The sequence below is a fragment of the Microvirga sp. HBU67558 genome (assembly GCF_018069605.1).
GTDB classification, from domain to species: domain Bacteria; phylum Pseudomonadota; class Alphaproteobacteria; order Rhizobiales; family Beijerinckiaceae; genus Microvirga; species Microvirga terrae.
Window position 1 is genome coordinate 1 of record NZ_JAGPUP010000533.1, and the last position, 54,663, is coordinate 54,663.

Sequence of the window (54,663 nt, forward strand, 5' to 3'; positions counted from 1 at the left end):
CCGCCGTCATGGCCGGGCTTGTCCCGGGCATCCCGATCGGAAGAGCGCCGCGCCTCACCGGATCGTCATCACCGGCACAAGGCCGGTGATGACGAGGAGGGTGTCGGGTCGGGCGGAGGGCGTCAGGACGGGTGGAAGGTCGCCCGCAGCGCGATTCCGGCTCCAAAGGCCCCCGTGGACAGGCGCGCGAGCGCCACAGGAAACGGGTGTCACCCCCCTGCCCGGCCCGCTAGGATGAGTGCCAATCAGGATGACAGCCATGCTCGACACCTTGCGCGACATCACCATCGAACCCGGCGCGATCACCGTGCCGGACGAGCCCCATTCCGACTACGAGCGGGTGCGCCGGATCATCGCGTTCATCTCGCAGCGCTGGCGCGACCAGCCCTCTCTTGAGGCGATCGCCGACCATGTGGGGCTCTCGACCACCCATGTGCACCATCTCTTCCGGCGCTGGGCGGGCCTGAGCCCCAAGGCCTTCCTGCAGGCCCTGACCCTCGACAACGCCAAGGCGCTGCTGGCCGATTCCGCGAGCGTGCTCGACGCCACCTACGAGGTCGGCCTGTCGGGACCGGCCCGGCTGCACGACCTCTTCGTGACCCACGAGGCCATGACGCCGGGGGACTACAAGGCGGGCGGACAGGGCCTGACCATGCGCTACGGCTTCCACCCCTCGCCGTTCGGCGAGGCGGTGCTGATCGCCACCGACCGGGGGCTGGCGGGCCTCGGCTTCGTCGACGACGGCGACCGGCAGGCGGCGCTCTCGGACCTGACCCGCCGCTGGCCCAGGGCCACCTACCTGGAGGACGAGGCCGCCACCGCGCCGCTGGCGCGACGCATCTTCAGCCCGTCGCATTGGCAGGCGGAGCAGCCCCTGCGGGTGGTGCTGATCGGGACGGATTTCGAGGTCCGAGTCTGGCAGACGCTCCTGCGCATTCCCCGCGACCGGGCCACCACCTATTCCGACATCGCCCGCCATATCGGCCGGCCCTCGGCCTGTCGGGCGGTCGGCGCGGCGGTGGGCAAGAACCCGGTCTCCTTCGTGGTCCCCTGCCACCGGGTGCTCGGCCGCTCCGGAGCCCTCACCGGCTATCATTGGGGCCTGACCCGCAAGCAGGCGATCTTGGGCTGGGAGGCGGGACAGGCTCTCGGCGGGAAAACGGCTTAGGTTTGGATGTCATGGCCTGTCCCGGCCATCTCGTTTCTGAAGAGCGCAGTGCGTCACTGATCGGGATCACCGGCACGAGGCCGATGATGACGTGCAGATAAATGTCATTCCGGGGAAAGCCGAGGGTCGGGCGGGGTTCTCAGGAGAGCCGCGGTGCTCGGCGGCAGCACCGCGCATTGCGTGACGTGGAACACGCTGTTGTCGACCTTCTGGTAGGCACGCCCGCACCAGTGCCCCCCGCCGGTCTGGCCGGTGTCGCCGAGCAGGGCCCGGTACTGGATCGTGTAGCCCGGCACCTCGACCCACTCTCCGTCGACCAGCATCTGGACGCCCGCCGGGGTCACCCGATAGGGCGCCGGCCGGCAATCCTGGTCGTTGCAGCAGCTGTTGCCCCAGGAATCCAGCAAATGCGAGTAGATGTCGTGGGAACCGGCCGGAAGGGTCCCGGCCACCAGGAAAAGAAACGCGGAAAGGGAAAGCCTGGTCGACATGGGCCGCTTCCATGAAGGCAGGTGGACGGCGCTCGTTCGAGCGCAACGGAAACCTCATCCTACCCCAGGAACGGGATCGAGGCACCAGAGATCCCAGGAATGAGAACCCTCTCATGTCATCACCGGCCTTGTGCCGGTGATCCCGATGGGTTGAAGCGCTGAGTCCCACCGTATCGGGATGGCCGGGACAAGCCCGGCCATGACGCCGAGGGTTCCGGGCGGCGGGACATCAAGCCGGCCTCCGTTCGGTTTGGTCCGTGGGTCCGTGCAATCCTCACTGGGAGGAGGCCGGCGATGTCATTCGGGCTCCCCTGGAAATTGCCGGCTGCCCTCGGGGATGACCACGCCCCTGAGCCTGCGCGAGGTCCAGATGTGGACGGCGCCGGTCAGATCGACCGGGTCGTCGAGGGAGCCGCCCTTGATGCTGATCTCGTCCTCCCGCTCCCGGTCCCCATGCCAGACCCGCGACCCGCAATCCGGGCAGAAGAAGCAGGTCAGGGTCCCGCCGCTGTCGGTCGCCCGGGTCCAGTGGCCGAGCCGGCCCGACAGGAGCCTGACATCGGCGCTGCGGGCCGTGACCGAGATCCCGAAGGCCGAGGCCGACTGCTTCTGGCACTCCCGGCAATGGCAGACATAGATCTGGTGCGGCTCCCCGGTCAGTTCGTACCGCACCTGGCCGCACTGGCAGCCGCCCTTCAGGGAATAGGCGTCCATGATCGCTCCTCTCCTCGTCGTCAGGCAGAGATAGGGCAGACGACCCCGCCGTCGCCGTTCCTGCCGTAACGACATAACCAGAGCCGCCTCGTGATTCACCCGGCGCCGGGCCGGGAAGCTCCGCCATTGCAGCCATGCAACAGGGGCGGGCTCCGACGAAATGAGGCAATCTGGCCGCGAGGATTGTCTTGCAGCGTCGAAAACCCCTTCTTATATCAGCGCCAGCATGGGGAACGGCTCGGGTTGAGCCGCCCCCGGCAAGTCAGTCATCAACATGTAAGCCATGGGCCGAGCTGCTTTCAGGGCTCGGCGGTCTGCTTGAAAGTGAGGGATCCCGCCATGGGTAAGGTCATCGGTATCGACCTCGGCACTACCAATTCCTGCGTCGCTGTCATGGAAGGCACGACGCCCAAAGTCATCGAAAACGCGGAAGGCGCCCGGACGACCCCGTCCATCGTGGCCTTCACGGACGAAGGCGAGCGCCTCGTCGGCCAGCCGGCCAAGCGCCAGGCGGTCACGAACCCGTCGCGCACCTTCTTCGCCATCAAGCGCCTGATCGGGCGCACCTTCGACGATCCCATGACCAAGAAGGACATGGGCCTCGTTCCGTATCACATCATCAAGGGTCCGAACGGTGACGCCTGGGTCGAGGCCGACGGCAAGCAGTATTCGCCCTCCCAGATTTCCGCCTTCACTCTGCAGAAGATGAAGGAGACGGCCGAGTCCTATCTCGGACAGCCGGTGACCCAGGCGGTCATCACGGTTCCCGCCTACTTCAACGACGCCCAGCGTCAGGCCACGAAGGACGCCGGCAGGATCGCCGGCCTCGAGGTCCTGCGCATCATCAACGAGCCGACCGCGGCCGCCCTGGCCTACGGCCTGGACAAGAAGCAGACCGGCATGATCGCGGTCTACGACCTCGGCGGCGGCACCTTCGACGTGTCGGTCCTCGAGATCGGCGACGGCGTGTTCGAGGTGAAGTCCACGAACGGCGACACCTTCCTGGGCGGCGAAGACTTCGACATGCGCCTCGTCGAGTACCTGGCGGCCGAGTTCAAGAAGGAGCAGGGCATCGACCTGACGAAGGACAAGCTCGCCCTGCAGCGCCTCAAGGAAGCGGCCGAGAAGGCCAAGATCGAGCTTTCCTCCGCGTCGCAGACCGAGATCAACCTGCCCTACATCACGGCGGACGCCTCCGGTCCGAAGCACCTGGCCCTCAAGCTCTCGCGCGCCAAGTTCGAGCAGCTCGTGGATGATCTCGTGCAGAAGACCATCGAGCCCTGCCGCAAGGCCCTCAAGGATGCCGGCATCTCGGCGGGCGACATCGACGAGGTGGTTCTCGTCGGCGGCATGACCCGCATGCCGAAGATCCAGGAGGTCGTGAAGACCTTCTTCGGCAAGGAGCCCCACAAGGGCGTGAACCCGGACGAGGTCGTGGCCATCGGCGCGGCGATCCAGGCTGGCGTGCTCCAGGGCGACGTGAAGGACGTGCTGCTCCTCGACGTGACCCCGCTGTCGCTCGGCATCGAGACGCTCGGCGGCGTGTTCACCCGCCTGATCGACCGCAATACGACGATCCCGACCAAGAAGAGCCAGGTGTTCTCGACCGCGGAAGACAACCAGAACGCGGTGACCATCCGGGTCTTCCAGGGCGAGCGCGAGATGGCCGCGGACAACAAGCTGCTCGGCCAGTTCGACCTCGTGGGCATTCCGCCGGCACCGCGCGGCGTGCCGCAGATCGAGGTGACCTTCGACATTGACGCGAACGGCATCGTGAACGTCACGGCGAAGGACAAGGCGACCGGCAAGGAGCACCAGATCCGCATCCAGGCCTCCGGCGGCCTGTCCGACACCGACATCGAGAAGATGGTGAAGGACGCCGAGGCCCATGCCGAGGAAGACAAGAAGCGCCGCGAGGTCGTCGAGGCCAAGAACCAGGGCGAGAGCCTGATCCATGCCACCGAGAAGTCCATGACGGAATACGGTGACAAGGTCGGCGAGTCCGACCGGCAGGGCATCACGACCGCCATCGACGCGCTGCGCCAGGCTCTGGCCGGCGACGACGCCGAGGTGATCAAGGCCCGCACCACGGACCTGATGCAGGCCTCCATGAAGCTCGGCGAGGCCATGTACGCTGCCCAGGCCAATGCCGGCGAGGGCGGCGAGCAGCCCGAAGGCGAGGCCGCCCAGAAGGACGACGTCATCGACGCCGACTTCCAGGAGGTCGACGAGGGCGACAAGAAGAAGCGCGCCTAAGACGATGGCCGCTCTCTGACGAATTCGGCACCCGGTTTCATGACCGGGTGCCGTTTTCATGAAACGAGCTTTAAAACATCCATGACCGATCGAACGACCACTCCTCCGCACGATGCGCTGGCAAAGGCTTCCGGAGCCTTTTCCTGTGCAGCGCAGGCGAAACGGTCCGGCAGAATGACCGAGCGGACCACCGCTCCTAGGGGCGCCTGACATGTCCAAGCGCGATTACTACGAGGTTCTCGGCGTCGCGAAGACCGCCACGGAAGCGGAGATGAAATCCGCCTTCCGCAAGCTCGCGATGCAATACCACCCGGACCGCAATCCGGGCGACCACGAGGCCGAGGTCAAGTTCAAGGAGCTGAACGAGGCCTATCAGACCCTCTCCGACGGCCAGAAGCGCGCGGCCTACGACCGCTACGGCCACGCGGCCTTCGCCAATGGCGGCGGGCCGGGCGGCGGGCCGGGCTTCGGCGGCGACTTCTCCGACTTCATGTCGGACATCTTCGAGAATTTCTTCGGCGAGGCCGGACGCGGCGGGCGCGGGCGCAGCACCGGCGGACGCGAGCGCGGCGCCGACATGCGCTACAACCTCGAGATCTCCCTCGACGAGGCCTTCAACGGCAAGACCGCCGAACTGAAGATCCCGACCTCGATCACCTGCGAGGCCTGTTCGGGCTCGGGCGCGAAGCCGGGCTCCAAGCCCAAGGCCTGCCCGACCTGCGGGGGCGCCGGCCGGGTGCGGGCGACGCAAGGGTTCTTCTCCATCGAGCGCACCTGCCCCAACTGCCACGGGCGCGGCGAGGTCATCGACGATCCCTGCGCCCAGTGCGGCGGCGCGGGCCGCGTGACCCGGGAGCGCACGCTCTCGGTCAACATCCCGGCGGGCGTCGAGGACGGCACGCGCATCCGGCTCGCGGGCGAAGGCGAGGCCGGCCTGCGCGGCGGGCCGGCGGGCGACCTCTACATCTTCCTGTCCCTGAAGCCCCATCCGTTCTACCAGCGCGACGGGGCGGACCTGTTCTGCCGGGTGCCGATCTCCATGGTGACGGCGGCCCTGGGCGGCGAGTTCAGCGTGCCGACGCTGAGCGGCGCCGACGCGCTCGTGAAGGTGCCCGAGGGCACCCAGACCGGCAAGCAGTTCCGCCTGAAGGGCAAGGGCATGCCGGTGCTGCGCTCGCGGGACGTGGGCGACCTCTACATCCAGGTTGTTGTGGAAACCCCGCAGAAACTCACCAAGCGCCAGCGCGAGCTCCTGATGGAGTTCGATCAGGAATGCTCCAAGGAAAATCATCCTGAGAGTTCGGGATTTTTCTCGCGCTTCCGGGAGTTTATCGACGGCTTGGGCGGATCAACTTAACTGGACGGTCGTTTTCCTCAACGCATCGTGCGGAAGAGGGCGATCCGGTTTTTCCGCTCTAGACGATGCGCACGTTAAATGAGAAGCATCGGACGAACCCCAAAAAGTGGCCTCCACTTCCGGGTCCGAGGCTTCGGGGTTCTCAACAGCCAGCGTGATGCGCCGCGCAAGGGGTCTTCTCAGTGCACCAGTCGTTCCAACGGCCCACCGCCCGGAAAATTCCCCTCAAGAAGGATCGCTTCGCCGACGAAGCCCGCTTCCTGAGGTCCTGGCTCGAGAGGCCGCTCGTCGTGGGAGCGGTCACGCCCTCCGGCAAGATCCTGGCGCGGACCATGGCGTCCTTCGTCGATCCGCGCATCCCCGGCCCCGTCGTCGAGCTCGGCCCCGGCACGGGTCCCGTGACCGACGCCCTGATCCGGCGCGGGGTGGCCCAGGAGCGGCTCGTCCTCATCGAGTACAATCCCGAGTTCTGCCAGCTCCTGAAGCGCCGCTTCCCGAAGGCGACGATCATCCAGGGCGATGCCTACGATCTCAAGGAAACCCTGGGCGACATCCTGAAGGAGCCGGCGGCCGCCACGGTGTCGAGCCTGCCGCTCTTCACCAAGCCCATGGACCAGCGCCTCGAGCTTCTGGAAACCGCCCAGGGGCTGATGCATCCCAACGCGCCCTTCATCCAGTTCACCTACGCGGTGGTGCCGCCGATCCCGGCGCGCTCCCAGCATTACAGGTCCAGGGCCTCCAACCGGATCTGGCGCAACCTGCCCCCGGCCCGGGTCTGGGTCTACAACAAGGTCAACCATCCATGAGCGCCGCGATGTCTCTTCCGACGAATCCCGGTCCCGCAGGAGACATTCGCGACAAGCTCATCATCGGCCTCGACCTCCCGTCCGTGGAGGAGGCCCGGGCCGTCGTCGACCGCATCGGCGAGGCCGGCACCTTCTACAAGATCGGCTACCAGCTCGCCTATGCGGGCGGCTTCGCGTTCGCCCAGGAGCTGATCGGCCAGGGCAAGAAGGTCTTCCTCGATCTCAAGCTCCACGACATCGGCAACACCGTGGAGGAAGGTGTCCGTTCCGTGGCGCGCCTCGGCGCCACGTTCCTGACCGTCCACGCCTATCCGCAGACCATGCGGGCCGCGGTCGCCGGAAAGGCCGGGTCGTCCCTGAAGATCCTCGCCGTGACCGTGCTCACGTCCTACGACGACAACGACCTCGTCGAGGCGGGCTATGCCCCCGTGCCGGCCGCCGACCTCGTTGCACGCCGGGCCGGACAGGCGCGCGATCTCGGCATCAACGGCATCGTCTGCGCGGCGACGGAAGCCGAGCGCGTGCGCGCCGTCGTCGGGTCCGACCGGCTCATCGTCACGCCGGGCATCCGGCCTTCTGGCGCGGACGCGGGCGATCAGAAGCGGGTCGTGACGCCCGCCGAGGGAATCCGGCTCGGTGCCGACCACCTGGTGGTGGCCCGCCCGATCGTGAAGGCCGCCGACCCGCGCGCTGCCGTGGAGGCGATTGTCCGGGAAATCGCCGGCGTAGAGGCTTGACGGTAGGACGCCTCTGGCGTTCGCTGCGCGTCCCGACCATCTAGAGGAGCGCCCATGCCCAAAGGCTATGTCATTGCCCGCGTGACCGTCACGAATCCTGAAGCCTATGCGGAATACGCCAAGGGCGCCACCGAGGCGATTCGCCAGTATGGCGGTCGGCCGCTGGTGCGCGGCGGCGCCTACGAGGCGCTCGAGGGCGAGGCGCGCGCCCGCAATGTGGTGATCGAGTTCGAGTCGGTGGAGCAGGCCCGGACCTATTACCACTCTCCGGAGTACCAGGCGGCCAAGGCCAAGCGCGAGGGCGCCTGCGTGGCGGAATTCGTTCTCGTGGAAGGAGCCTGAAGCGATGAAGGGCTATTGGATCGGCCGCGTCGACGTCTCGAACCCCGACGCCTACCAGAACTACGTCAAGGCCAATGCGGTCCCGTTCGCCAAGTACGGCGCCCGCTTCCTGGTGCGCGGCGGCGCCTATCGGGTCGCCGAGGGTGAGGCCCGCGCGCGCAACGTGGTGATCGAGTTCCCGACCTACGAGGCGGCCCTGGAATGCTGGGACTCGCCCGAGTACCAGGCGGCGAAGGCCGAGCGCGACGGTCACGCGGTAGCCGACATCATCATCATCGAGGCCTATGAGGGTCCGCAGCCGGGTTGAATTTTCTCCAATGTCATGGCCGGGCTTGTCCCAGCCATCCTGATCGTTCAAGGCGCGGTGCTTTTCGGATCGGGATCACCGGCACGAGGCCGGTGATGACGTGAGAGGGCATCATTCTTGGACTTGCCGGCGACCGCACTGGAGAGGCGCGGCTTCCGCGCTTCTCAGCCTCACTCGAAGCGGCTATACCCGGAGCCCGTAACAGCAGGAGAGCGGCATGAACGAGATGCGACTCGTCGTGGTGGGCGCGGCCGGACGCATGGGGCGCATGCTCATCAAGACCGTGGCCGAGACCGAGGGCTGCACCCTCGTGGGCGCCATCGAGCGGGAGGGCTCCCCGGCCCTCGGGCACGACGCCGGTCTGCTCGCCGGCATCGGGCTGCTCGACGTGGACGTGACCGACGATCCGCTCGCCGTCTTCGCCCAGGCCGACGGCGTCCTCGATTTCACGGCGCCCGTCGCCACCACGGCCTTTGCCGCGCTCGCCGCCCAGGCCCGCATCGTCCACGTGATCGGAACCACCGGCCTGCAGGAGGCCGACTTCGCCAAGCTGGAGGCGGCCGCGCGCCACGCGCGCATCATCCAGTCCGGCAACATGTCGCTCGGCGTGAACCTGCTTGCGGGCCTCGTGCGCAAGGTCGCGGCGACGCTCGGCGAGGATTTCGACGTCGAGATTCTGGAAATGCACCACCGCATGAAGGTGGATGCGCCGTCCGGCACCGCGCTGCTCCTGGGCGAGGCGGCCGCCGAGGGGCGACAGATTTCCCTGAAGGAGCGCTCCGTGCGCAGCCGCGACGGTCATACCGGCGCGCGCAATCCCGGCGATATCGGCTTTGCGACCCTTCGCGGCGGCTCGGTGGTCGGCGAGCATTCGGTGATCTTCGCCGGCCAGGGCGAGCGCCTGGAGCTGGCGCACCGGGCCGAAGACCGCAGCATCTTCGCCCGCGGGGCCGTGAGGGCCGCCCTCTGGGGCTTCGACAAGAAGCCCGGCTACTACACCATGGCCAATGTTCTCGGCCTCGATCGGCTCTAGATCACGCCTCTCTTCCCTCTTCATCGGAGACGCCACCCCATGAACCGCCTTCTCGTCCTTGCACGCCACGGCCAGAGCGAATGGAACCTCAAGAACCTGTTCACCGGCTGGAAGGATCCCGGGCTCACCGCCCTGGGCATCGAGGAGGCGCGCAATGCCGGCCGCCGGCTCAAGGAGATGGGCGTCCAGTTCGACGTCGCCTTCACGTCCGATCTCTCCCGCGCTCAGGCCACCTGCAAGCTGATCCTCGAGGAAATCGGCCAGCCTGATCTGAAAACCATCGCGAACCAGGCCCTGAACGAGCGCGATTACGGCGACCTCTCGGGCCTCAACAAGGACGATGCCCGCGCCCGCTGGGGTGAGGAGCAGGTCCATGTCTGGCGCCGCTCCTACGACGTGCCGCCTCCCGGCGGCGAGAGCCTGAAGGACACGGTCGCCCGCGTACTGCCCTACTACATCCGCGAGATCCTGCCCCGGGTCATGCGCGGGGAGCGCGTCCTGGTCGCCGCCCACGGCAATTCGCTGCGCGCCCTCGTGATGGTGCTCGACGGTCTGACCTCGGAAACGATCCCGAGCCTCGAGCTCGCGACGGGCATCCCGCTGGTCTACGGCCTCAACGAGGACACCACCGTCGCCAGCAAGCAGGTGCTGGAGGGGTAACCTCCCTCGGCCCGATCACGCTCTTCCACGTCATGGCCGGGCCTGTCCCGGCCATTCCGATCCTGCAGTGCGCCGCGCTTTTCGAATCGAGATTACCGGCACACGGCCGGTGATGACGACAGATGGCATGTGTCAGGAGAACAGATGCCCTCCCTCCCCCTCGCGCCTGGCCTGACCTATTACCCCGACTATCTCGACCGTCCGGCGCAAGAGCGGCTGCTGGCGGCCCTGCGCGAGATCACCCGCCAGGCGCCGCTCTTCACACCGTGCATGCCGCGGACGGGACAACCCTTCTCCGTGCGCATGACCAATGGCGGCCGGCTCGGATGGGTCTCGGACGTGAACGGCTACCGCTACCAGCCGACCCATCCCGAGACCGGCCGCCCCTGGCCGGCCATGCCCGAGCAGGTGCTGCGCGCCTGGGAGGCCTTGAGCGATTATCCGCACCCGCCCGACGCCTGCCTGATCAATTTCTACGAGCCGGCCGCCCGCATGGGCATGCACCAGGACCGGGACGAGGAGGAGTTCGACGCTCCCGTCGTGTCCCTGTCCCTCGGGGACACGGCCGTGTTCCGCTACGGCGGCCTGGAGCGCAGGGACCCGACGCGGTCGGTCAGGCTCCGCTCCGGTGACGCGATCGTGTTCGGCGGTCCCGCGCGGCTGATCTATCATGGCATCGACCGGCTGGTGCCGGGAAGCTCGGACCTGCTGCCGCAGGGCGGCCGTCTCAATCTCACCTTGCGCAAGGTCGGGAAGCCGCTCTAGCCTTCTGTATACGAACTCTGCACTTTTCCTGGAGGGGCATCCATGAAAGCCTTCGCAGCCGCCGCTCTCGGCATCCTCCTGTCGATTCAGGCCGCCTTCGCGGCCGAACCGGTGTTTCCGCCAGCGTCCCGCATCGGCATCGTCCCGCCGGAGGACATGATCGTCTCGAAGCGATTCAGCGGGTTCGAGAGCGAGGAGAAGGCCGCGGCCATCACCTTCGTGGAAATGCCCGCCGGGGCCTACACGCAGCTGGTCGGCGGCCTCACCAAGGACTCCCTGAAGCGCCAGGGCATGAGCGAGACGTCGCGCGAGACCCTGAAGCTCGGGTCCAGGACGGGCGTGCTGGTCGGCGGCACCATGGGCGGGGCCGTCCAGGGCCGCAAATGGGTGATGGCGGTCAAGGACGAGGACCTCACCGCCCTCGTGATCGCGCAGGTGCGCGGCGGCCAGGATGGCTACAGCGACGTGCAGATGCAGAACGCCCTGAAGAGCATCGCCCTGCGCGGGCCCGTGTCCATCGAGGAGCAGGTCTCCGCTCTGCCGTTCCGGCTCGGCGACAAAGCCGGCTTCCGTCCGGTGCGGGTGATGTCGGGCAATTCGGTCCTGTTGACCGACGGGCCTCAGGACGCGATCAAGGCGGTGGAGCAGCCGATGGTCATCCTGGCCGCCACCCTCAACGTTCCCGTTCCGCCCGCCGAGCGGCGCAGCCAGTTCGCCCATGCGGCCCTGAACTCGAACCAGATCCTGAAGGACGTCAAGGTCGAACGCTCCGAGTCCTTCCGCTTCAGGGGACAGGACTGGCACGAGATCGTCGCCAAGGCCGTGGAGGTGGAATCGGGCCAGCCGGTCATCGTGATGCAGACCATCCGCTTCGACCCCGACCGCTATGTGCGCATGGTCGGCCTCACGCGGGTCGAGCAGCGCGACCAGAACCTGCCCCGCTTCCGCACGATGGTCGACGGAATCGACATGAATCCCTAATCGCGCCGCGGGAAGGCTGGCAGGGACCAGCCCCGCAGCAGGGCGAGGGCCCGCAGGGTGAAGGCCGCGGCAAAGCCCGCGGCGCCGCTCAGGAACGGCTCGACGCCCGCCGCCTGCAGGGCGACCATGACGGAAGCGCCGAGCGCCGCCGCCGTGACGTAAATCTCCTGGCGCAGCACCAGGGGGGTGGTTCCGGCGAAGATGTCGCGGATGATGCCCCCGAAGGTAGCCGTGGTGGTGCCGAGCGCCACGGCCGAGAGGGCGGGCACGCCCGCGGCGAGCGCCTTGCCGGTGCCCGTGACGGCGAAAAGGGCCAAGCCTAGGGCGTCCGCCCAGAGAAGGAGCCGGCCCCGCCGGCCGCCCTCCATCATGGCCACCCGCCGGGGGCCGAGGACGAAGACGAGCTCCGCCACGATCAGGCACGCGAGCACGTCGGTCGGATCGCCGACCCAGAACACGGGTCTGATCCCGATGAGCAGGTCACGAAGGGTCCCGCCCCCGACCCCCGTGAGCGTGGCGAGCAGGGCGAAGCCGAACGGGTCCATGCCCTTGCGGGCCGCCATCAGGGCGCCCGAGAGCGCGAAGACGGCGACGCCGATGGTTTCGAAGGGAATGCTTTGGAGGACCTGCACCGGGAACACCTGCCGTCACACCAGCCTCGCTCCTAAGAGGCCGGCTTGAGATTCATCTCGGTCGTCATCACCGGCCCTGTGCCGGCGATCCCGATCATGACAGGCGCTGAGCCTCACCGCATCGGAATGGCCGGGACGGGCCCGGCCATGACGCCGAAAGTTCGTTCAAAACGGAGTCCGAGCTCTCAATTCCTGTCCCGGCGAGACGCTCGGGCTGAGGGCTCACAGGGTGTTCGCCTCCGTCATGTCCGGGCAAGGCGATTCGCGGGAAAGCGCGTTCCGCCGGGGCCTTTTTCAGGAAGCGGTCGAGGAGTTGTCGGCGGCCTCCGAGCCGTTGCCGTTGGCGGCCGCCTTCGGGCCGCCCTTGGAGACGCCCACCAGGGCCGGGCGCAGGACGCGCTCGCCGATGACGTAGCCGGACTGGACCACCTGCAGGACGGTGCCGTTCGGCACGTCCGCGTTGGGGATCTCGAACATGGCCTGATGCACGTTCGGGTCGAATTTCTGCCCCTGCGGGTCGAGCCTCTTCACCCCGTGGCGCTCGAGGGTCTTGAGCAGATCGCGCTCGGTGAGGTCGATGCCCTCGATCAGGCCCTTGAAGGCGCCCTCGGCGGTGCTGCGGGCCTCGTCCGGCACGCTCTCGATGGCGCGGCGCACGTTGTCGGCGACGTTCAGCATGTCGCGGGCGAAGTTCGCCACCGCATAGGTGCGGGCATCCGCGATCTCGCGCTCGGTGCGGCGGCGCAGGTTCTCCATGTCGGCCATCAGGCGCAGGAGCTTGTCCTTCAGGTCCGCCTTCTCAGCCTCGAGAACGGCAATCGGATCGGCCGCGGAGGCAGCCTCGGGGGCCACGTCGTTGGCGGGTTCGGCCTGCGGGGCCGCGTTCTGGTTTTCCGTGTCGTTCGGATTCATGGTCGATCAACTAAAGGTGGGAAACGAAAGGTTCGGGGCACATATCAGGTCCCTCGCTTCACAAATCAAGCGCTTCGCCGCTGGAGCGGCTCGGTTTCCTCGGCTTTGAACACCTCCAGCAGGGTGCGGGTGATGGTGGCCTGGCGGCCCGCATGGGTAATCTTCGTGCCCGTCAGGTCGGTCACGTAGAACACGTCCACGGCCTTTTCGCCGAAGGTCACGATATGGGCCGAGGCGATGTTGAGGTTGAGCTTCCCCAGGGCCGTGGTGAGGTCGTAGAGCAGGCCGGGCCGGTCGAGGCCCGAGATCTCGATCACGGTCTGGCGGTTCGACAGGGAATTGTCGATGTTCACCTCCGGGGGCACGTGGAAGGCCTTGGAGCGCTCCTTGGCCGGGCGCTTGCCGTCCACGAGATCGGCGATCCTCACCTCACCTTTCAAGGCCCGCTCGATGGCCCTGGCGACCCGTTCGGCCCGGCGCAACTCGTCCTCGTCCCGGTCAAAGGCGCGGGAGAGCACGATGGTGTCCAGCGCCATGCCGTCCGTCGTGGTGAAGATCTGCGCGTCGACGATGTTGCCGCCCGCGGCCGCGCAGGCGCCGGTCACGATGGCGAGAAGCCGCGGATGGTCGGGCGACAGGATGGTGAGCTCGGTCACGCCGCGGAACTGGTCCGTCTCGTAGGTGGTGGTGACCGTGCGCCCGCCCTTCTCGGCCTCCCGCAGGAGCCCGGCCTGCTTGGCCCGCCGGGTCTCGTCGGTCTTCAGCCAGTAGCCCGGCGTATGGCGCGACGCGAAGGCCTCGAACTCCGCATCGGACCAGTCGTGCAGCTCCAGGCGCAGCCGTTCCTGGGCCAGACGCACCCGCTCGGAGCGGGCGAGATCCACCGCGCCGCCGCCGAGGATCACCTCCGTCTCCTGGTAAAGGTTGCGCAGGAGCTGGCCCTTCCAGCCGGTCCATGTGCCGGGCCCGACCGCCTTGATGTCCGCGATGGTGAGCACGAGCAGGAGCTTCAGGCGCTCCATGGTCTGCACCACCTCGGCGAAGCTCTTGATGGTGGCCGGATCGGACAGATCGCGGCTCTGGGCCGTGTTCGACATGAGGAGGTGATGCTCGACGAGCCACGCCACCGTCTCGGTCTCCGCGTCGGTCAGGCCGAAGCGCGGCCCAAGCTTGCGGGCGATGGCCGCGCCGGCCTCCGAATGGTCCTCGGGCCGTCCCTTGGCGATGTCGTGCAGGAACACCGCCACGTAGAGCGCCCGGCGGTTGCGGATGGTGGGGAAGATCTGGTTGGCCAGCGGATGCTCGCTGCCAAGCTGCCCGGCCTCGATCTCGGTCAGCACGCCCACCGCGCGGATCAGATGCTCGTCCACCGTGTAGTGGTGGTACATGTTGAACTGCATCATCGCGACGATGCGCCCGAAATCCGGCACGAGGCGGCCGAGCACCCCGGTCTCGTTCATGCGCCGCAGCACCACCTCCGGGGCGTTTTTGGACGTGATGATCTCCAGGAACAGCTTGTTCGCCTCCGGATCGTTGCGCAGGGTATGGCCGATCAGCCGGAGCGAACGCGTCGCCAGGCGCGTCGCATCGGGATGGATGGCGAGGTTGCGGCGGTCGGCGAGCCAGAACAGGCGGATCAGGTTGACCGGATCGCGCACGAAGGTCTCCTCGTTCTCCACGTTGAGCCGGTTGTTGTCGATGATGAAGCCCTCGCTCACCTGCGCGCCGCCGCTGCGGCGGCGGAAGCGGCCGAACATCCGGTCGAGCATGGGGCGCCGCTTGGTCTGCCGGGCCTCGAGCTCGGCGCACACGATCGCCGTGAGGTCGCCGACATCCTTGGCGATGAGGAAATAGGCCTTCATGAAGCGTTCGACCGCCGACAGGCCGCCGCGCGGCGCGAAGCCGATGCGCTCGGCGATGGTGCGCTGCAGGTCGAAGGTCAGGCGCTCCTCGGCGCGGCCGGTGGCGAAGTGCATGTGGCAGCGCACGCGCCACAGGAACTCCTCGCAGCGCGAGAACAGATTGAACTCTCCTTGCGTGAAGAGCCCGGCCTTCACCAGTTCCTTGGGCTCCTTGACCCGATAGACGTATTTGGCGATCCAGAACAGCGTGTTGAGATCGCGCAGGCCGCCCTTGCCGTCCTTGACGTTCGGCTCGACGAGATAGCGCGACGCGCCCGCCTTGGCGACGCGGGCGTCGCGCTCCTTCAGCTTGGCGTCCACGAAGGCGGCCGCCGTGGTGGCGACGATCTCCTGGTCGAAGCGCTTCTCCAGATTGTCGAAGAGCTCCCGGTCGCCGAAGAGGAAACGGGCCTCGAGCAACGACGTGCGGATCGTCATGTCCGCATGGGCCTCGCGCAGGCAATCCTCCACCGAGCGGGTCGCGTGCCCGACCTTGAGCTTGAGGTCCCACAGCACGTAGAGCATCGCCTCGACGACACTCTCGCTCCAGGCGGTCTGCTTGTAGGGCAGCAGGAACAGGAGATCGACGTCGGAGCCCGGCGCCAGGGTCCCGCGCCCGTAGCCGCCGGTCGCCGCCACCGCGAGCCGCTCGCCAGCCGAGGGATTGGCCGCCGGATAGAGGTGCTGGACCACGGCGTCGTGGACGATGCGCACCAAGTCGTCCATGCGGTCGCAGAGATAGCGGGCGCAGGCCAGCCCGTTCTGGTGCTCCATAAGCCTGCCCTGAGCCTCCTGGTGGCCCGCGTCGAGCAGCGTCTTCAGTTCCGGGACAAGTCTCGCGCGCAGTTCCGCCGCATCGCTGATCGGCTGGTTGCCGAGGCTCTTGAGGACGTTCTTGGGACTAGGAAGGGTCATGGAACAACCGCGCACGAGGAACCGTTTGACTTACCACCGGATGGGGGCTCCGCCCAAGGGCGGAGTGACGGGCACCGTCTGAACGGTCAGCCTGTTCTTTATAAGAGATAGTGTTTGACATAAAAAACACCGAGTTCTATAAACCGGACACGCGCCGATTTGAGCATGCAGATTGCGGGCGCGAAACAAGTGCAGCTAAAGCGCCGGGTGCGTGATGACCCTGAAGGGTCGGCGTCCCATGCGCGGAACATGGGATCGAACACGATGAGCCTGACCCGCCGCCTCCTGATCGCCGCCTCCCTGGCCACGGGCCTCGCCTCCCTGGCGACCGCCGCCGCCGCGCAGGTGAAGGAGATCCGCATCGACTATGCCACCTACAACCCGGTCAGCCTCGTCCTCAAGGACAAGGGCTTCCTCGAGAAGGAGCTGGAGAAGGACGGCATCAGCGTGCGCTGGGTGCAGTCGCTGGGCTCCAACAAGGCGCTCGAATTTCTCAATGCCGGCTCGATCGACTTCGGCTCCACGGCCGGCGCAGCCGCCCTGATCGGCAAGATCAACGGCAACCCGATCAAGTCGATCTACGTCTATTCCCGCCCCGAATGGACCGCGCTGGTCACCCGCAAGGACACGAGCATCACGAAGGTCGAGGACCTGAAGGGCAAGCGGGTCGCCGTGACCCGCGGCACCGATCCGCACATTTTCCTGGTGCGTGCCCTGCAGGAAGCCAAGCTCACCGAGAAGGACGTGAAGCTCGTTCTCCTCCAGCACCCGGACGGCCGCACCGCGCTCGAGCGCGGCGACGTGGATGCCTGGGCCGGCCTCGACCCGCTGATGGCGGCCGCCGAGGTGGAAAGCGGCGCCCAGCTCTTCTACCGCAATGCGGGAACCAACACCTGGGGCGTCCTCAACGTCTCGGAATCCTTCGCCAAGGACAATCCCGCCCTCGTGCAGCGCGTGCTCAAGGCCTATGAGGAAGCCCGCAAGTATGCGCTGGCCAACAAGGACGAGCTGAAGAAGACCCTGGTTGCCTATACCAAGTTGTCCGACACCGTGATCGAGCGCCAGCTCGAGCGTACGGAGCTGACCCATTCCAATATCGGCCAGCCCCAGGTCGACACGATCCTCGCGGCGGGGCTCGCCCTGCAGCAGGCGGGCGTCATCGCCCCTGACGCCAATGTGCGCACCGCCGTCGATTCCCTCATCGACCGCCGGTTCGCGACCGCATCGCGCTGATGACTTCATCACGGGAGAGCGCCGTGACAGGCCAAGCTACAAGCAACGCCTGGTCCTCCCATGAGGGTGCCGCCGCTCTCGCGGCCCCCGCCTCGACCGAGAAGCGACGCGCCTTCGACTGGCGCCTCCTTCTCGGCTTTTTATTGCCCGTTGCGGTTGCGCTTCTCTGGGAAGCCGCCGTTCGTCTCGGCCTCGCGCAGGGCCGCCTCGTTCCGCCGCCGAGCCGCATCATCGCGACGCTCTGGGGACTGGCGCAGACCGGCGAGCTGTGGACCCATACCTGGATGACGCTCTGGCGCGTCCTCGTCGGCTTCGTGATCGGGGCCGTTGCCGGGATCGTGCTGGGCGCGCTGTCCGGCTCCAGCAAGACCATCCGGCAACTCCTCGACCCGACCCTCCAGGCCCTGCGGGCGATTCCCTCGATCGCCTGGGTGCCGCTGTTCATCCTGTGGCTCGGCATCTTCGAGGCCTCGAAGGTGGCGCTGATCGCCGTCGGCGTGTTCTTCCCGGTCTATCTTGGGATCGCCGGCGCGATCCTGTCGGTCGACCGCAAGCTCGTGGAAGTGGGCCACGTGTTCCGCCTCTCGCGCGTTCAGCTCGCGCGCCGCATCCTGCTGCCGGCGGTTCTGCCCGAGGCCGTGATCGCCTTGCGCTCGGGCCTCGGCCTCGGCTTCATGTTCGTCGTGGCGGCCGAGTTCATGGGCGCCTCGGAGGGCCTCGGCTATCTGCTCGTGGACGGGCAGCAGATGGGCAAGCCCGATCAGATCCTCGCGGCGATCATCGCTTTCGCGCTGCTGGGCAAGCTCGCCGACAGCCTCCTCGTCGCGGGCACCAAGCCGCTCGTGCGCTGGCAGGACACCGTGCGGGAGCGCTTGTGATGCTGAACCTCGAGCACCTCTCGAAAACCTATGCCGACGGCACACGCGCGCTTTCCGACGTCAATCTAACCGTGCAGGAAGGCGAGATCGTCTCGCTGATCGGCGGCTCGGGCTGCGGCAAGACCACCTTGCTGCGCCTCATCGCCGGCCTCGACCGGGCGAGCGCGGGCCGGATCCGCCTCGACGACGAGGTGCTCTCGGGCCCTCACCCGTCCGTCGGCATCGTGTTCCAGGAGCCGCGCCTGCTGCCCTGGCTGTCGGTGTCCGACAACATCGCCTTCGGCCTCGACGGCATCGGGGCCGCCGAGAAGAAGGCGCGCGTCGCCCATGCGCTCGACAAGATCGGCCTGTCGGAGCACGCGAACCGCTGGCCCCGCGACCTGTCGGGCGGCCAGCAGCAGCGCGTCTCCATCGCGCGCGCCTTCGTGACCAACCCGAAGGTGCTGCTTCTCGACGAGCCGTTCTCGGCCCTCGACGCCTTCACGCGCGCGAGCCTGCACGAGCATCTGCTCGGCCTGTGGGAGGAGACGCGCCCCACCGTCGTGCTCGTCACCCACGACGTGCAGGAGGCGGTGACGCTGGCCGACCGGGCCGTCGTCATGCAGCCGAAGCCGGGCCGCATCTTCGACGAGCTGCCGCTGACGCTGTCGCGCCCGCGCGACAGGACGGGCCTCCCCTTCGAGACCTCCGTGCGCCGCGTCTTGACGGCCCTGGACCATTCCCTCAAAGCTCCCCAGCAGCAGCCTCAACGCGAGCGCGACCGCCAGGCCGCCGCGTTGTGGTGGTAACAATCTCAAGGACATCATCATGGATGCGACTGCGCTTCGCGCCCTCCAGGCGCCGCTGAAGGATCAATACCGCGGCGACCCGAACTCCGCCGTGATCACCCTGAAGGCCCAGGGCACGCTCGACGACCAGCACATCGCCTGCAAGGTCGAGACCGGCCGCGCGCTCGCCGTCGCGGGCCTCCATCCGGCCACCGGCGGCTCCGGCGCGGAGCTGTGCTCGGGCGACATGCTGCTCGAGGCGCTCGTCGCCTGCGCGGGCGTGACGCTCAAGGCTGTCGCGACCGCCCTCGAGATCGACCTGCGCCACGGCGCCGTAAAGGCCGAGGGCGACCTCGATTTCCGCGGCACCCTCGGGGTCGACAAGACCGCCCCCGTCGGCTTCCGGAACATCCGCCTGTCCTTTGAGGTCGACACGGATGCCCCGCAGGAGAAGATCGACCAGTTGCTCAAGCTCACCGAGCGCTACTGCGTGGTCTTCCAGACCCTCAACAACAAGCCGGAGCTGAGCGCCACGCTGACCCGCAAGTAGGATCGTCGGCTCATTCGCTCGATGGATGCGACATGGCCGGGCTTGCCCCGGTCATGTCGTTGGAAGAGCGCCGCGCTTCTCCCATCGCGGGCACCGGCACGAAGCCGGTGATGACCTACGGGATGTCCAGAGCGAGGATAGGAAGGCTGAGATGTTGTTAGTTCCCAGCCACCAGCGTTCTTGGCGCGCCGCTGATCGCCACGGCGGTGCCGCCGCGGATCTCCTGCACGGTCAGGCCGCGCTCGTTGGTGCCGTCGGGATTGAAGCGGAATACGCCGTCGGCCCCGGCGAAGCCTGCGGGGTTCGTGAGCATCCGGTCGGTGAAGGCCTGCGCGCCCTGCATCCGGGCGAGCGCCGCCGCCAGGGTCACGGCATCGTAGGACAGGGTCGCCAGCCGGATCGGATCGACGTTGAAGCGCGCGCGGTAGCGCTCGGCGAAGGCCGTGAAGCCGCGCTTGTCGGGGGCCGCGAACCAGCCGCCCTGCAGAACGGGCAGAGCCGTCACGCGCGGCTCGTCCCACAGGCCCGTCCCGAGCGGCTTCACGCGCAGCGGGTCGAAGCCTGCCATCTGCAGCGCCTGGGCGATTGCGGGCAGCCCGTCGCCGTTGTCCGGAATGAACAGGGCATCGGCCTGCGGAGCGGGGCCGCCAATCACGCCGGCCAGGCGCCGCACGGCTTCTTGAGGCTGGCCAGACGGGTAGAATTCGAGCGCCGCGATGCGGATCGCCTGCCGGGCCGCCGCCTGCTGCAGCCGCGCTCCGGCCACCCGGCCGTATTGGTTCTCGGGGACCAGGGCCGCGATGGAGCGACGCCCCTGGCTGACCGCGAAGGACACGATACGGTCCACCTCCTCCTGCACGAGGAAGCTCAGGAGATAGACGCCCTGAGTGGCGACGCTCGCATCCGTCGAGAAGCCGATGACCGGCTTGCCGCGGGGGCGCGCCATCTGCCCGACGGCCTGGACGGAGCCGGCGAAGAGCGGCCCGACGATGAGCTCGGCGCCCTCGGCCAAAGCCTGCTGGGCGGCCGCCTGCGCACCCTCGGGCGTGCCGCCGTCGTCCTTCACCAAGAGGGTGAGGTCCGCGTCCTGGAATTCGCTCAGGGCCAGTTCGGCTGCGTTGCGCAGGCTCTGCGCCGCCACGGCGCCCTGCCCGGCCCCGGACATGGGCAGGATCAACGCGACCTTGACGGGGCCGCTGCCGATGGTGGTGCCCGGGATCGCCCGGACGGGCGGAGCACCCGGCATATGCCCATCGGGCGACGGGGTATCGGCCGCATAGAGCGGCTCGGACGGCGCGGTCGCGGCGGGCCGGCTCGGCTTTCGGGCCGGAGCGCGGCTGCCCGAGCTGACGCATCCGGACAGGACGAGCGCCGCGGATACAATGGCAATCCAGACCGCGCGGCCGGAACCACCGTCTGGTCGAACGATGAAGCGCGCCATCTCCACCCCCTTTGGAAACAGCCCTAGCGATGGAAAGAAGCGTGACAGCAAAAGGTAAACATTGTTTCCAATGCAGGACCGGGGTCTCTCCGACCCAGCTTCCGCACCGACGCCCCTCATGCGACAGTGACCGACGATGAGCCAGAGAATCGACAATCGAACCAAGCGGCGCGAGCCGAGCGACCGGATCGCCACCTTCACGGCCTTCGGGCTCGCCGCCGAGGCAAAGCCCCTCACCCCGGGCCTCTACGTGGTCGCGACCCCCATCGGCAACCTGCAGGACGTGTCCTTCCGGGCGCTGAACGTGCTCGCCGCCGCGGACGCGGTCCTGGCCGAGGATACGCGGGTGACGAAGACCCTCCTCGCCCATTACGGCATCACCACCCCGCTCGTGTCCTATCACGAGCATTCCAACGATGCCGTGCGCGAGCGCATGGTCCACCGGATCCGCGAAGGCCAGGCGCTGGCCCTCGTGTCGGACGCCGGCACGCCGCTGGTGTCGGATCCGGGCTACAAGCTCGTGCAGGCCGCCATCGAGGAAGGACTGCCGGTCACGCCGATTCCCGGCCCCTCCGCGGTGCTGACCGCGCTCGTCGCCTCGGGCCTGCCGACGGACCGCTTCTTCTTCGAAGGTTTCCTGCCCTCGAAGAGCGGGGCGCGCCGCACGAGACTTTCCGAGATCGGCGCGATCCCCGGGACGCTCATGCTCTTCGAGGGCCCGCACCGGCTGCCGGAAATGCTCGCCGATGCCGCGGAGGTTCTGGGCGAGCGCCAAGCCGTCGTGGCGCGCGAACTCACCAAGATGTTCGAGACGATCCGGCGCGGCACGCTGCCCGAACTCGCCGAGCAATTCGCTCAGGAAGGTCCGCCCAAGGGCGAGATCGTGGTGCTGATCGGCGAGGCGACGAAAGAGATGCACGCAGCCGAGGCCGATGCGGCGCTCGACGGCCGGCTCGAAGCGGCATTGAAGAATCATTCGATCAAGGATGCCGCGGCGCTCGTCGCGGCGGACCTCGAGCTGCCCAAGCGCGAGGTCTATGCCCGCGCGCTGGCGCTTGCGAAGAAGGACGCATGAAGAGCGCCCTGGAGCATCGACAGGCGACTTTTCTGCGCGGCCACCGCGCCGAATGGATCGCCCTGCTGGTCCTGGTGGCAAAGGGCTATCGCCCGCTTGCCCGCCGCTACGCGGCCGCGGGCGGCGAGATCGACCTGATCGTAATGCGCGGCGACACCATCGCGTTCGTCGAGGTGAAGGCGCGCGGTCTGATGGACGATGCGCTCTCGGCCATCACGGCCAGGAAGCGCCAGCGCTTCTCGCGGGCGGTGCGCGCGTGGCTCTCCCGCAATGCGTGGGCCGCCGGCAAGACCTGGCGCGCCGATGCGGTGTTCCTTGCGCCCAGGAGATGGCCGCGGCACATCGTGTCGGCGTTCGACCTGGAGATGCGCTAGCGCATCGTGTTGACGAGTGGATCCGGTTTTCGCTGACGCGGCCCTTCGGGTCCACGATGAACGATGCGCCGGCCAAGCGAGGGAGCATCGGATCCGACCCCAAAAGTGGACCCACTTTTGGGTCCGATGCTCTAGGCGGCCATCCGGTGCCGGTCCTCGACGGCCTCGCGGATATGCCGCGCCAGTTCCTGCACCACATGGTTGCCGCCGTCGCGCGGCAGGTAGAGATTGACCATGAAGGGCGGCAGGGCCGGCAGGCCCGAATCCGCTCCCAGCACGTCGAAGCCGCTCGGCACGGTCGAGGCCATCCAGGCCATCACGGCGATGTCCGCCGCCACCGTCGCCACCTGGGCCGAGGTGTTCGTCACCTCGGAGACCGAGCGCCATTCGATGCCAGCCTTCTGCAGCGCCTCGCGGATCGGGGCACGGAACGCGCAGTCGGAACAGCCGATGGAGACGGGCAGCGGACGCTGGCGCGCCGCATCGCCGCCCCGGGCTCCGACCCATACGAGCCGGTCCATGACGAGATTCTCGCCGTCGGGATCGCAGGCCATCTCGGTGGCCAGCACCACGTCGACCTTGCCGTCGTAGAGCTTCGCACGGAGCGACGCGCTGGAGCCGCTGTTGAGCGAGATCTGCACGCGCGGGTAGCGGCGCGCGAAATCCTTCAGGAAGGTCGGCAGGTAGGTGGTGATGATGTCGCTCGGGATGCCGAGCCTCACCTCGCCTTCGAATTCCGGCGTCGTCATCTCGGTCCAGATCTCATCGTTCAAGGCGAGCATCCGCTTCGCCCGCCCGAACAGCCGTTCGCCGGCCGTGGTCAGGGTGATGCCGCGCCGGTCGCGGACGATGAGGTCCTCGCCCAGCGTCTCTTCCAGCCGCTTGATCTGCTGGCTCACAGCAGCCTGGGTGAGGTTGAGAACCCCTGTGGCGGCCGTCATGCCGCCGGCATCCACCACGGCCACGAAGGCCCTCAAAAGGCTGACATCGAGATTGCGCGCCATGCTCGGCCTCAATAACGGATCGTTATCGTCAACATAATGAACATTCGTTTCCATTATGCAAGGGCTAGGCGCATTCTGGTCTCATCGAATTTGAGGAGACAGCCATGACAGCCCACCCGGTCACCTTCCTTCGGACCTCCCACCCGTCGTCCGCCAAGCCGTCGCGCATCCGCAGCCTCTTCGCTTCCCTGATGCACGAAATCGAAATCCGCCGCGCCCTGCGCGAGGTCAGCGCCCTCGACGACGCCGCGATGCACGATATCGGCCTCACCCCCGGCAACATCGAGGATGTCGTCCGGTGCGGCCGGCATTAATCTCCGGATTTCGGAGCGAACAGGGTCACGGCCGCGGGCCGGATCGAAAAATGGGCGGGCGTCCGGGTCACGATCTCGCCATCCGCATTGATCGGCCTCGGCTTGCGCGTGCGGATGTCGAACTCCTGAGCCCGGACCGCCCGAACCTCGTTCCAGGCGCCGTGCTGCCCGTAGCGGAATGACCGCGCCATGAGGGCGAGCTTCCAGGCGCGCTCCAGTTCGAGACTGTAGAGGTCGAGATGCTGGTCGTCGATGGCGGCATCCTTTTCCACCGCGTTCCCGCCCCCGTAGAAGCGCCCGTTGCCGACCGCGATCTGCAGCGTTCGCACGCGAACGGATTCGTTCTCGCTGGTGATGGTGGCCCGGAAGGGCTTCGCCTGGGCCAGAACCTTCAGGGCTACCAGCGCATAGCCGAGGCGACCCCAGCGGCGCTTGATGTCCCGCGTCAGCTTCTGCGCCAGTTCCGCCGACAAACCGAGACTCGCCACGTTGAAGAAGGGCTCGCCGTTGACGATGCCGAGATCGATCTTGCGCGTCAGGCCGTCCGCAATGACCTGGGCGGCCCCGTCGAGATCGAAGGGAATGCCCAATGTGCGGGCGAGATCGTTGGCGGTGCCCAGGGGAAGAATTCCCAGCGGCAACCGTGCCTCGATCACACCGAAGGCGGCTGCGTTCAAGGTGCCGTCCCCGCCGCCGACGACGGCGCAGTCCACCTCCTTCGCATATTTGACGATGAGCGGCGACAGGTCCTCCCGGCGGCTGCATTCCAGGTGGACGGGCTCGATGCCATGATCCTTCAGGCGCTCGATGGCGACCTCGCACTGGGCGGCGCCGCTGCGGCTCTTGGCATTGACGATCAGAAGGGCGCGGCGTGGCATGCTCGACTACATGGAAAAGCTTGAGGGGATCCGCAAGGGGCGCCTTCGAAGCGGGGCCGTTGAATAACCCGCCTCCGGGCTTTTCGTTCACGCCGCCGGCGATGAAGAGTTGCCATCCTGAACTTTAGGGCCAATAACCCTGCTTCCCAAGGAGACCTGACGCATGACCCTCACCGTTGCGTTCCAGATGGATCACATCCGCAGCATCAAAATCGCGGGCGATACGGGCTTCGCGCTGCTGCTCGAAGCCCAGCGGCGCGGACATCGGGTCCTGCACTACACTCCCGACCGCTTGTCCCTTCGCGACGGCAAGGTCATCGCCATGGCGGAGAGCATCGAGGCGCGCGACGTCGAAGGCGACCATTTCAGCCTCGGGACGCCCGAGCGGATCGATCTGTCGGGTGTCGACGCGGTACTCATGCGCCAGGATCCGCCCTTCGACCTGGCCTATATCACGGCTACGCATTTTCTCGAGCGCATCCATCCCAAGACCCTGGTGGTCAACGATCCGACCCATGTGCGCAACGCGCCGGAAAAGATCTTCGTCACGCATTTCCCCCACCTGATGCCCCCGACCCTGATCTCCCGCGACAGGCAGGAGATCGACGAGTTCCGGCGCGAGCACGGCGACGTGGTGATGAAGCCGCTCTACGGCCACGGCGGCGCGAGCGTGTTCAAGGTCGGCCGCGAGGACCCGAATTTCGGCTCGCTCTACGACCTGTTCGCCAACCTGTTCCGCGAGCCCTGGGTGATCCAGCGCTTCCTGCCGAAGATCACCGAGGGCGACAAGCGCATCATCCTTATCGACGGCGAGGCGGCGGGCGCGATCAACCGGGTGCCGGCCGCCAACGACATCCGCTCGAACATGGTGCGCGGCGGCGCGGCGAAGCCCACGGACCTGACGCCGCGCGAGCGCGAGATCTGCGAGACCATCGGGCCCGATCTCAAGCGAATGGGCCTGATCCTTGTGGGCATCGACGTGATCGACGGCAACCTCACCGAGATCAACGTGACGGCCCCCACGGGCATCCGGGCCATCAAGCGCCTCGGCGGGCCGGATCTCGCGGTCAAGGTGTGGGACGTGATCGAGAGCAAGCTGGGGCGCTAGGCTCCACGCTCACCCGCCTTGGCTGAGGCCGGCCCGGTGAAGCGCCGCGAGCAAACAATCGGGGTCACCGGCACAAAGCCCGTGTCGACATCGGGGATTGCCTTACGCGGCCAGTTCCGCGATCACCGCATTGAGCACCGGGAAGCCCTTCGGGGTCACGGCGAGGCGCGAGCCGTCATGGCGGACAAGCCCCTCCTCTTCGAGGATCCGCAGACGCCTCTGGTTGATCGTCCTGCCCGTGAAGGCCTCGAAGCGGCGCGGATCCACGCCCTCCTTCAGGCGCAACCCCATGAGCAGGAACTCGTCGCCTTCGGCCTCGGAGGTTAGCACCTCCTCGTCGACGACGCCGTGGCCCTCGCGCTCCACCAGTTCCAGCCAGGTCTCGGGATGCTTCTCGGTCGCGGTGGCGAGCCGCGCGTTCCCCGTCACGAGACGCCCATGGGCGCCCGGGCCGATGCCCGCATATTCGCCGTAGCGCCAGTAGAGCAGGTTGTGCCGTGATTCCGCCCCGGGCCTGGCATGGTTCGAGATCTCGTAAGCCGGCAGGCCATGCTTCGCACAGGTTTCCTGCGTGATGTCGTAGAGGGCGCGGCCCGTCTCCTCGTCCGGCACCGTGATCTTGCCCGCATCGTAGAGGCGCTGGAACCAGGTACCGGGCTCGATGGTGAGCTGATAGAGCGACAGGTGCTCGACCGCATGCGAGATCGCCTGCTCCAGTTCCTCACCCCATTCGTGAGGCGTCTGGCCCGGACGGGCGTAGATCAGGTCGAAGGAATAGCGCTCGAAGATGGAAGCCGCGATCTTGACCGCGCCGAGGGCCTCCTCGACCGAATGCATGCGCCCGAGGCGCTTCAGGTCGGGGTCGTTGAGGGCCTGGACGCCGAGCGAGACCCGGTTGATGCCAGCTGTCCGGTAGCCGCGGAACCGCTCCGCCTCGACGCTGGTGGGATTGGCCTCGAGCGTCACCTCGGCCTTCGGGTCGATCCCCCAGGCGCCGCCGATGGCGTCGAGGATCGCCCCCACGGTCTGAGGACGCATGAGCGAGGGCGTGCCGCCGCCGAAGAAGATGCTCGTGACCGTACGCCCTGGGATCCGCGCGGCCATATGGGCGATCTCGCGCCGGAAGGCGGCCAGAAACCGCTCCTGGTCCACCGGCTGGTGGCGGACGTGGCTGTTGAAGTCGCAATAGGGGCACTTGGAGGCGCAGAAGGGCCAATGGACATAGACGCCAAAGCCCACATCGCGCGTCGGATGATCGATCATGGGCCGTATATGGCAGGTCTCCCGCCCGACGTCACGGGTGGCGTTGTCGCGATTCGGACGTCGTCATCCCGGGCGGGCAACCGGGATCCGGGATCGGCCCTGCCGCACCGAAAGCCCGTTCCCTCAAACTCTTCTGAACCCGACCACTCACAAGGTTGTTCACTCCCAGATCGTCTTCCGTTCTGGCCTCCGCTGGCGCGGAGCCCTAAGATCGGACGGCAGAGAGTTAGGAACCCAGCATGCGGCATTGGCGCGGCCCGTTCGACCGACAGGGCTACCATCACGGCAACCTGAAGGAGGCGCTGATCGAGGCAGCGCAGCGCTTCATTGCCGAGCGGGGCATCGGAGGCTTCACCCTGGCGGACGCGGCCAAGCTGGTCGGGGTCACGCCGGCGGCGCTCTACCGTCATTTCCGCGGCCGGGACGCACTCGTGGCCGAGGTCGCCTTCCGCGGCTACGACGAGCTGGCGAAGCGCCTCGGGCGGGCCTTGCAGAGCGAGGGCACGGCCCTGGAGCGCTTCACCCGCATGGGCGAGGCCTATCTGGCCTTCGCCGAGCAGGAGCCGGGCTTCTACACCGCCATGTTCTCCGCCAAGCCGGCCGAGGGCGAGGCGTCCTGCGGGCCGTTCTGGGCCAAAAGCATCCAGAGCGGCGGCAAGCCGGTCGGCAACGCCTTCGATTTCCTGGTCCAGGCCCTGTCCCAGACCTTCCCGGAGGGCTTCCAGAGCGTCGATGTCCGGTTCATCGCCATCGAGGTCTGGGCTCTGTCCCACGGCATCGCGACCCTCGACGCCGCAGGCCAGCTGCCGAAGGGCCCCGGCCTGCCCGACAAATACGAGCTGCTGCGGGCCGGCGTGCTCGCGCTCGTTCATGGCGCCCTAAAGGGCCGGTCGGACGCGTCTGCGAAATAATCGGAACACCCTCCCTTGAAAGCGCCAAGATCGATCCGCATGTTAATGTTGTTAGCATTAACATAGGGACCTCCAATGTCTGACTCTGCCTCCGCCGCCTGGAACGCGGGCCCGCATGCGGGCCCCTGGAACAACGGCGCTCACCGCCGCTGCGGGCGCAAGCCCGGACGCGGTCTGGAGATCGTCGGCATCATTCTGGGCTTCATCTTCGTCTGGCCGCTCGCGCTGGCCTATCTGGTGTGGAAAATGTGTGGATATCCGAAATACGACGAGGCGCGAGCCTTCTTCCGCGACTCCTTCGGCCGAGCCAAGGATGACTTCTTCGCCTCACGCGGTCCTGCCGGCTTCGGCGGCTTCGCCAGCACGGGCAATGCGGCCTTCGACGATTATCGCCGCAGCGAGCTCGAGCGCCTCGAGCAGGAGCGCCGCAAGCTCGACGAGGAGGCCCGCGAGTTCAGGAACTTCGTCGAGGAGCTGAAGCGGGCCAAGGACCGCGAGGAGTTCGATGCCTACATGGCCAAGCGCCGGGGCAACGGCACCACGAACGTCTAACCCGACGATCCAAGTCTGCGGAGCGCCCTTCGGGGCGCTCCTTCTTTTCGAACACCGTTTACGTCATGGCCGGGCTTGTCCCGGCCATCCCGATTGGAAGAAGGCTGCGCTTCAAAGGATCGGGATCACCGGCACAAGCTCGGTGATGACATCGAGAGCGTCACACCCGGTGCAGGCAACCGGCCGCGAGCTTCACGAAGGCGCGGGCGCGGTGGGACAGGCCCTCCGGCTCCGGCTTCGACCAATCGATGCCGTGCTTCTCCTCCGAGGAGATCTCCCCGAATGTCTCAGTGAACCCGTCCGGCTGGAACATGGGATCGTAGCCGAAACCCTTGTCGCCGCGCGGCGGCCAGACCACCTGGCCGAAGACCCGCCCCTCGAACAGCTCCTCGTGCCCGTCCGGCCAGGCGATGACGAGGGCAGAGACGAAATGGGCCTTCCGGTCCGTCGCCTCGCGCTTCAGCAGCTCGCGCTCCACCCGCTCCATGGCGGCATCGAAGTCCTTCTTCGGCCCGGCCCAGTCGGCCGTGAACAGGCCAGGCGCGCCGTCGAGCGCATGAACGCACAGGCCCGAATCGTCGGAGAGCGCCGGCAGGCCCGTGGCGATCGCCGCCGCATGGGCCTTGATGGCGGCGTTCTCGGCGAACATGTGGCCGGTTTCATCCGGGACCGGCAGTCCGAGTTCGCCGGCCGACACGGCCTCGACGCCGAAGGGAGCGAGCAGCTCCCGCATCTCCCTGAGCTTGCCCGCATTATGGGTGGCGATAACGACCTTGCCGGTCAGGGAACGATGGATGCTCATGCCACGGTCTTCTTCTGCAGATCGACCAGCTGCGCCACGCCGGCCTTGGCAAGCCGCAGGAGGCTCAGGAACTCCTCCTCCGAGAAGGGCTTGCCCTCGGCGGTGCCCTGAACCTCGACGATGCCGCCCGAACCCGTGATCACGAAATTCGCGTCGGTCTCGGCGGCCGAGTCCTCCGCGTAGTCGAGGTCGAGCACGGGCTGGCCCTGATAGATCCCGCAGGAGATCGCCGCGACGGGCTCGCGCAGGGGGTTGATCGAGATGATCGAGCGGTTCTGCATCCAGGTGAAGCATTCGTGCAGCGCCACCCAGGCGCCGGTGATGGACGCGGTGCGGGTGCCGCCGTCGGCCTGGATCACGTCGCAATCGACCACGATCTGCTTCTCGCCGATGGCCGGCAGGTTGACCACGGCGCGCAGGCTACGGCCGATCAGGCGCTGGATCTCCTGGGTGCGCCCGGAAGGCTTGCCGGAATTGACCTCCCGGCGGGTGCGCTCGTGGGTGGCGCGGGGCAGCATGGAATATTCCGCCGTCACCCAGCCCCGGCCGGTGCCGCGCAGCCACGGCGGCCCCTTCTCCTCGAGAGAGGCCGTGCAGATCACCCTGGTGTTGCCGAAGGAGACCAGGCAGGAGCCTTCCGCATAGCGCGCCACGCCCCGCTCCAGGGTGACGGGACGCAGTTCGTCGGGGGCGCGTTTGGAAGGACGCATGGCGGGTTTCTCCTGAAAGCTCTTGCGATTCCCCGCCTGTTTGGAGCCGCAGGACGGTTTAGGCAAGCGCAAGGGTTGCTTAAAGGACGTCCGATCCGCACATAATACTGACTTGCTGGGTGGAATTGTGAGAGCGTAGAACCCTTCGGATGCATCCTACCGGTCCATTTTCCCATCTGTCGGAAACCCGCGCCATCGCGGAGCTGAACGACCGTTCCCGCGAAATCTTCCGCCAGATCGTCGAGAGCTACCTCGTGACCGGCGAGCCCGTGGGCTCGCGCCATCTCTCCCGCATTCTGCCGATGACGCTGTCGCCCGCGTCGATCCGCAACGTGATGGCGGATCTGGAGTCGGCGGGCCTGATCTTCGCACCGCACACCAGCGCCGGACGGCTGCCGACCGAGACGGGGCTGCGCTTCTTCGTCGACGCCATGATGGAAATCGGCGACGTCACCTCCGAGGAGCGCTCGCGGATCGAGGCCCAGATGCGGGCGGCCGCCTCGGGCCATACCCTGGAAACGGCCCTGGCCGAGGCTTCCGCGCTCCTGTCCGGCGTCTCGCGTGGCGCCGGGGTCGTGGTGACGTCCAAGTCCAACGCACGCCTCAAGCACATCGAATTCGTACGGCTCGACCCGACCCGCGCCCTGGTGGTGCTCGTCTCCGAGGACGGCTCGGTGGAAAACCGCCTCCTCGACCTGCCGGCCGGGCTGCCCGCAGGCGCCCTGGTCGAGGCCGGAAACTTTCTCAATGCCCGCATCCAGGGCAAGACGCTCGGCGACGTGAAGCGCGAGATCCAGACCCGCCGCGAGGAGATGGAGCGCGAGCTCGACGCTCTGACCGCAAGGCTCGTGGAGGCGGGGCTTGCCACCACGGCGGGGCCGGCGGATTCCCGCCAGCTGATCGTGCGCGGCCAAGCCAACCTCCTCGACGACCTGAAGGCCGCCGAGGATCTGGAGCGCATCCGCCTGCTCTTCTCCGACCTCGAAACCCAGACCGACGTGATCGACCTCCTGAGCCGGGCCGAAGGCGGCGAGGGTGTGCGCATCTTCATCGGCTCGGAGAACAAGCTCTTCTCGCTCTCCGGCTCGTCGATGATCGCCGCCCCCTTCCGGGACGGCGGCCAGAAGATCGTCGGGGTTCTGGGCGTCATCGGCCCCACCCGTCTCAACTACGCCCGCATCGTCCCGATGGTCGATTACACCGCCAAGGTGATATCCCGCATCCTGGAACAGGGCCGATAAGCGCGAGTGCCGCTCCGCCCCTGCCCCCGCAAGGGAACCATCCCCGTCTGACGCGTTAACCCTCCTGTCCGCACATGCGGCCAATGTTCCTACCCATGGAGGAGGTTTCCTTGAAGACAGCAGCGATCATCGCCAGCGCCGGCCTCATGGCCCTCGGCACCCTCGGCCTCGCCCAGGCCCAGACCAGCGGCACCCCCGGCTCGCCCTTCCCGAACGCCGCTCCGCACGAAGTCCAGATGATCAACGGCGTACCCTGCCGGACCATTCTCGACCGCGAGAGCAACACGCGCGTCCCGGTCCAGTGCGCCAGCCAGGCCGGCATGATCGGAATGGATCCGACGACCACGGGCAGCGTTCTCGTCGCCCCGCGGGCCGCCGGGGCCCCGGTCTCCGGCACGCCGGCCTCTGCCTTCCCGACGGCCGCCCCCCACGAGATCCGGGTTATCAACGGCGTGCCGTGCCGGACCGTCCTGGTCCAGGGCACCGACCAGCGCGTTCCCGTCGAGTGCGCCCGGTAACCGTCCCACCCGTCGACAGGCGCGGACGCCTTGTTCCGCGCCTCCCCCTTCCATGCTGAAAGCGAAGCGCGATCCGGACAGGGCACAACGGCTCCATTGCGCTCCGCCGCTCGCCCGATCCATCCGAAAAGACCCGACCTGAGTCTCCTGCCGAGCCCGTAGAGCCCCTTCCGGTCGCCCCGATGCCTCGGCCTTCGGTTCGAGGCGCGCGACACCGGTCTCCCTTGGCTTTGGGGGGCCACCCTGCTATTGCGGCCTGAACATTCTTATATCAGCAGAATTATGACCGCTCGCACCTTCGACAACATCCGCAACTTCTCCATCGTGGCCCATATCGACCACGGCAAGTCGACGCTCGCCGACCGCCTGATCCAGACCACGGGGGCGCTCTCCGCCCGTGAGATGACGGAGCAGGTGCTCGACAACATGGATATCGAGCGTGAGCGTGGCATCACGATCAAGGCGCAGACCGTGCGCCTCGACTACAAGGCGCAGGACGGCAGGACCTACATCCTGAACCTCATGGACACGCCCGGGCACGTGGACTTCGCCTACGAGGTCTCGCGGTCGCTGGCAGCCTGCGAGGGATCTCTGCTGGTGGTCGATGCCTCCCAGGGCGTGGAGGCCCAGACCCTCGCCAACGTCTATCAGGCCATCGATGCCAACCATGAGATCGTGCCGGTCCTCAACAAGATCGACCTGCCCGCCGCCGATCCTGACCGGATCAAGGAGCAGATCGAGGAGGTAATCGGCATCGACGCGTCCGACGCGGTGCCGATCTCGGCCAAGACCGGCCTCAACATCGAGGGCGTGCTGGAGGCCATCGTCCAGAAGCTGCCGCCGCCGAAGGGCGACCCTGATGCCCCGCTCAAGGCGCTTCTGGTCGATTCCTGGTACGACGCCTATCTCGGCGTGGTCGTGCTCGTGCGCATCGTCGACGGCACGATGAAGAAGGGCCAGACCATCAAGATGATGGGCACCGGCGCCTCCTACGCGCTCGACCGCGTCGGCGTGTTCTCGCCGAAGATGACCGAACTGGCCCAGCTCGGCCCCGGCGAGGTTGGATTCTTCACGGCCTCGATCAAGGAGGTGGCCGACACCCGTGTCGGCGACACCATCACCGACGATCGCAAGCCCACCGCCGAGGCGCTGCCCGGCTTCAAGCCCGTGCAGCCGGTGGTGTTCTGCGGCCTCTTCCCGGTCGATGCCGCCGAGTTCGAGAACCTGCGCTCCGCCATGGGCAAGCTGCGCCTCAACGACGCCAGCTTTTCCTACGAGATGGAAACCTCCGCGGCCCTCGGTTTCGGCTTCCGCTGCGGCTTCCTCGGCCTGCTGCATCTCGAGATCATCCAGGAGCGCCTGGAGCGCGAGTTCAACCTCGATCTCATCTCCACGGCTCCGTCCGTGGTCTATCATCTGAAGCTGCGCGACGGTTCGACCATCGAGCTGCACAACCCGGCCGACATGCCGGACGTGATGAAGATCGAAAGCATCGAGGAGCCGTGGATCCGCGCCACCATCCTCACGCCCGACGATTATCTCGGGTCGGTCCTCAAGCTCTGCCAGGAGCGGCGCGGCGTCCAGATCGACCTCAACTATGTCGGCAAGCGCGCCATGGTGGTCTACGACCTGCCGCTCAACGAGGTGGTGTTCGATTTCTACGACCGCCTGAAGTCGATCTCGAAGGGCTACGCCTCCTTCGACTACCACATCTCCGACTACCGCGAAGGCGACCTGGTGAAGATGTCGGTGCTCGTCAACGGCGAGCCTGTCGATGCGCTCTCCATGCTGGTCCATCGCGACCGGGCCGAGGGTCGCGGCCGCGCCATGTGCGAGAAGCTCAAGGAGCTCATCCCGCCGCACATGTTCCAGATTCCCGTGCAGGCCGCCATCGGCGGCAAGATCATCGCCCGCGAGACCATCCGGGCCCTGCGCAAGGACGTGACGGCCAAGTGCTACGGCGGCGACGCCTCCCGCAAGCGCAAGCTGCTCGACAAGCAGAAGGAAGGCAAGAAGCGGATGCGTCAGTTCGGCAAGGTCGACATCCCACAGGAGGCCTTCATCGCCGCGCTGAAGATGGACACCTGATCGAGAAACCTCGAAGCGTCTTCCGCTCACATCAAGGCCCGGCTTTTACCCAGGCCGGGCCTTTCATTTTGTTGCTGCACTGCAGCAGCAAAGGCTGGAACCTGCCCCCCGCCTCAGAGTTCAACTCAGCGCGGGGCTTTGGTCTCTCCAATATGATCGCTGGCTGAAGAACGGGGTCTTCCGACGCCGGGCTTCGGCACGTCCATAGGGGCACAGGGCCGAATCGTTCCGCATGCCGCACATCCGAGCCACAGGATCTCGTTCAAAGGAGAACCCATGTCTTCGTCCCTGCGGGCCACGCTGCCGACGCTTTTCGCCCTTCTTCTCGGCTACGCTCTCATGCAGGTCGGCAATACCCTCCAGGGCACGCTGCTCAGCGTGCGTGGGAGTATCGAGCAGTTCACGCCGACGGAGATCGGCGCCGTGGGCGCCGCCTTCTGGGGCGGGATCGTGATAGGCTCGCTTTACGCCGGGCGCGTGATCCAGCAGGTGGGCCATACCCGCACCTTCGCGGCGCTGGCGGCGGTTGCCGCGTCGACCGCGCTGTTCCACCTCCTGGTGATCAGCCCGGCCGTCTGGATCGCCGCGCGGGCTCTGACCGGCTTCTGCTTCGCCGGCCTCTTCATCGTGGTCGAAAGCTGGCTCAACGCTTCCGTGACCGCCCAAACCCGTGGACAGGTTCTCAGCGTCTACGGCATGACCGGACTGATCGCTGGCATTGGTGGGCAGATGCTTCTGCCGGCGGGCGATCCATACGGCTACCGCCTGTTCTGCTTCGTCGCCATTCTCATCTGCCTCGCTCTGGTCCCGACCGCCCTGTCGCGCGCCACCGCGCCCGCTCATGCGGTCAGCGACACGAAGATCAACCTGATGCAGCTCTACCGCCAATCACCCTTCGGCGTGGTGGCGGCCGTTCTCTGCGGCGTCACCACGAGCTCGTTCTTCGCGCTCGGACCCATCTGGGCGCAGGAGCGCGGACTGGACACCACAGAAATCGCGATCTTCATGGCCTGCGGCACGCTCGGCGGGTTCGCCACCACCTATCCGCTGGGCTGGCTTTCGGACCGCATGGACCGGCGCCACGTGATCATCGGGGCCTCGGCGATGGCGGCCGCGATCCTGCTCGCGCTCATTCATTTCGTGCCGCTCACGGTGCCGGTGTGGCTGATCTTCCTCTATGTGGCCGTCTTCGGCGGCAGCGTGATCCCGACCTACAGCATCGTCACCGCCCACGTGAACGATATGGTGAAGCCCGGCGAGTTCGTCGCGGCGGCGGGCGGGCTTCTGATCCTGCAGGGCGTGGGTGCCACGGTCGGCCCGATCATCGCCGGCATGGCGATGACGGAGTTCGGACGGTTGGGCCTTCTCTACGTCGTGATCATCGCCCAGGCGCTCATGGCGATCTGGGGCGCCTATCGCAGCCTGCAGCGCGCCGCGCCTCCATCGGAGAAAAAGGAGACCTTCGTTCCCGAACCCTCCATCCCGGTCGGCACGCAGCTGGAAGCCTCCTGAACGCCTCCAGCCGGTCGGGCGCTATACCAGCAGCGATTGACCGCCGTCGATCCAGACCGGCGTGCCGGTGATGTGCCGTGCACGGTCGGAGGCGAGGAAGAGCACGAGGTCGGCCACCTCGTCGCTCGTGCCCGGATCCTGGCCGGTCAGCGGGATAGAGCCGGCCGGATATTCGGCAGGAACCTCGGCCTCTTCCGTATGCCGCTTCGTAGTGTTGTCTGAGATCTCCGTGTCGATCTTGCCGGGACAGACCACATTCACGCGGATCCTGTGCTTGGCGAGTTCGACGGCTAGCATCTGCGCCATCGCCACCTGGGCCGCCTTGCTGGCCGAATAAGCGGTCGCGCCCGCGCTGGTGAAGGTCCGCGATCCGTTGATCGACGCCGTGATGACGATGGCGCCCCCGCCCTTCTTCAAATGCGGGACCGCATGATGGAGCGTGAGATAGGTGCCGCGCAGATTGGTATTGATCGTGCGGTCCCATTCCTCGGGCTGCAGCTCGTCGATGGGAGCCCAGACGCCATTGATGCCCGCATTCGCGAACACGATATCGAGGCGGCCGAAGGCCTGGAGCAGATCGGCCAGGGCCTTGCGCATCTGACCGTCATCCGCGACGTCGGCCACCAGCGCGACGGCTCTGCCGCCGGCCTGCTCGATCTCCTCGGCGACCTTGCGGATTTCGTCGTCGGTGTGGCTCAGCACGCCGATCATAGCGCCCTCGCGCGCGAAGCGCAGGGCGGCCGCCTTGCCGATGCCGGATCCTGCGCCCGTCACGAGCGCGACCTTGCCTTGAAGCTCCATGATACTGCCTTTCCTCCAAGCGGACCTGTCCCTGAACCGGAGGAAGCGGCGCCTTGTTCCCTCCGCCTACGCCAGGCCGACGCGGCGCCCGGAGGCATCGACCACCGGCTCGCCGTCTTCCTTGACGAATTCGCCCTGCGGTGGCGGCAGGATGTCGAGCACCGTCTCGGACGGGCGGCAGAGCCTCACCCCCATGGGCGTGACGACGATCGGGCGTTCGATCAGGATCGGATGCGCCATCATGGCGTCGAGCAGATCATCGTCGCTCAGAGAAGGATCTCCGAGGCCGAGCTCCTCGTAGGGCGTGCCCTTCCGGCGGATCACGTCGCGGACGCTCACACCCATGCGCTCGATCAGCTGACGAAGGAGCAGACGCGTCGGGGGCGTCTTCACATACTCGACGATGTGCGGCTCGATCCCGGCGTTTCGGATCAGCCCCAGGGTGTTGCGGGAGGTCCCGCATTGGGGATTGTGGTAGATGATCACGTCCATGACGTTTCCTGACGATGGAGGGCGGGGCTTGCGCAGGCCATTCTGTCTCAAGGCTGGAGGATGGCGCATCCCTGGCGCGTCAGATCAGCCCTGACATGCGGGTCCGCTCTGCACCTTCAACCGCGCCAGCAGATGCTGTGCGAGTGCATTGTAGGCCGAGCGGGTCTCGATGCCCGACAGGGAGAGCTCGAGCACCCACTTGCCCGCCAGCGGAACGATCAGGGTCTCGACCGTCAGGGCATGGGAGGCGGTCGGCAGATTCGGATCGATCCAGGTGGCGGACCACCGCGTCGCGCCGGCATCGGACGACAACGAAACCGACTGCGCCGGGCGTCCGAGAAGCTCCTCATAATCCTGCTGCAGGGCGGCGGCATCGCGACTGGCAAGATCGGGCTGCGGCATGTCGCGCAGGTCTTGGGCGGACCGAAGTCCCACGGAAAGCTCCTCGTCGGAGGACACAGCCTTAATCACGGTTTCGGTCCTGCGCCATTCATCCGGCAGAGAGAGGAAGAAGCAGAGATCCGACGCTGCCCGGCCGGAGACCGTCGTCTGGCGAGCAGCCGGATCGAACCGCACCTGGACGGGTTCGCTCATGGAGGCCTGATCGAGCGGATCATTGGCGGCCTGGGCCACGGAAGCCATGGCCCATCCTGCCAGAATGACAGCCCCGCGGGCCCATGCTCTCCAATCGTCTACGCTGCGCACCATGGCCTCCAGCCGTAGCGGACCCTCACAACCATAGCAACGCATCCGAAGCGCAACGGTTGCCTGTCCACAGCGACGCTTCCGCGCGGGATACCGGGCGGATCTCTTCCCGGTCCGGGCCGGCAGACCTCGGAGGAGACGGCGTGCTGGCAGCAAATTCAAGAGAAAGGCGGGCTCAGGGCCCGCCCTCCTCGTCCGTGATCAGCCGCGGGCGCGGGCGCGGATCATGAAGGTGTCGTAGGCGTATTCCGCCACCTGGAACCAGAGATATTCTTCGCCGCGGAACGCCTTGTAGCTGTCGTAGATCTTCTTGAAGTCGGCATTCTTGGCCGAGATCTCGTCATAGACCTCGTTGGCCGCCTTGTAGGCCGCGTCCATGATCTCCTGCGAGAACGGGCGCAGCTGTGCGCCGTTGCCGACCAGGCTGCGCAGGGCGGCCGGGTTGCGGGCGTCGTACTTGGCTTGCGTGTCGACGTTCACGTAGCCTGCGGCGGCCTGGACGGCCGCCTGGTAGGACTTGGGCAGCTCGTTCCACTTCTGCAAATTGACGTAGAAGTGGATGGCGGGGCCGCCTTCCCAGAAGCCCGGGTAGTAGTAGTACGGCGCGACCTTGTTGAGACCGAGCTTCTCGTCGTCGTAGGGCGCCACCCATTCGGCGGCATCGATGGTGCCGCGCTCCAGCGACGGATAGAGATCGCCGCCGGCGATCTGCTGGGGCACCACGCCGAGCTTGCCCATGATCTGGCCGGCCAAGCCGGCGATGCGCATCTTGAGACCCTGGAGATCCTGGACGGTCTTGATCTCCTTGCGGAACCAGCCGCCCATCTGCACGCCGGTATTGCCCCCGGGCAGAGCGTAGACGTTGTGCTTGGCATAGAACTCGTTGAGCAGGGTATTGCCGTTGCCCTGATAGAGCCAGGCGTTCATCTGGCGGGAGTTGAGGCCGAAGGGCAGCGAGGTGCCGATGGCGAAGGTCGGGTCCTTGCCCACGTAATAGTACGAGCAGGTATGGCCCATCTCGACCGTTCCACCGCCGATGGCGTCGAGCGCCTGAGGCGCGCCGACGATCTCGCCGGGTGCGAAGGTCTGAATCTGGAACTTGCCGTCGGTCGCTTCCGCGACGAGCTTAGCGAAGGTCTCGCCGCCACCATACAGCGTATCGAGGGATTTCGGGAAGGCCGAGGTCAGGCGCCAGCGAACCTCCGGGTTCGATTGGGCGATGGCCGGCTTGGCAACGGCTCCTGCGGCGGTGCCGAGGGTGGCAGCCTGGAGGAATGCACGACGTTTCATGGGCGTCCCTTTCATTCGTTTCCGCTTCAAGGCGCACATGAGACCGAAAGTTTCAACGCGACGCACTCAAACGAATAGTTGAGACGCCCCTATAGCGAGCCGGGCGGAAGATGGGAGAGGGTTCGAAGCAGGGACTTCATGCATCCAGCGCATGCGTGAGCTGGCCCGGAGACGAAGCTCGCGGCCAGCTGCACCAAACCGTCCGGTGTCGCGGAAAAGGACCGTCAGAAGATCAGCTCGCCTGCGCCCCAGGCGAGGAGGATCAGGAGGATGAACGCGAGGAGAAACAGGCCGAACAGGACCTTGGCGATCGTCTTGGCCCCGGAGGCGACGCCGGTGAACCCCAGGGCGCCCGCCACAAGGGAAACTACCAGAAAGATCAGAGCCCATTTCAGCATGTGCGTATCCTTGTCGCTTATGGCCGAGCTACAGGGATTAAGCGCCCAAGCTTGATCCGGTTCCGGTTGCCAGGGCTCAGATCACGACGGTGACCTTCTCGGCCGCGCGGGTCAGGGCCGTGTAGAGCCATCGGCTGCGATGCTCGCGAAATGCGTAGGACTCGTCGAAGAGAACGAGGTCGTCCCATTGCGAGCCCTGCGCCTTGTGCACGGTCAGCGCGTAGCCGTAGGTGAACTCGTCGGATTCCTTGCGCAGGACGAACGGCACCTCTTCTTCGGTTCCCTCGAAGAAGGCCTTGTGCACCGCGACATCCACGGACCGGCGACGGGCGTCGTCGTCGGGCAGCACGTCCATGCGGATGAAGTCGTTGCGGATGCCGCGCAGAGCCTGGATGGTCCAGGTGCCGCCGTTGAGCAACCCCTTGGTCTTGTCGTTGCGCAGGCACACGAGCTTCTCGCCCGCCGCCGGCATGGGATCGCGGTAGCCGTTCAGTTCGCGCAGGCGCGTGTTGTACAGGCGCCGGGTCTTGTTGAGGCCGACGAGAACCTGATCGGCCGCCATGACGGCGGCGGCGTCGATCTCGCGGCGGTGGATGATGCGGCTTTCGCCGTAGGTCCCGGGCCCCAGACGCCCGCCCTCCCGAACCGTCATCGACAGATGGATGATGGGATTGTCCTTGGCCTGCCGGTGCACCTCCGTGAGCATCACGTCGGGCTCGCCGTCCGTGAAGAAGCCCCCGCCCTTTACCGGCGGCAACTGCGCCGGATCGCCCAGGACGAGAACGGGCTGCCCGAATGACAGGAGATCGCGCCCGAGTTCCTCGTCGACCATGGAGCATTCATCGATGATGATGAGGTCGGCCTTGGAGGCCGGGGCCTGACGGTTGAGCACGAATTGCGGACCGTTCTCGTCCGACTCCCGCGAGCGGTAGATCATGGAATGGATCGTCGAGGCCTCGGTGCAGCCCTTGGTGCGCAGCACCAGAGCCGCCTTGCCCGTATAGGCGCCGAAGGCCACCTCGCCGTCCACGTTCTCGGCGATGTGCTTGGCGAGCGTCGTCTTGCCCGTGCCGGCATAGCCGAAGAGACGGAACACCGGACGGTCGCCGCGGCGCAGCCAGTCGGCGACGGCTTTCAGAGCAGCATCCTGTTGCGGCGACCAGGTCATGCGGATTTCGCCTCGCGATGCAGGGAATAGAGAAGACCGAGGATGATGATTCCGCTCCCGAGGAAGACGTATGGATCGAGCGGCTCGCCATAGAACTGCCAGCCGACGAAGGCGATCAGCGGGATGCGCATGAAGTCCAGCGGGACCACCATGGTGGCATCGCCCCGCCGGTAGGCGTTGGTCAGGCAGTAATGCGCCAGGAGGCCGCCGACGCAGATGCCCACGAGGGCCAGCGCGTGCGAGGGCTGGACCTGAAGCCAGAAGGCCCGGCGCACGCCCGCGAGGTTCATCGGAAGCTGCAGCAGGTTCATGAAGAACAGGATCGAGAAGGTGCTTTCCGTCATGGTCAGCCGCTTGGTCATGATCGCCACCAGGGCGAAGCTGAACGCGACGCCGAGCATGAGGAAACTGGCCGGCTGCAAGGTTTCCAGCCCGGGACGGAGGATCACGAGAATGCCGATGAAACCGAGCACGATGGCGACGAGACGACCGCCTGTCATCTTCTCCTTGAGCAGCGGGATCGCCAGCAAGGCGACCCAGGCGGGCGTCGTGAACTCGAGGGCGAAGACGGTCGCGAGCGGCAGGAGCGTGAGGCCGAACGCCCATCCGTCGGTGCCGAGGAAATGCAGGACGTTGCGAGCCAGGTGCAGCGGAAATCGGCGCGGCTTCAACCCGGGCCGCAGGTCCGGCCGGAGCAATGCGAGCAGGAGCAGGATGAGGACTCCCGCGGCGTTGCGCACGGCGAGCATCTCAAAGATCGAGAACGCCGGTGCGAGCGCACGCACGGCGATGGCCGTTGCGGAGAAGGAGAGGAGTGCGCCGCTCATCCAGAGAATGACGGCGAGGATGCTGCGATGGGGCACGGCGGTCCAACCGATGTGAGGATCCACTCGCTTAGCCTGCCTCCGCGACCGCGTGAAGCCTCCATGGGAATTCGAGCGAGCGACGAACACGCGCATGAGGCCGGGGCTGAAGCAGACCACGGTGGACCGTCGCAGCGACGATCCTGCGGAGGATCCCGATGTGTGATTCTCGACAGGGCTGACGACTCTCCTGCCGCTTTTGGTGCCGCTCGTGCGGAAATTTTTACGCCACGCGGGAAGGGGACTCGAGGCTACGGAAAAGGCGCTTTCGACCCTCTCCAAGTGGATAGGATTCGTGACGTGATGTTTAACATCCGTTAACACGTCCGAATACTCTGAATGGCGAAATCATCATCTTTGTAATTTGAATAAGCCTTTGAATATAAACGCAAATTATGTATGCGCGATATTGCGTGCTTGCGTTCCGAAATGTGTCGGTGGGCCTAAGGAAGCATCTCTAACTGTCTCATCTTGAACCCGATATTGAGTCTTAGATCTGCAAGTGCAGAGAGGCGTGCCTCGCAAAATATCCACAGAAAAAGTGCACGTTCTACTGTCAACACTTTTCGATAATCGGAACCCGCTTGGTATAACGACGTTGCCTTGCAAGCGTGACGGTTGCACGCGAAGGCCCTTGAAGGAGGCGGCTATGCCGACAGACACTAAGTCAAACCCGCTGACGATGCTGTTCACGGGAGACACCGGTGCGACCAGCACCAAGAAGACCGCGAAGAAGAGCAGCAGCGCACGCCGCAGCTCGACCAGCACCGCCAAGAAGGCTGGAACGAAGAAAACCGCTGCCAAAAAGTCGGCCGCGAAGTCGACCTCCCGGTCGGCAGCGAAATCGTCGGCCAAGTCCGGCGCGAAGAAGACCACGGCCAAGAAGAGCACGGCGAAGTCCTCTGCCACGAAGACCTCGGCCCGTTCATCGGCAAAGTCGGCGGCGAAGAAGACGACCGCCAAGAGCGCTGCTAAGAAGACCGCTGCCAAGAAGACCACCGCCAAGAAGTCGACTGCGAAGAAGACTCCGGCCAAGTCGGCCGCCAAGAAGTCCGTTTCGCGCTCGTCCTCGGCCCGTTCGACGACGGCCCGCAAGTCCGCCTCGCGCAGCTCCAGCCGCAGCGCGGTGAAGTCGGCTTCGAAGGCGCGCAGCGCGTCCAAGTCGACCCCGAAGCGTGCAGCCGCCGCTTCGAGCCGGACCTCTGCCACGAAGAAGTCCGGCACGGTTGCCAAGCGGTCCTCGGGCTCCCGCTCCTCGAGCGCTCGCAAGAGCCCCTCGAAGTCGCGGAAGCGCTAAGACCTCCATGCGGCAGGCGCCGGGACGGGTTCATCCCTGTCGCCCGGCTCCTGCGCATAGAAAATCGCCCGGCGAAAGCCGGGCGATTTTGCTTTGGGAGAATGACCGGCTGCTTATCGGCCGGTGCTCATCGGATCGCTGGCGCCCCAATAGGGCGTGGCGTTGTAGTAGCGGTGGACGTGCTCTTCCCATTCCCGGTCGTAGGAGGCGTCATGACCTTCCGCGCTGCGCCGGGGCGCGCCGCGGAGCTGGTCCTCGGAGAGGTTCAGCTCATAGGCATCGAGTTCGGTGTTGTACTTCAGGACGCTCCAGGGAAGGGTGTAGTACTCCTCACCGAGCCCCATGAAGCCGCCGAAGCTCATCACCGCATAGGCGACCTTGCCGGATCGCTTCTCGATCATCACGCGCTCGATCGTTCCGATCTTCTCGCCGTCCGAGCGGCGCACCGGCGTTCCTTCGACCTTGTCGCTGGCAATCAGGCTGTGGGTTTCCCGAACGTCGCTGCTTTGTGCCGTCGTCTGCATCATTGCGCTCCCTTCATGTGTGAGATCCAAGGCATCGGACCCAAAAGTGGACCCGCTTTTGGGATCCGTCCGATGCTTCATCTTTAAACGGGCGCATCGCTGGGCGCGGATAACCGGGGCCACTTTTCCGCACGATGCGCTAGGGCAACGCTCGGGTTGAAATGCCGGTTCCGGTTCGGGCCCGGACCCTCAAGGATTTCAAGGCGTTTGAACGTTCCTCGCGCCAAGCGCTGCCGTAGGAACCCGCTTCCCGACCTCACGTTGACCCACGTTTATGAAACTTGAGGATATGAAGGAGAGTGCCATGGCGGTTCGCCAGAAGCCGGTCGGGGACCAGGTCGTTGTCATCACCGGCGCATCGAGCGGCATCGGACTAGCGACGGCCCATCTGTTCGCCGAGCGCGGCGCGAAGGGCCTCGTCCTGGTCGCCCGCAACGAAGACGCGCTGCGCAAGATCGCCGATGAGCTCAGCCATGGGCCGACGCGGGCTGTTGCCGTGGCGGCGGACGTCAGCAAGCGCGAGGATTTGGACCGGGTGGCGCGCACCGCCGTCGAGACCTTCGGCGGGTTTGACACCTGGGTGAACGATGCGGCCGTGGCCCTGTACGGCAACGTCACCGACATTCCCATGGAAGACCAGCGCCAGCTCTTCGACGTGAATTACTGGGGCGTCGTCAACGGCTCGATGATCGCCGCGGACCACCTGCGCCATCAGGGCGGCACCATCGTCAACGTGGGTAGCGTCCTGTCCGAGCGGGCCATGATCCTCCAGACCCAGTACTCGGCCTCCAAGCATGCGGTGAAGGGTTTCACGGACGGGTTGCGAATGGAATTGGCGAACCAGGGCGCGCCGGTCGCGGTCACCCTGATCAAGCCCTCCTCGATCGATACGCCCTATGTGGAACATGCGCGCAACTATCTCGACCGGGACAACGCCGTCCCGCCGCCGGCCTACGATCCGCATCTCGTCGCCAAGGCGATCGTGTATGCGGCCGAGCACCACCGCCGCGAGATCACCATCGGGTTCGGCGGGTGGATCATCGGCGCCATGGGCAAGGTCGCGCCTCACCTCGTCGACAAGGCGATGGAATGGACGGGCTATGGGTCGCAGACGACCGACCATCCCGAAAGGCCGGCCATGCGCGACAACCTCTATCAGGCCCGCGAGGACGGCGACATGTACTCGTCGCTCCCCGGCGAGCCGCGCAAGACGAGCCTGCTCCTGGAAGCGCAGATCCACCCGTTCGTAACGGCGGCCGTGCTGGCCGGGGTCGCGGCCGGCATCGCGGCCCTGTTCCTGCCGTCCCTGGCGGCGAGCCGGCGTCCGAAGCGCGCCAAGCGGCCGACGCCACGTTATCAACCGGCCATGCGCCGCACCGGCAACGGTCACGACAAGCACACCTACGGACCGGGGCACATGACCCAGCGCGGGCCTTATGAGGGCCGCCCGCAGCCGCGGCACTGATGATGCGTGAGGGCCGGATCCCCGATCCGGCCCTTTCTGCCGAGAGCGACAACATGGCCGCTTCCCGCACGTTCCGAACGGAATGGTTGCAGGCTAGCCTTGCTCCATGATTCCGATTCGCTCCCTCGCCATCGCGCTCGCCCTTCTGGTCGGCGGCTCCGCCGCCGCGCAGGACAAGGGCACCCTCGACCCGAAGCCGCTGCCGCCGCTCGCCGATCCCGGCGATCCCAAGCTCGCCGCAAAGGAACTCTTCGGGCGACGCGCCACGCCGGCCGATCTTCGCTCGCGATCGATCGGCAGCTATGCGCGAGGGTGCGTGGCCGGTGCGGCGGCGATCCCGGTCGACGGCGACAATTGGCAGGTCATGCGCCTGTCCCGAAACCGCAACTGGGGCCATCCGCAGATGATCGGCTTCCTGCAGCGCTTCGCCACCCGGCTTCCAAGCGTGAACGGATGGCCGGGCCTTCTCGTCGGAGACATCTCGCAGCCGCGCGGCGGCCCGATGATCACGGGCCATGCCTCGCACCAGATCGGCCTCGATGCCGATATCTGGCTCACGCCCATGCCCAACCGCCGCCTCTCGCGGGCGGAGCGGGAGGAGATGTCCGCAACCAACGTGGTGCGCGACGACTTGCTCGACGTCGATCCGGCCCGATGGACGCCGCAGCACATGGCCCTGATCCGTGCCGCCGCTCAGGAGAGAAGCGTCGCCCGGGTCTTCGTGAATCCGGCCATCAAGAAGGCGCTCTGCCGGGACGCGGGAGCGGACCGCGCCTGGCTGACCAAGGTGCGGCCGATCTGGGGCCACAACTACCATTTCCACATCCGCCTCGCCTGCCCGGCCGGCGAAGCGGGCTGCTCCGATCAGGATCCGCCTCCTGGCGGAGAGGGCTGCGGGGCGGAGCTCGCCGCCTGGTTCACGCCCCAGATGCTGCGTCCCAAACCCGGCAAGCCCCGGCCGCCGCTCACCATGGCGCAACTGCCGAACGAGTGCCGTACCGTTCTTGACGCGCCCTGAGACGGCCCTGAAGCAGAAAGGCTCGCACCTTTCGCGATGCGAGCCTTTCACAGCCATTTCTTAAGAACGGGACGACCGGGTCTATTCCGCCGCTACGCCGACGCCGATCTGGCAGGAGACGCCGGTGCCGCCCAGGCCGCAATAGCCGTTCGGGTTCTTGGCCAGGTATTGCTGGTGATAATCCTCGGCGAAGTAGAACGGTCCCGCGTCGAGAATCTCGGTCGTGACCGGCCCGTAGCCCTTGGCCGCGAGCGCCTCGCCGTAAGCGGCCTTGGACGCCTCTGCGGCCTTCTTCTGATCCTCGTCGAACACATAGATCCCGGAGCGGTACTGGGTACCCACGTCGTTGCCCTGGCGCATGCCCTGAGTCGGGTCGTGATTTTCCCAGAAGGTCTTCAGCAGGGCCTCATAGGAGGTCACCTTCGGATCGTAGACCACCAGGACGACCTCGTTGTGCCCGGTGAGGCCCGAGCACACTTCCTCGTAGGTCGGGTTCGGCGTGGTGCCGGCCGCGTAGCCCGCAGCGGTGATCCAGACGCCGTCACCCAGCTGCCAGAACTTGCGCTCCGCGCCCCAGAAGCAGCCGAGGCCGAACACGGCCTTCTCCATCCCGTCGGGATAGGGCGGCTGAAGGGGGCGGTCGTTGATGAAGTGCCGCTCAGCCGTCGGAATCGGGCTGGTCCGGCCGGGCAGAGCCTCGGCGGCGTTCGGCAGGTCGAGGCGTTTGCGGAAGCTGAACATGAGAGGTCCTCGCGTGACCTCGCTCATGTAATCACTGCCGGGTGCCCGCGGGAGGGGGCGGTTCCGTCACCTTCCCGTGAAAAGTGAGCCCTTTTATCGCGCCGAGCGATGGGCTCATCAAACAAGGGACATCGGGGTCGATCCCACATGTGGGATCGACTCTTGGGTCCGGTGCTCTAGCGGCCTGCGAGGTAGCCGATCGGCTCCAGGGGCTTCTGCCCGAGCCACATCAGCAGCGCACCGACCAGGAAGCCCGTCACTGAGGCCGGCATCTGCAGGACGTAGGTGGCGATCGGATCCCACAGCCAGGGGTAACCACGCTGGGCGATGCTACCCTCGAGCGAGGCCATCCCGCTCGGGAAAAGAGTGCCGCCGACCTTTCCGATCGAAGCGAACGATACAGCATTGTTGACGATCGATCGCGTTCCATCGATCACCAATCCGATAAATCCCGCTGCGATCAGCAGGAGGCCAAGGCTACGCGCTAGGAACTTCAAGGGAAGATACCTCTATGAACAGAGGGGGAATTATCTAGAGCGTTTTGTCGCAATGGCAAAGGCGATTCCGGCTGATTTGTGACAAGTTCGGACTTGCCTTTTGCCATGATTTGGCGATACACGGGCGCTCCGCAGACAGAAGCGGAGAACCGGCCGGCCCGCAGCACGCGGGCAGTTCGACGGTTCATGGAGCCTCAAGAGGCTCATGCTGGAGGGGTGGCCGAGTGGTTGAAGGCGCACGCCTGGAAAGTGTGTATACGGGAAACCGTATCGCGGGTTCGAATCCCGCTCCCTCCGCCATTGTTTACTTCTAAGTATCTAAAATTACGACGTAATTTGGAAAGCGTCTCAGACTTTCCCCACCTCTTTCCCCACCTTTGAAGCTAGCTTGGCTATCGAACTGTGATGCCCGAGCAATCAGCGACGAGAATAATGCGCCGAAGAACCCTGCGCCCCCCAAAATAGGGATTCACCTTCTCCCAGAGTCTGACTCGACTCAGGCGACGTGATGGCTACGGTCGCCGTGTATGTAATCCTGGGGGATTTTCCTTGAAACGTGTAATTCTAGTACTCCCATTGATGGGAGCTTTGGCCGCTTGCGCCGGTGCTCAAGCAACCCGGACTTCGGCAAATACGATGGTCATTGACGCCGGAGCCGCTCCGGCCTGTGGCTCTCAGGGCGCCGCAAAGGTGGCCGCGAAGAGCGCCGCCGTTGAAACTATCCGTGCCGGCTACGACCGGTACATCATCACCGGAGCGGCCGCTCAGAACAATGTCTCGACCACTCAGATGCCCGGGCAGTTCAACACGGTCGGAACCAGCACCTACTATGGCGGCGGCTTCAGAAGCTACAACGCGACGACTACTTATACTCCCGGCCCGACTATCGTGAGCGGCAGCCATGACAGACAACTCGGTGTCGTGATGTTCCGCAGTGGAGAGCCTGGATCTGAGAACGCCATTGACGCCCGGCAAACGCTTGGGGCGGAATGGGCTGACCTCGTGAAGTCGGGCATTCATACCTGCCTGTAACCTGACCCCCGAAAAACTGGAGAGGGCGCAATGAACCCTCTCCATCCAAACGGGGCTAAGCATTGCGGCGGCTAGTTCGGGAACGAATGCCTTGAGGCTCCAGCTTATCTCAATCAGCGCAGGTCTGTTCGCACTAACTCCGGGCCTCCTTGCAACAGGCCCTGTGTTTGCTGACGACAAATGGGCACCCGTTGGCAATGGCTGGGAGCGCTATACGAATGAGCGTTTCGGTTCAGTGGCAGAGGTGCCGCGCCATCTCTTCACGCTCGTCGAGCCTCCGCCAGAAAACGGAGATGGCCGGCAATTCAAGGCTGAAGGTGGTGCGAGGTTATGGATCTACGGAAGCTATGGGCCCTATGTGGTGACAGACAGCTTCCAAGCTTACAAAATCTGGTTGCTCGAGCACACAGAGTTGGACCGTCTGACCTATATGGCCGAAGGAAAGGGTTGGCTCGTGCTTTCCGGGGTAAAGCAGGGCAATGTTGTGTACAGGAAGGTTATCGAGGGCTGCGGCGCAGCGCATGAGGTCAAAATCGAGTATCCTGTACAAAGAAAGGCTCTGTACGATCCTCTCGTAAACCGATTATCACGTTCGCTTGGCTGCACCTTAGGGAAGTGAGCGGTCAGACATCGCCCAAATCAGCAGTGCGGGCGGCTACGTTATACTTGTAATCTTGAATCGAAATATCTTGGATAAGTCTTCCTAATGAACCTTCAGTGCCTCTGAGGGGCAACGTGCTATGGATCTTTGGTTAAGACTAATGCCTGGCAGTGTATGGGATCTGCCCCGACTACGTTGGTACATTGAGGATTGCCTTGAGCAGCCTCATGCAATCATCTTGAACACTAATATGGGCATTACAACGTGCGACTTGTATCTGCCTGAGCATTACGACCCTGAAATGGCAATTGTAATGGTAGAAGCCATGACAGGAATGGAATTTGAACACATGGGGTATGTCTGACCGCATCAATATCACTTCTCGCCCCCTGAGGCGACAGATGCGGTTCAGCCCTTTTAGGTGATAGATCCAGCCTCTCGATTTTGCACCCGTTTATAACGAAGCAGCTCCCCGCTCACTCCTCTATAGCCTCTGTATCGAAATCTCTTGTTTAAGGCGCCTCAAGGCTGGGCAGAAGGCTAGAGATTTCGTCAGCATCTATCACACCACCCAGGAACAATCTCTCGGCAATTGCCTCAAACCGTGCTCGGTGTGTCTCAATAATCATTCGCGCCTTTTCGCGGCCTTCGACCAGCAGGCTTCGGATGGCAGTCTCATCCGCGTCGTTATCTTTGGCACCAAGAACGCCAATTGCAATATCTTCAGCCGCTAGCCTATCCAACGTGAGTTCCGCACATTCGAGCGAAGAATGTGGGTAGCCACCGATTTCCGCACCCGCCCAGCCCGCCATCGTAATTGCAATCTGGTCACGAATTGGAAGATGAGTCGGGCTGCCAGCGGCGACTTGGCCGTCGCCGCTGTCGCAAATATACAGCCTCATGACGTTGATGTTGAATGACCAGAGAACAATGCCGTGACCGGCCTCATGGAAGGCAACCCGGCGGCGTTCTGTCGGATCGGCTTTTGTGTCGCCCATTTCTGCTCCTATGTACTAAGCAGTTGAACAGCGCTTCGGTAGCACGGCTCACCATGCTTGGGCAGATAAGTCACAAGGTGATTCTCTCGACGAAAGGAAAGCGCCCGCCCAAGCATCAGAGCTAGTCTACTTTCATCAATCGGGCGAGAGCCAGCACGCAGTGAGAGTCAAGTGCATTCTCAGCGGCATCGTACTTAGCCACCAACCGCATATACGTCGCCCAGCGCATGCCCTTAGGTTTTGGGGGGAGATCCCACTCATCCTGGCTTTCACTTCCAAGAAGGACCGCTTGCACTTTCGCCTTAATGCGCCAAGCCCTTCCGATAGGGTCGAGGAACTGCGAGGCATAGGCAGCCCTGCGGCCCCAGGCATGCCGGCTCGCAAAGAGCGTGGCGCCAAGCGGCCTGTAGAGCACACGTACGCGCCGCCCGGTTCTCGGGCAGATAGCGTACCACTGCAGACCGCCAAAGTGCCTCGGCTCCGGCACCAGAGAGAATGACTGCTGACGTCCCTGGAAGGACAGGTCCAGCAGGCCGCTGTAGTCCGACATCTTCAGGGTAGCTGTGATGGTTTCGCCCGAGCCATAGGTGAGAACACATTGGATGTGGCTGTCGGGTTTCCCGGCGCCGCTCGGAATGAGCTTAGCGAGATCCAGCTTGGGTCCGCTCTCCAGAGTGAGGCGCTGCCGGTCACGAGGCATGTGAACAGCCTCCGGGTGGGAACTTAACTGTATTAGCCATTGTTATCATTGAAGAACTCATATGCGGTACCATAATACCACATCGGAGGTGGGGTTACGGTCTAATTCATTGTTCTTCTTACGCATTGATGGCCACATGTCGAAGTCAACTACGCTTGAGCATTTTGGGTGAAAGGCGCGTTCCTAACAAAAGGAATGGCACAGGCTCGCCCACTCGCTTGGCACCTGGGCCTGCTGTGCTCCCTACTTGTTTTGCCCACGACTATTTTTGTCGGATGGGTTCTCTGGCAGTACGCTGGTGCCGAGCGAGCACATCTTTTGCAGAACGGCCAGGAGCTTGTGCATCGTATTGGCGATGCGGTTGAAACAGAGATTGCCTCGGTTATGGGCACCGCGAAGGTGACTGCCTCCTCTCCTCGGCTCCTGCAGGGCTCATTGAACCCCGCCGAGTCACGTCAAACAGCAGCTGCTGTCGCTCGCTCTCTGGGAGTCGACATCGCTGTCCGTGATGTTGGCGGTCAACTCTTGCTCAACACGCGGCTAACGGAGGACCAGAACCTTCCCTCCCGACCACTTGAGGTGGACCAAACGGTACTGACCACCAAGCAGGCTGCCGTATCAGACTTGTTTCTCGGGTCCTACAACAAGGAACCTCTTGTTGCGGTAGTTGCGCCGGTCATACGCCCAACAACGGGAGAAGTTATCTACTTCATTGATGTCACGGTCCCTGCCAGACGCATCCTTGACGTCATTCTCAAGGAGCCTCTTGGAAGCGGGCTGTATGCGACCGTACTGGACAGAACAGGCCGCGTGATTGCGCGGACTCGTGGTCAGCAGCAGTTTGTAGGAACCGAAGCCACGGAGTTCATGCGCGGCGTCACAAGCCGAACGGGCCATTTCCGGACGCAGTCCTTGGATGGTGTCCCAGTGCTAGTCCACTATGCTCGTGTAGATGGGTCCGATTGGATTGTTGCGGTTGGTCTAGAGGAAGAGACGCTAAACGCGCCTATCAGGCGGCTCGTAGGCCTGCTGGCCGCAACGGGTCTGTGCCTCGCCCTTCTCTCGACGGCGCTGGCCTATCTATTTGGCAGACGCATTACCAAAGCCATTGAGGGGCTTTCCGCCGCTGCCAGTGCCTTGGGAGCAGGGTCAGACGTTCCAGTCCTTCAGACACCCATCCGTGAGATCAACAGTGTGAGCGCGGCGCTTGCGGACGCGGCGGATGAGCGGAAGCGTGCGGAGGAGCGCCAAGCCCTGATGGTTCGGGAGCTACACCACAGGGTCAAGAATACCCTCGCCACCGTTCAGGCTGTCGTTAACTCGACAGCCCGAAGGGCGGAGACCATCCGAGAGTTCAGTGACGCGGTGACCGAGCGCATCATCTCGCTCGCGAGGACCCATACGCTGCTTGTGGACGATGCCTGGGGAGGCGCCTCGCTGAACCAGATCTTGAGAACCGAGCTGGAGCCTTACAACACCGGACACCAGCGGGTGAAGCTTCATGGCCCTGAAGTCCATCTTCCAGACAGTATTGCTTTGGCATTCGGCATGGCCGTCCATGAACTGACTACAAATGCGGCCAAGTATGGAGCCCTTTCTCTTCCGACCGGCTGCGTACACGTGACCTGGTCCGTTGAAGGGAAAGACCTAGACAAGCGTCTTCAATTAGAGTGGCGAGAGCATAACGGGCCGCCGGTCGAAGTGCCAAAGCGAAGGGGCTTCGGATCAACCTTGTTAGAGCGCGTGCTTGGGCGTCAACTGCAAGGCGACGTCAGGACGGAGTACCTGCCGGAAGGCATCCGAGTTCGAGTGGATGCGCCTCTGAGTGACCACACCGTCCGCGAGGCAGGGGCGGCTTGACCTACATGAGTCGCTGTTCATCATCTCTCCACCCCAGACCCCATCTGGTAGATTATATGTGTCCCTGTGGTCGGACCGCTGCAGGGCCTGTTGGAGGGGTCACGGTCCCTGTCATCGGACCGTAGGCGGAAATTTCCTTTCGTGGAGCCCTGAATTGTCCCTGTGGTCGGACCGGCTGTCCTTCTCATCGGACCGGCTACAAATTCACCTTGTAATGAGAACCTCTGCAGAAGCTCCGTCGTTGTTCTATCCGTAAGAACTCAAGGCATTGCCATGAGCCTGCAGAACGCCATCTATCGAGGAACCGCCCGTCATCGGGCCGAGGACGACCTCTTCCACTTCGACCGGTCATGGGCTCCCAAGCCCGCCGAGTGCGATACGGGGTTATCCAGCGCCAAAGGATCTGCCCAGTCGTGGGTCGTCAGCCTGCGCCCCCGTTGGTTGGTCAACCGGGCTCAGCCGCTCATTCGGCCCCGCTACGAGGGCTGACCATTTCCGGCCCGCTCTGGATTGCCTTCTCCGTCGCTAGATCCCGCAAAGAAAGAGCGCCCATTCGGCTGGCGCTCTAGGTGGGCCGCTGTTGCGACCATCCAGGGAGAACGACCGTGCCATACGGCACAAGGGGAGGCTGCGCCCGAAAGGTTAACGCATCCCTAAAAGAACCACCAATCGCGCGGCGTTCCTCTGCAATTGACCTCAGGGCTGTCTCAACAGCCCCAAGCATCTATCAGCCAGCGATTTATTAATCCAAGTGATTGTGGGGGCTTCTGAGGGGCGTACACTTCGCCAGACACGAGGTTTGGCATACCACTCCATCAGGGCAAACTGGTCGGACTGGAACTGGATCAGGCAAGACTAGCCCAGCTTGATGTCGACAGAGCCGAAAGCACACGGCGGGTAGCCGCAGATGACCAAAATAGCGGAATACCAGACCCACGCCCTGGAATGCAGGGCCTTGGCGAAGCAGATGCCTGTAGGAGAGCAACGCACTCAGCTCCTGGAAATGGCACGAACCTGGGAGTCACTGGCGAATAGCCGAGAGAGACTCATCAGGACCAATCCTGAACTGGAGGCCCTTGATAGCCTCGCGTCTGCCGATGGGGCCACGCCCTCTTCAAAGGCGCACTGAGCGGGAGCTTCTTGCTCCTGGCAATTGACCTAACCCCTGAGCGTGTCTTGCGCTTTCTTTTATCAGGGGCGCGCAGACTGTCTTAGGCGACGTTGCATGGCAAGTCGGCCGTTGAGTGCACAATGGCTAAACAAGGAAAAGGGGCCCGTAGGCCCCTTTAATACGTGTAATTCAGACTAGGTCCATGCTAGACTAACTGACCTGTCGAGTAGGCTTGTATCAGTTACTGGGTCGTAATGACGGTTAAGGAAGCCGCCGATTACTGAATAGTCTCCGGTGTCATGTTCGTACAAAACTGTGTATTTGCTGACATTCGGCGTGGTACTATCTGGCATGGGGCCCGTGTATATATCGGTGTCGTTACCGGAACCTGACAGCCAGTCTACCTGATCGTTATATTGGTTCATAACCTGTTGTTCGTAGGATTCTGAAGAATACCGATCCGTCACGACGTCGAATGTCATGTAAGCATAGTCATGACCGTTAATCGTTGCGGTTTTAACGACACTCTCGTTCTTGACATTCAGCAGAACATCAAGCGAGTCGACCATCCCTGAAAGTTTATATGCGACAAGTTCGGTGTTGTGAGCCATAGGACGACCCTCCTGATTCATTCAGGGGACGCTTGCACTACACTCCTCGCACTACGCAATGATTATACAGGAAAAATGCTGCATTCTCATTCCCTATTTAAGACATTGCTGCGGTTCCCGTACGACGCACCGGAGGCGAGATATTTCCTCAATCTGACCTGTGATAGTCTTCTAAAGGCTCTTGAGTCCTGAGCGTGTCTTGGGGCTTCCTTGTTTCGACCTTTTTGGGTCCCATCTGCTCAAGAGGGCCCTCCAAGAGGCGCAGTCAAACATCTCCATCCATTCTCCAAAATGGCGCGTATACTACCGGGAAAGAGGGGCCGCTGTTCGACGAGGTCGGTTCTAGGCACAAGTGCGTAGCCATCACACTCCTCGAAGCATCATGGAGACGTGTCATGCCTGAAGCGCGCATTAGCGTCCGAGTGGCTGATAATCGGCAATCCGTGACCGTCGAGATGGGGCCTGTTGAAGGTCTGTCAGCCCGAATAACGCTCGGCCTCGAGCAACTCACGCAGGTCATCAGCTCGCTGGGGCAAGCACGAACGCAGATGGTTGACGGTCAGCGGGTCGAGCCGCTTGAAGGTACAAAGGTACAAACCATCGCAAATCCCAAGTGGTACATTCAGGTAGCCCCTATTGACGGGTCGCTTCTCGCATTCAGTCACCCCGCCTTTGGTCCGATTGCCTTCGCAATTCCTCGGGAAGAGGTTGCCCAGATTGTTGGTGTCCTGACGAGCCACCTGTCACTTCCGGTGTGTCGACAGGAAAAACCAAACTGAGACACTCACATTGCCGTTGGATACCTGGAGAAAGCCCACCCATAATCAGGAACACACCAGATGCCTAACCCCGGATGTCCTCCATCCCAATGCCGGCGGTATAAGAGATAACTAAGGCGACCAGACCGGTCCCGAGAACTGCGATTGCCCCAAAGTGCATTTAGTTGCCCCTGATTGATGAGAAAGAACTCCATCAATCCCGCGAAGATGGAAGCGCAGGCTCAAGGCGCCCGTAGAACTTCAGCATCCCAACTTCGCATGGCACCCGCTACGGAACAGGCTGGACTCGGCGCTCATGAAGGGCAATCGCTGGCGCGATAATCGCTGTCGGGTTCGGCGGAAGGATTGCACAGTAGGTTACATAGCCCAGGTCGTAGCCAGGCCCGTTCTCGAACCGCCCGCACCAATGCCCCCCGTCTGTTTCACCCGTGTCACCGGCTAGTGCCCGATGCTGGATCGTGTGGTCTGGCACCCAGATCCACTTTCCCTCGACGAACATCTGCACCCCGGTTGGCC

The 54,663-nt window shown here is 65.0% G+C and carries 58 protein-coding genes and 1 tRNA gene; 33 read left to right on the top strand and 26 right to left on the bottom strand.

Annotated elements, in window-relative coordinates; genetic code table 11:
• The first annotated feature begins 259 nt into the window (after window positions 1-259).
• A complete protein-coding gene (locus KBI52_RS18385; RefSeq protein WP_371823189.1) occupies window positions 260-1,168 on the top strand; it encodes a methylated-DNA--[protein]-cysteine S-methyltransferase in 909 nt (302 codons plus the stop codon).
• A gap of 104 nt (window positions 1,169-1,272) precedes the next feature.
• Here the strand turns inward: KBI52_RS18385 and KBI52_RS18390 are convergent, their stop codons facing one another.
• Together KBI52_RS18390 and KBI52_RS18395 are read right to left on the bottom strand one after the other, a co-directional pair.
• Window positions 1,273-1,659 (bottom strand): hypothetical protein, encoded by a 387-nt coding sequence (locus tag KBI52_RS18390; RefSeq protein WP_210809951.1) that lies wholly within the window; start codon window positions 1,657-1,659, stop codon window positions 1,273-1,275.
• A 297-nt stretch (window positions 1,660-1,956) separates the two neighbouring features.
• On the bottom strand, window positions 1,957-2,373 hold the full coding sequence (locus KBI52_RS18395) for a GFA family protein (protein ID WP_210809962.1): 417 nt from the start codon (window positions 2,371-2,373) through the stop codon (window positions 1,957-1,959).
• Between the two features lie 339 nt (window positions 2,374-2,712).
• Here KBI52_RS18395 and dnaK point away from each other — a divergent pair, with 339 nt between their 5' ends.
• The 10 genes from dnaK (at window position 2,713) to KBI52_RS18445 (ending at window position 11,617) form a co-directional block, all read left to right on the top strand.
• Window positions 2,713-4,629 carry a molecular chaperone DnaK gene (gene dnaK / locus KBI52_RS18400; protein WP_173947712.1) on the top strand — a complete coding sequence of 639 codons (1,917 nt, stop codon included), beginning with the start codon at window positions 2,713-2,715 and terminating at the stop codon, window positions 4,627-4,629.
• Window positions 4,630-4,840: 211 nt separating this feature from the next.
• A complete protein-coding gene (gene dnaJ / locus KBI52_RS18405; protein WP_210809971.1) occupies window positions 4,841-5,986 on the top strand; it encodes a molecular chaperone DnaJ in 1,146 nt (381 codons plus the stop codon).
• A 182-nt stretch (window positions 5,987-6,168) separates the two neighbouring features.
• Window positions 6,169-6,792, top strand: coding sequence for an rRNA adenine N-6-methyltransferase family protein (locus tag KBI52_RS18410; protein ID WP_210809980.1), 624 nt, complete (start codon window positions 6,169-6,171; stop codon window positions 6,790-6,792).
• Between the two features lie 8 nt (window positions 6,793-6,800).
• Complete coding sequence (gene pyrF, locus KBI52_RS18415; RefSeq protein ID WP_210809993.1) at window positions 6,801-7,529, top strand: orotidine-5'-phosphate decarboxylase; 729 nt, start codon at window positions 6,801-6,803, stop codon at window positions 7,527-7,529.
• Window positions 7,530-7,583: 54 nt separating this feature from the next.
• Window positions 7,584-7,871: a DUF1330 domain-containing protein gene (locus tag KBI52_RS18420; RefSeq protein ID WP_173947708.1), complete on the top strand. Its 288-nt coding sequence runs from the start codon at window positions 7,584-7,586 to the stop codon at window positions 7,869-7,871.
• A gap of 4 nt (window positions 7,872-7,875) precedes the next feature.
• Entirely contained in the window at window positions 7,876-8,178 is a 303-nt protein-coding gene (locus KBI52_RS18425; RefSeq protein WP_173947707.1) for a DUF1330 domain-containing protein, read from the top strand.
• Between the two features lie 226 nt (window positions 8,179-8,404).
• Window positions 8,405-9,211, top strand: coding sequence for a 4-hydroxy-tetrahydrodipicolinate reductase (gene dapB, locus KBI52_RS18430; RefSeq protein ID WP_173947720.1), 807 nt, complete (start codon window positions 8,405-8,407; stop codon window positions 9,209-9,211).
• Window positions 9,212-9,250: 39 nt separating this feature from the next.
• Window positions 9,251-9,871 (top strand): 2,3-bisphosphoglycerate-dependent phosphoglycerate mutase, encoded by a 621-nt coding sequence (locus tag KBI52_RS18435; protein WP_173947706.1) that lies wholly within the window; start codon window positions 9,251-9,253, stop codon window positions 9,869-9,871.
• 144 nt (window positions 9,872-10,015) lie between these two features.
• Window positions 10,016-10,636: an alpha-ketoglutarate-dependent dioxygenase AlkB gene (locus tag KBI52_RS18440; protein WP_173947705.1), complete on the top strand. Its 621-nt coding sequence runs from the start codon at window positions 10,016-10,018 to the stop codon at window positions 10,634-10,636.
• 42 nt (window positions 10,637-10,678) lie between these two features.
• Window positions 10,679-11,617, top strand: coding sequence for a hypothetical protein (locus KBI52_RS18445; RefSeq protein ID WP_173947704.1), 939 nt, complete (start codon window positions 10,679-10,681; stop codon window positions 11,615-11,617).
• Here the strand turns inward: KBI52_RS18445 and KBI52_RS18450 are convergent.
• From KBI52_RS18450 to KBI52_RS18460, 3 genes are all read right to left on the bottom strand, one after another.
• Window positions 11,614-12,249, bottom strand: coding sequence for a trimeric intracellular cation channel family protein (locus KBI52_RS18450; protein WP_262265605.1), 636 nt, complete (start codon window positions 12,247-12,249; stop codon window positions 11,614-11,616). The genes KBI52_RS18445 and KBI52_RS18450 overlap by 4 nt on opposite strands.
• Window positions 12,250-12,543: 294 nt before the next feature.
• On the bottom strand, window positions 12,544-13,161 hold the full coding sequence (gene grpE, locus KBI52_RS18455; RefSeq protein WP_173947703.1) for a nucleotide exchange factor GrpE: 618 nt from the start codon (window positions 13,159-13,161) through the stop codon (window positions 12,544-12,546).
• A gap of 65 nt (window positions 13,162-13,226) precedes the next feature.
• Entirely contained in the window at window positions 13,227-15,977 is a 2,751-nt protein-coding gene (locus KBI52_RS18460; RefSeq protein WP_173947702.1) for a [protein-PII] uridylyltransferase, read from the bottom strand.
• Window positions 15,978-16,241: 264 nt separating this feature from the next.
• Between KBI52_RS18460 and KBI52_RS18465 the strand changes: the two genes are divergently transcribed.
• The 4 genes from KBI52_RS18465 to KBI52_RS18480 are packed head-to-tail and all read left to right on the top strand — an operon-like array spanning window position 16,242 to window position 19,405.
• The gene (locus KBI52_RS18465) at window positions 16,242-17,210 is read left to right on the top strand and encodes an aliphatic sulfonate ABC transporter substrate-binding protein (RefSeq protein ID WP_210810010.1); all 969 of its coding nucleotides are present in this window, start codon (window positions 16,242-16,244) and stop codon (window positions 17,208-17,210) included.
• 23 nt (window positions 17,211-17,233) lie between these two features.
• Window positions 17,234-18,088, top strand: a complete 855-nt coding sequence (locus KBI52_RS18470; protein ID WP_173947700.1) for an ABC transporter permease — start codon at window positions 17,234-17,236, stop codon at window positions 18,086-18,088.
• Entirely contained in the window at window positions 18,088-18,876 is a 789-nt protein-coding gene (locus KBI52_RS18475) for an ABC transporter ATP-binding protein (protein ID WP_173947699.1), read from the top strand. Before KBI52_RS18470 ends, KBI52_RS18475 begins: the two co-directional genes overlap by 1 nt.
• A 19-nt stretch (window positions 18,877-18,895) precedes the next feature.
• Window positions 18,896-19,405, top strand: coding sequence for an OsmC family protein (locus KBI52_RS18480; protein WP_173947698.1), 510 nt, complete (start codon window positions 18,896-18,898; stop codon window positions 19,403-19,405).
• Between the two features lie 157 nt (window positions 19,406-19,562).
• Here the strand turns inward: KBI52_RS18480 and KBI52_RS18485 are convergent, their stop codons facing one another.
• Window positions 19,563-20,846, bottom strand: a complete 1,284-nt coding sequence (locus KBI52_RS18485) for a penicillin-binding protein activator (protein ID WP_210810021.1) — start codon at window positions 20,844-20,846, stop codon at window positions 19,563-19,565.
• A gap of 136 nt (window positions 20,847-20,982) precedes the next feature.
• Here KBI52_RS18485 and rsmI point away from each other — a divergent pair, with 136 nt between their 5' ends.
• On the top strand, window positions 20,983-21,921 hold the full coding sequence (gene rsmI / locus KBI52_RS18490) for a 16S rRNA (cytidine(1402)-2'-O)-methyltransferase (RefSeq protein WP_173947696.1): 939 nt from the start codon (window positions 20,983-20,985) through the stop codon (window positions 21,919-21,921).
• Window positions 21,918-22,295, top strand: coding sequence for a YraN family protein (locus KBI52_RS18495; protein WP_210810030.1), 378 nt, complete (start codon window positions 21,918-21,920; stop codon window positions 22,293-22,295). Before rsmI ends, KBI52_RS18495 begins: the two co-directional genes overlap by 4 nt.
• A 131-nt stretch (window positions 22,296-22,426) precedes the next feature.
• On the opposite strand, the gene KBI52_RS18500 is transcribed toward KBI52_RS18495, so the two are convergent.
• Window positions 22,427-23,299 (bottom strand): LysR substrate-binding domain-containing protein, encoded by an 873-nt coding sequence (locus KBI52_RS18500; RefSeq protein WP_210810043.1) that lies wholly within the window; start codon window positions 23,297-23,299, stop codon window positions 22,427-22,429.
• 104 nt (window positions 23,300-23,403) lie between these two features.
• Between KBI52_RS18500 and KBI52_RS33050 the strand changes: the two genes are divergently transcribed.
• Window positions 23,404-23,613 carry a DUF1127 domain-containing protein gene (locus tag KBI52_RS33050; RefSeq protein ID WP_247654490.1) on the top strand — a complete coding sequence of 70 codons (210 nt, stop codon included), beginning with the start codon at window positions 23,404-23,406 and terminating at the stop codon, window positions 23,611-23,613.
• Here KBI52_RS33050 and KBI52_RS18510 read toward each other — a convergent pair.
• Window positions 23,610-24,491, bottom strand: a complete 882-nt coding sequence (locus KBI52_RS18510) for a lipid kinase (protein ID WP_210810053.1) — start codon at window positions 24,489-24,491, stop codon at window positions 23,610-23,612. The genes KBI52_RS33050 and KBI52_RS18510 overlap by 4 nt on opposite strands.
• Window positions 24,492-24,654: 163 nt before the next feature.
• Between KBI52_RS18510 and gshB the strand changes: the two genes are divergently transcribed.
• A complete protein-coding gene (gshB, locus tag KBI52_RS18515) occupies window positions 24,655-25,599 on the top strand; it encodes a glutathione synthase (RefSeq protein WP_173947691.1) in 945 nt (314 codons plus the stop codon).
• A 102-nt stretch (window positions 25,600-25,701) separates the two neighbouring features.
• Here gshB and hemW read toward each other — a convergent pair whose 3' ends face one another.
• Window positions 25,702-26,862: a radical SAM family heme chaperone HemW gene (gene hemW / locus KBI52_RS18520; protein ID WP_173947690.1), complete on the bottom strand. Its 1,161-nt coding sequence runs from the start codon at window positions 26,860-26,862 to the stop codon at window positions 25,702-25,704.
• Between the two features lie 239 nt (window positions 26,863-27,101).
• Here hemW and KBI52_RS18525 point away from each other — a divergent pair, with 239 nt between their 5' ends.
• Window positions 27,102-27,773, top strand: a complete 672-nt coding sequence (locus KBI52_RS18525) for a TetR/AcrR family transcriptional regulator (protein WP_173947689.1) — start codon at window positions 27,102-27,104, stop codon at window positions 27,771-27,773.
• A 75-nt stretch (window positions 27,774-27,848) separates the two neighbouring features.
• Window positions 27,849-28,325, top strand: a complete 477-nt coding sequence (locus tag KBI52_RS18530; protein WP_173947688.1) for a DUF2852 domain-containing protein — start codon at window positions 27,849-27,851, stop codon at window positions 28,323-28,325.
• Window positions 28,326-28,485: 160 nt separating this feature from the next.
• On the opposite strand, the gene KBI52_RS18535 is transcribed toward KBI52_RS18530, so the two are convergent.
• Together KBI52_RS18535 and rph are read right to left on the bottom strand one after the other, a co-directional pair.
• Entirely contained in the window at window positions 28,486-29,127 is a 642-nt protein-coding gene (locus tag KBI52_RS18535; protein WP_173947687.1) for a non-canonical purine NTP pyrophosphatase, read from the bottom strand.
• A complete protein-coding gene (gene rph, locus KBI52_RS18540; protein ID WP_173947686.1) occupies window positions 29,124-29,837 on the bottom strand; it encodes a ribonuclease PH in 714 nt (237 codons plus the stop codon). The genes KBI52_RS18535 and rph overlap by 4 nt, the downstream gene beginning before the upstream one ends.
• A gap of 149 nt (window positions 29,838-29,986) precedes the next feature.
• Between rph and hrcA the strand changes: the two genes are divergently transcribed.
• The 4 genes from hrcA (at window position 29,987) to KBI52_RS18560 (ending at window position 35,196) form a co-directional block, all read left to right on the top strand.
• A complete protein-coding gene (gene hrcA / locus KBI52_RS18545; RefSeq protein WP_173947685.1) occupies window positions 29,987-31,078 on the top strand; it encodes a heat-inducible transcriptional repressor HrcA in 1,092 nt (363 codons plus the stop codon).
• A gap of 110 nt (window positions 31,079-31,188) precedes the next feature.
• Window positions 31,189-31,596 carry a hypothetical protein gene (locus tag KBI52_RS18550; protein WP_173947684.1) on the top strand — a complete coding sequence of 136 codons (408 nt, stop codon included), beginning with the start codon at window positions 31,189-31,191 and terminating at the stop codon, window positions 31,594-31,596.
• 282 nt (window positions 31,597-31,878) lie between these two features.
• Entirely contained in the window at window positions 31,879-33,684 is a 1,806-nt protein-coding gene (gene lepA, locus KBI52_RS18555) for a translation elongation factor 4 (protein ID WP_173947683.1), read from the top strand.
• 276 nt (window positions 33,685-33,960) lie between these two features.
• The gene (locus tag KBI52_RS18560) at window positions 33,961-35,196 is read left to right on the top strand and encodes an MFS transporter (RefSeq protein ID WP_173947682.1); all 1,236 of its coding nucleotides are present in this window, start codon (window positions 33,961-33,963) and stop codon (window positions 35,194-35,196) included.
• A 21-nt stretch (window positions 35,197-35,217) separates the two neighbouring features.
• Here KBI52_RS18560 and KBI52_RS18565 read toward each other — a convergent pair whose 3' ends face one another.
• The 9 genes from KBI52_RS18565 to KBI52_RS18605 all read right to left on the bottom strand — a co-directional run bounded on the left by KBI52_RS18565 (window position 35,218) and on the right by KBI52_RS18605 (window position 42,734).
• Window positions 35,218-35,997: an SDR family NAD(P)-dependent oxidoreductase gene (locus tag KBI52_RS18565; RefSeq protein WP_173947681.1), complete on the bottom strand. Its 780-nt coding sequence runs from the start codon at window positions 35,995-35,997 to the stop codon at window positions 35,218-35,220.
• Window positions 35,998-36,063: 66 nt separating this feature from the next.
• Window positions 36,064-36,489, bottom strand: coding sequence for an arsenate reductase (glutaredoxin) (gene arsC / locus KBI52_RS18570; RefSeq protein ID WP_173947680.1), 426 nt, complete (start codon window positions 36,487-36,489; stop codon window positions 36,064-36,066).
• 84 nt (window positions 36,490-36,573) lie between these two features.
• Window positions 36,574-37,131, bottom strand: coding sequence for a hypothetical protein (locus KBI52_RS18575; protein WP_210810064.1), 558 nt, complete (start codon window positions 37,129-37,131; stop codon window positions 36,574-36,576).
• A 264-nt stretch (window positions 37,132-37,395) separates the two neighbouring features.
• The gene (locus KBI52_RS18580; protein WP_173947678.1) at window positions 37,396-38,484 is read right to left on the bottom strand and encodes a TRAP transporter substrate-binding protein; all 1,089 of its coding nucleotides are present in this window, start codon (window positions 38,482-38,484) and stop codon (window positions 37,396-37,398) included.
• Between the two features lie 224 nt (window positions 38,485-38,708).
• Window positions 38,709-38,882: a DUF1328 domain-containing protein gene (locus KBI52_RS18585; protein ID WP_152715814.1), complete on the bottom strand. Its 174-nt coding sequence runs from the start codon at window positions 38,880-38,882 to the stop codon at window positions 38,709-38,711.
• Between the two features lie 76 nt (window positions 38,883-38,958).
• Window positions 38,959-40,050 (bottom strand): ATP-dependent RecD-like DNA helicase, encoded by a 1,092-nt coding sequence (locus KBI52_RS18590; RefSeq protein WP_210810072.1) that lies wholly within the window; start codon window positions 40,048-40,050, stop codon window positions 38,959-38,961.
• Complete coding sequence (locus tag KBI52_RS18595) at window positions 40,047-40,940, bottom strand: DMT family transporter (RefSeq protein ID WP_259060486.1); 894 nt, start codon at window positions 40,938-40,940, stop codon at window positions 40,047-40,049. The genes KBI52_RS18590 and KBI52_RS18595 overlap by 4 nt, the downstream gene beginning before the upstream one ends.
• Window positions 40,941-41,306: 366 nt before the next feature.
• Window positions 41,307-42,182 carry a hypothetical protein gene (locus tag KBI52_RS18600; RefSeq protein WP_210810078.1) on the bottom strand — a complete coding sequence of 292 codons (876 nt, stop codon included), beginning with the start codon at window positions 42,180-42,182 and terminating at the stop codon, window positions 41,307-41,309.
• 141 nt (window positions 42,183-42,323) lie between these two features.
• Window positions 42,324-42,734 (bottom strand): PRC-barrel domain-containing protein, encoded by a 411-nt coding sequence (locus KBI52_RS18605; protein WP_173947717.1) that lies wholly within the window; start codon window positions 42,732-42,734, stop codon window positions 42,324-42,326.
• Between the two features lie 304 nt (window positions 42,735-43,038).
• On the opposite strand from KBI52_RS18605, the gene KBI52_RS18610 reads away from it, so the two are divergent.
• Window positions 43,039-44,199, top strand: coding sequence for an SDR family oxidoreductase (locus tag KBI52_RS18610; RefSeq protein ID WP_210810085.1), 1,161 nt, complete (start codon window positions 43,039-43,041; stop codon window positions 44,197-44,199).
• Between the two features lie 106 nt (window positions 44,200-44,305).
• Entirely contained in the window at window positions 44,306-45,217 is a 912-nt protein-coding gene (gene mepA, locus KBI52_RS18615; RefSeq protein WP_173947674.1) for a penicillin-insensitive murein endopeptidase, read from the top strand.
• Between the two features lie 81 nt (window positions 45,218-45,298).
• Here the strand turns inward: mepA and msrA are convergent, their stop codons facing one another.
• Window positions 45,299-45,958, bottom strand: a complete 660-nt coding sequence (msrA, locus tag KBI52_RS18620) for a peptide-methionine (S)-S-oxide reductase MsrA (RefSeq protein WP_173947673.1) — start codon at window positions 45,956-45,958, stop codon at window positions 45,299-45,301.
• A gap of 176 nt (window positions 45,959-46,134) precedes the next feature.
• Window positions 46,135-46,455, bottom strand: a complete 321-nt coding sequence (locus tag KBI52_RS18625; protein ID WP_173947672.1) for a PetM family of cytochrome b6f complex subunit 7 — start codon at window positions 46,453-46,455, stop codon at window positions 46,135-46,137.
• 210 nt (window positions 46,456-46,665) lie between these two features.
• Here KBI52_RS18625 and KBI52_RS18630 point away from each other — a divergent pair.
• From KBI52_RS18630 to KBI52_RS18640, 3 genes are all read left to right on the top strand, one after another.
• Window positions 46,666-46,755: transfer RNA gene (locus tag KBI52_RS18630), tRNA-Ser, on the top strand.
• A gap of 336 nt (window positions 46,756-47,091) precedes the next feature.
• A complete protein-coding gene (locus KBI52_RS18635) occupies window positions 47,092-47,487 on the top strand; it encodes a hypothetical protein (protein WP_247654491.1) in 396 nt (131 codons plus the stop codon).
• Window positions 47,488-47,578: 91 nt separating this feature from the next.
• Window positions 47,579-48,106, top strand: coding sequence for a hypothetical protein (locus KBI52_RS18640; protein ID WP_210810092.1), 528 nt, complete (start codon window positions 47,579-47,581; stop codon window positions 48,104-48,106).
• A 494-nt stretch (window positions 48,107-48,600) separates the two neighbouring features.
• Here the strand turns inward: KBI52_RS18640 and KBI52_RS18645 are convergent, their stop codons facing one another.
• Both KBI52_RS18645 and KBI52_RS18650 read right to left on the bottom strand, forming a co-directional pair.
• Complete coding sequence (locus KBI52_RS18645; RefSeq protein WP_210810097.1) at window positions 48,601-49,086, bottom strand: hypothetical protein; 486 nt, start codon at window positions 49,084-49,086, stop codon at window positions 48,601-48,603.
• A gap of 121 nt (window positions 49,087-49,207) precedes the next feature.
• Window positions 49,208-49,786: a hypothetical protein gene (locus tag KBI52_RS18650; RefSeq protein WP_210810102.1), complete on the bottom strand. Its 579-nt coding sequence runs from the start codon at window positions 49,784-49,786 to the stop codon at window positions 49,208-49,210.
• A 318-nt stretch (window positions 49,787-50,104) separates the two neighbouring features.
• Between KBI52_RS18650 and KBI52_RS18655 the strand changes: the two genes are divergently transcribed.
• The gene (locus KBI52_RS18655; protein ID WP_210810107.1) at window positions 50,105-51,646 is read left to right on the top strand and encodes a sensor histidine kinase; all 1,542 of its coding nucleotides are present in this window, start codon (window positions 50,105-50,107) and stop codon (window positions 51,644-51,646) included.
• 273 nt (window positions 51,647-51,919) lie between these two features.
• Window positions 51,920-52,135 carry a hypothetical protein gene (locus tag KBI52_RS18660; protein WP_210810110.1) on the top strand — a complete coding sequence of 72 codons (216 nt, stop codon included), beginning with the start codon at window positions 51,920-51,922 and terminating at the stop codon, window positions 52,133-52,135.
• Window positions 52,136-52,951: 816 nt separating this feature from the next.
• Here the strand turns inward: KBI52_RS18660 and KBI52_RS18665 are convergent.
• A complete protein-coding gene (locus KBI52_RS18665) occupies window positions 52,952-53,368 on the bottom strand; it encodes a hypothetical protein (RefSeq protein WP_210810115.1) in 417 nt (138 codons plus the stop codon).
• 395 nt (window positions 53,369-53,763) lie between these two features.
• On the opposite strand from KBI52_RS18665, the gene KBI52_RS18670 reads away from it, so the two are divergent.
• A complete protein-coding gene (locus tag KBI52_RS18670; protein WP_210810121.1) occupies window positions 53,764-54,147 on the top strand; it encodes a hypothetical protein in 384 nt (127 codons plus the stop codon).
• 268 nt (window positions 54,148-54,415) lie between these two features.
• Here KBI52_RS18670 and KBI52_RS18675 read toward each other — a convergent pair.
• The coding region (locus KBI52_RS18675; RefSeq protein WP_210810127.1) for a hypothetical protein at window positions 54,416-54,663 on the bottom strand (248 nt) is incomplete at its 5' end.

Bases quoted from the DNA above. Each gene is read 5' to 3' on its own strand.
- KBI52_RS18385 (WP_371823189.1), top strand. From the start codon at position 260: ATGCTCGACACCTTGCGCGACATCACCATCGAACCCGGCGCGATCACC.
- KBI52_RS18390 (WP_210809951.1), bottom strand. From the start codon at position 1,659: ATGTCGACCAGGCTTTCCCTTTCCGCGTTTCTTTTCCTGGTGGCCGGG.
- KBI52_RS18395 (WP_210809962.1), bottom strand. From the start codon at position 2,373: ATGGACGCCTATTCCCTGAAGGGCGGCTGCCAGTGCGGCCAGGTGCGG.
- dnaK (WP_173947712.1), top strand. From the start codon at position 2,713: ATGGGTAAGGTCATCGGTATCGACCTCGGCACTACCAATTCCTGCGTC.
- dnaJ (WP_210809971.1), top strand. From the start codon at position 4,841: ATGTCCAAGCGCGATTACTACGAGGTTCTCGGCGTCGCGAAGACCGCC.
- pyrF (WP_210809993.1), top strand. From the start codon at position 6,801: ATGTCTCTTCCGACGAATCCCGGTCCCGCAGGAGACATTCGCGACAAG.
- KBI52_RS18420 (WP_173947708.1), top strand. From the start codon at position 7,584: ATGCCCAAAGGCTATGTCATTGCCCGCGTGACCGTCACGAATCCTGAA.
- KBI52_RS18425 (WP_173947707.1), top strand. From the start codon at position 7,876: ATGAAGGGCTATTGGATCGGCCGCGTCGACGTCTCGAACCCCGACGCC.
- dapB (WP_173947720.1), top strand. From the start codon at position 8,405: ATGCGACTCGTCGTGGTGGGCGCGGCCGGACGCATGGGGCGCATGCTC.
- KBI52_RS18435 (WP_173947706.1), top strand. From the start codon at position 9,251: ATGAACCGCCTTCTCGTCCTTGCACGCCACGGCCAGAGCGAATGGAAC.
- KBI52_RS18440 (WP_173947705.1), top strand. From the start codon at position 10,016: ATGCCCTCCCTCCCCCTCGCGCCTGGCCTGACCTATTACCCCGACTAT.
- KBI52_RS18445 (WP_173947704.1), top strand. From the start codon at position 10,679: ATGAAAGCCTTCGCAGCCGCCGCTCTCGGCATCCTCCTGTCGATTCAG.
- grpE (WP_173947703.1), bottom strand. From the start codon at position 13,161: ATGAATCCGAACGACACGGAAAACCAGAACGCGGCCCCGCAGGCCGAA.
- KBI52_RS18460 (WP_173947702.1), bottom strand. From the start codon at position 15,977: ATGACCCTTCCTAGTCCCAAGAACGTCCTCAAGAGCCTCGGCAACCAG.
- KBI52_RS18465 (WP_210810010.1), top strand. From the start codon at position 16,242: ATGAGCCTGACCCGCCGCCTCCTGATCGCCGCCTCCCTGGCCACGGGC.
- KBI52_RS18475 (WP_173947699.1), top strand. From the start codon at position 18,088: ATGCTGAACCTCGAGCACCTCTCGAAAACCTATGCCGACGGCACACGC.
- KBI52_RS18480 (WP_173947698.1), top strand. From the start codon at position 18,896: ATGGATGCGACTGCGCTTCGCGCCCTCCAGGCGCCGCTGAAGGATCAA.
- KBI52_RS18485 (WP_210810021.1), bottom strand. From the start codon at position 20,846: ATGGCGCGCTTCATCGTTCGACCAGACGGTGGTTCCGGCCGCGCGGTC.
- rsmI (WP_173947696.1), top strand. From the start codon at position 20,983: ATGAGCCAGAGAATCGACAATCGAACCAAGCGGCGCGAGCCGAGCGAC.
- KBI52_RS18495 (WP_210810030.1), top strand. From the start codon at position 21,918: ATGAAGAGCGCCCTGGAGCATCGACAGGCGACTTTTCTGCGCGGCCAC.
- KBI52_RS18500 (WP_210810043.1), bottom strand. From the start codon at position 23,299: ATGGCGCGCAATCTCGATGTCAGCCTTTTGAGGGCCTTCGTGGCCGTG.
- KBI52_RS33050 (WP_247654490.1), top strand. From the start codon at position 23,404: ATGACAGCCCACCCGGTCACCTTCCTTCGGACCTCCCACCCGTCGTCC.
- KBI52_RS18510 (WP_210810053.1), bottom strand. From the start codon at position 24,491: ATGCCACGCCGCGCCCTTCTGATCGTCAATGCCAAGAGCCGCAGCGGC.
- gshB (WP_173947691.1), top strand. From the start codon at position 24,655: ATGACCCTCACCGTTGCGTTCCAGATGGATCACATCCGCAGCATCAAA.
- hemW (WP_173947690.1), bottom strand. From the start codon at position 26,862: ATGATCGATCATCCGACGCGCGATGTGGGCTTTGGCGTCTATGTCCAT.
- KBI52_RS18525 (WP_173947689.1), top strand. From the start codon at position 27,102: ATGCGGCATTGGCGCGGCCCGTTCGACCGACAGGGCTACCATCACGGC.
- KBI52_RS18530 (WP_173947688.1), top strand. From the start codon at position 27,849: ATGTCTGACTCTGCCTCCGCCGCCTGGAACGCGGGCCCGCATGCGGGC.
- KBI52_RS18535 (WP_173947687.1), bottom strand. From the start codon at position 29,127: ATGAGCATCCATCGTTCCCTGACCGGCAAGGTCGTTATCGCCACCCAT.
- rph (WP_173947686.1), bottom strand. From the start codon at position 29,837: ATGCGTCCTTCCAAACGCGCCCCCGACGAACTGCGTCCCGTCACCCTG.
- hrcA (WP_173947685.1), top strand. From the start codon at position 29,987: ATGCATCCTACCGGTCCATTTTCCCATCTGTCGGAAACCCGCGCCATC.
- lepA (WP_173947683.1), top strand. From the start codon at position 31,879: ATGACCGCTCGCACCTTCGACAACATCCGCAACTTCTCCATCGTGGCC.
- KBI52_RS18560 (WP_173947682.1), top strand. From the start codon at position 33,961: ATGTCTTCGTCCCTGCGGGCCACGCTGCCGACGCTTTTCGCCCTTCTT.
- KBI52_RS18565 (WP_173947681.1), bottom strand. From the start codon at position 35,997: ATGGAGCTTCAAGGCAAGGTCGCGCTCGTGACGGGCGCAGGATCCGGC.
- arsC (WP_173947680.1), bottom strand. From the start codon at position 36,489: ATGGACGTGATCATCTACCACAATCCCCAATGCGGGACCTCCCGCAAC.
- KBI52_RS18575 (WP_210810064.1), bottom strand. From the start codon at position 37,131: ATGGCTTCCGTGGCCCAGGCCGCCAATGATCCGCTCGATCAGGCCTCC.
- KBI52_RS18580 (WP_173947678.1), bottom strand. From the start codon at position 38,484: ATGAAACGTCGTGCATTCCTCCAGGCTGCCACCCTCGGCACCGCCGCA.
- KBI52_RS18585 (WP_152715814.1), bottom strand. From the start codon at position 38,882: ATGCTGAAATGGGCTCTGATCTTTCTGGTAGTTTCCCTTGTGGCGGGC.
- KBI52_RS18590 (WP_210810072.1), bottom strand. From the start codon at position 40,050: ATGACCTGGTCGCCGCAACAGGATGCTGCTCTGAAAGCCGTCGCCGAC.
- KBI52_RS18605 (WP_173947717.1), bottom strand. From the start codon at position 42,734: ATGCAGACGACGGCACAAAGCAGCGACGTTCGGGAAACCCACAGCCTG.
- KBI52_RS18610 (WP_210810085.1), top strand. From the start codon at position 43,039: ATGGCGGTTCGCCAGAAGCCGGTCGGGGACCAGGTCGTTGTCATCACC.
- mepA (WP_173947674.1), top strand. From the start codon at position 44,306: ATGATTCCGATTCGCTCCCTCGCCATCGCGCTCGCCCTTCTGGTCGGC.
- msrA (WP_173947673.1), bottom strand. From the start codon at position 45,958: ATGTTCAGCTTCCGCAAACGCCTCGACCTGCCGAACGCCGCCGAGGCT.
- KBI52_RS18635 (WP_247654491.1), top strand. From the start codon at position 47,092: ATGGTCATTGACGCCGGAGCCGCTCCGGCCTGTGGCTCTCAGGGCGCC.
- KBI52_RS18645 (WP_210810097.1), bottom strand. From the start codon at position 49,086: ATGGGCGACACAAAAGCCGATCCGACAGAACGCCGCCGGGTTGCCTTC.
- KBI52_RS18650 (WP_210810102.1), bottom strand. From the start codon at position 49,786: ATGCCTCGTGACCGGCAGCGCCTCACTCTGGAGAGCGGACCCAAGCTG.
- KBI52_RS18660 (WP_210810110.1), top strand. From the start codon at position 51,920: ATGAGCCTGCAGAACGCCATCTATCGAGGAACCGCCCGTCATCGGGCC.
- KBI52_RS18665 (WP_210810115.1), bottom strand. From the start codon at position 53,368: ATGGCTCACAACACCGAACTTGTCGCATATAAACTTTCAGGGATGGTC.
- KBI52_RS18670 (WP_210810121.1), top strand. From the start codon at position 53,764: ATGCCTGAAGCGCGCATTAGCGTCCGAGTGGCTGATAATCGGCAATCC.